This window comes from Runella sp. R5_40 (genome assembly GCF_057652295.1).
This window is the reverse complement of record NZ_JBYFCH010000001.1, coordinates 806,942-864,227: the sequence shown is the minus strand read 5'-3', so window position 1 is coordinate 864,227 and position 57,286 is coordinate 806,942. Positions and strand designations below refer to the sequence as shown.

General features: G+C 45.2%; 56 protein-coding genes (1 of these 56 only partly in view). 29 read left to right on the top strand and 27 right to left on the bottom strand.

Features of this window, described 5'->3' with window-relative positions; translation table 11 throughout:
- The first annotated feature begins 62 nt into the window (after window positions 1–62).
- From AC23N5_RS03700 to AC23N5_RS03685, 4 genes are all read left to right on the top strand, one after another.
- Window positions 63–1,256: a TolC family protein gene (locus AC23N5_RS03700; RefSeq protein ID WP_487754520.1), complete on the top strand. Its 1,194-nt coding sequence runs from the start codon at window positions 63–65 to the stop codon at window positions 1,254–1,256.
- Window positions 1,253–3,043, top strand: a complete 1,791-nt coding sequence (locus AC23N5_RS03695; protein ID WP_487754519.1) for an efflux RND transporter periplasmic adaptor subunit — start codon at window positions 1,253–1,255, stop codon at window positions 3,041–3,043. Before AC23N5_RS03700 ends, AC23N5_RS03695 begins: the two co-directional genes overlap by 4 nt.
- Before the next feature lie 252 nt (window positions 3,044–3,295).
- Window positions 3,296–3,661: a four helix bundle protein gene (locus AC23N5_RS03690; protein ID WP_183977377.1), complete on the top strand. Its 366-nt coding sequence runs from the start codon at window positions 3,296–3,298 to the stop codon at window positions 3,659–3,661.
- A gap of 161 nt (window positions 3,662–3,822) precedes the next feature.
- Window positions 3,823–6,936 carry an efflux RND transporter permease subunit gene (locus tag AC23N5_RS03685; protein WP_487754518.1) on the top strand — a complete coding sequence of 1,038 codons (3,114 nt, stop codon included), beginning with the start codon at window positions 3,823–3,825 and terminating at the stop codon, window positions 6,934–6,936.
- Here AC23N5_RS03685 and AC23N5_RS03680 read toward each other — a convergent pair.
- The 3 genes from AC23N5_RS03680 to tnpA all read right to left on the bottom strand — a co-directional run bounded on the left by AC23N5_RS03680 (window position 6,933) and on the right by tnpA (window position 8,244).
- Window positions 6,933–7,328, bottom strand: a complete 396-nt coding sequence (locus AC23N5_RS03680) for a helix-turn-helix domain-containing protein (protein WP_122932811.1) — start codon at window positions 7,326–7,328, stop codon at window positions 6,933–6,935. The genes AC23N5_RS03685 and AC23N5_RS03680 overlap by 4 nt on opposite strands.
- Before the next feature lie 3 nt (window positions 7,329–7,331).
- Window positions 7,332–7,625: a type II toxin-antitoxin system HigB family toxin gene (locus AC23N5_RS03675; RefSeq protein WP_122932810.1), complete on the bottom strand. Its 294-nt coding sequence runs from the start codon at window positions 7,623–7,625 to the stop codon at window positions 7,332–7,334.
- Between the two features lie 223 nt (window positions 7,626–7,848).
- Window positions 7,849–8,244 carry an IS200/IS605 family transposase gene (gene tnpA, locus AC23N5_RS03670; RefSeq protein ID WP_487754517.1) on the bottom strand — a complete coding sequence of 132 codons (396 nt, stop codon included), beginning with the start codon at window positions 8,242–8,244 and terminating at the stop codon, window positions 7,849–7,851.
- 35 nt (window positions 8,245–8,279) lie between these two features.
- Here tnpA and AC23N5_RS03665 point away from each other — a divergent pair, with 35 nt between their 5' ends.
- The 7 genes from AC23N5_RS03665 to AC23N5_RS03635 all read left to right on the top strand — a co-directional run bounded on the left by AC23N5_RS03665 (window position 8,280) and on the right by AC23N5_RS03635 (window position 14,700).
- Complete coding sequence (locus tag AC23N5_RS03665; RefSeq protein ID WP_487754516.1) at window positions 8,280–9,305, top strand: RNA-guided endonuclease InsQ/TnpB family protein; 1,026 nt, start codon at window positions 8,280–8,282, stop codon at window positions 9,303–9,305.
- A 169-nt stretch (window positions 9,306–9,474) separates the two neighbouring features.
- Window positions 9,475–9,858 carry a hypothetical protein gene (locus AC23N5_RS03660; RefSeq protein ID WP_487754515.1) on the top strand — a complete coding sequence of 128 codons (384 nt, stop codon included), beginning with the start codon at window positions 9,475–9,477 and terminating at the stop codon, window positions 9,856–9,858.
- 274 nt (window positions 9,859–10,132) lie between these two features.
- Window positions 10,133–12,427: a TonB-dependent receptor gene (locus AC23N5_RS03655; protein WP_487754674.1), complete on the top strand. Its 2,295-nt coding sequence runs from the start codon at window positions 10,133–10,135 to the stop codon at window positions 12,425–12,427.
- Window positions 12,424–12,924 (top strand): thioredoxin family protein, encoded by a 501-nt coding sequence (locus tag AC23N5_RS03650; protein WP_487754514.1) that lies wholly within the window; start codon window positions 12,424–12,426, stop codon window positions 12,922–12,924. The genes AC23N5_RS03655 and AC23N5_RS03650 overlap by 4 nt, the downstream gene beginning before the upstream one ends.
- A gap of 70 nt (window positions 12,925–12,994) precedes the next feature.
- Window positions 12,995–13,213, top strand: a complete 219-nt coding sequence (locus tag AC23N5_RS03645) for a hypothetical protein (protein ID WP_183977730.1) — start codon at window positions 12,995–12,997, stop codon at window positions 13,211–13,213.
- Window positions 13,210–13,617: a PIN domain-containing protein gene (locus AC23N5_RS03640; protein ID WP_183977728.1), complete on the top strand. Its 408-nt coding sequence runs from the start codon at window positions 13,210–13,212 to the stop codon at window positions 13,615–13,617. Before AC23N5_RS03645 ends, AC23N5_RS03640 begins: the two co-directional genes overlap by 4 nt.
- Before the next feature lie 63 nt (window positions 13,618–13,680).
- The gene (locus AC23N5_RS03635) at window positions 13,681–14,700 is read left to right on the top strand and encodes a zinc-binding alcohol dehydrogenase family protein (RefSeq protein ID WP_487754513.1); all 1,020 of its coding nucleotides are present in this window, start codon (window positions 13,681–13,683) and stop codon (window positions 14,698–14,700) included.
- A 59-nt stretch (window positions 14,701–14,759) separates the two neighbouring features.
- On the opposite strand, the gene ygiD is transcribed toward AC23N5_RS03635, so the two are convergent.
- A complete protein-coding gene (ygiD, locus tag AC23N5_RS03630; protein WP_487754673.1) occupies window positions 14,760–15,584 on the bottom strand; it encodes a 4,5-DOPA-extradiol-dioxygenase in 825 nt (274 codons plus the stop codon).
- Window positions 15,585–15,820: 236 nt separating this feature from the next.
- Here ygiD and AC23N5_RS03625 point away from each other — a divergent pair, with 236 nt between their 5' ends.
- The 4 genes from AC23N5_RS03625 to AC23N5_RS03610 all read left to right on the top strand — a co-directional run bounded on the left by AC23N5_RS03625 (window position 15,821) and on the right by AC23N5_RS03610 (window position 20,283).
- Window positions 15,821–17,527, top strand: coding sequence for a GMC oxidoreductase (locus AC23N5_RS03625; protein ID WP_487754512.1), 1,707 nt, complete (start codon window positions 15,821–15,823; stop codon window positions 17,525–17,527).
- A gap of 11 nt (window positions 17,528–17,538) precedes the next feature.
- On the top strand, window positions 17,539–18,132 hold the full coding sequence (locus tag AC23N5_RS03620; protein ID WP_487754511.1) for a gluconate 2-dehydrogenase subunit 3 family protein: 594 nt from the start codon (window positions 17,539–17,541) through the stop codon (window positions 18,130–18,132).
- Between the two features lie 226 nt (window positions 18,133–18,358).
- A complete protein-coding gene (locus AC23N5_RS03615) occupies window positions 18,359–19,345 on the top strand; it encodes an aldo/keto reductase (protein ID WP_487754510.1) in 987 nt (328 codons plus the stop codon).
- A gap of 239 nt (window positions 19,346–19,584) precedes the next feature.
- The gene (locus tag AC23N5_RS03610) at window positions 19,585–20,283 is read left to right on the top strand and encodes an OmpA family protein (RefSeq protein WP_183977715.1); all 699 of its coding nucleotides are present in this window, start codon (window positions 19,585–19,587) and stop codon (window positions 20,281–20,283) included.
- 166 nt (window positions 20,284–20,449) lie between these two features.
- Here AC23N5_RS03610 and AC23N5_RS03605 read toward each other — a convergent pair whose 3' ends face one another.
- The 6 genes from AC23N5_RS03605 to AC23N5_RS03580 form a co-directional block, all read right to left on the bottom strand.
- Window positions 20,450–20,677, bottom strand: a complete 228-nt coding sequence (locus AC23N5_RS03605; protein ID WP_183977713.1) for a hypothetical protein — start codon at window positions 20,675–20,677, stop codon at window positions 20,450–20,452.
- Window positions 20,674–21,129, bottom strand: a complete 456-nt coding sequence (locus AC23N5_RS03600; RefSeq protein ID WP_183977711.1) for a DUF6932 family protein — start codon at window positions 21,127–21,129, stop codon at window positions 20,674–20,676. The genes AC23N5_RS03605 and AC23N5_RS03600 overlap by 4 nt, the downstream gene beginning before the upstream one ends.
- Before the next feature lie 55 nt (window positions 21,130–21,184).
- The gene (locus AC23N5_RS03595; protein WP_487754509.1) at window positions 21,185–22,108 is read right to left on the bottom strand and encodes a sugar phosphate isomerase/epimerase family protein; all 924 of its coding nucleotides are present in this window, start codon (window positions 22,106–22,108) and stop codon (window positions 21,185–21,187) included.
- 141 nt (window positions 22,109–22,249) lie between these two features.
- Complete coding sequence (locus tag AC23N5_RS03590; protein WP_487754508.1) at window positions 22,250–23,566, bottom strand: TolC family protein; 1,317 nt, start codon at window positions 23,564–23,566, stop codon at window positions 22,250–22,252.
- A gap of 15 nt (window positions 23,567–23,581) precedes the next feature.
- Window positions 23,582–25,141: a DHA2 family efflux MFS transporter permease subunit gene (locus tag AC23N5_RS03585; protein WP_487754507.1), complete on the bottom strand. Its 1,560-nt coding sequence runs from the start codon at window positions 25,139–25,141 to the stop codon at window positions 23,582–23,584.
- Between the two features lie 36 nt (window positions 25,142–25,177).
- Window positions 25,178–26,224, bottom strand: a complete 1,047-nt coding sequence (locus tag AC23N5_RS03580) for an HlyD family secretion protein (protein ID WP_487754506.1) — start codon at window positions 26,222–26,224, stop codon at window positions 25,178–25,180.
- Window positions 26,225–26,415: 191 nt separating this feature from the next.
- Here AC23N5_RS03580 and AC23N5_RS03575 point away from each other — a divergent pair, with 191 nt between their 5' ends.
- Complete coding sequence (locus AC23N5_RS03575) at window positions 26,416–26,901, top strand: MarR family winged helix-turn-helix transcriptional regulator (protein WP_183977701.1); 486 nt, start codon at window positions 26,416–26,418, stop codon at window positions 26,899–26,901.
- On the opposite strand, the gene AC23N5_RS03570 is transcribed toward AC23N5_RS03575, so the two are convergent.
- A complete protein-coding gene (locus AC23N5_RS03570) occupies window positions 26,902–27,468 on the bottom strand; it encodes a hypothetical protein (protein WP_183977699.1) in 567 nt (188 codons plus the stop codon).
- A 108-nt stretch (window positions 27,469–27,576) separates the two neighbouring features.
- Here AC23N5_RS03570 and AC23N5_RS03565 point away from each other — a divergent pair, with 108 nt between their 5' ends.
- Window positions 27,577–28,797 carry an NADH-quinone oxidoreductase subunit D gene (locus AC23N5_RS03565; protein ID WP_487754505.1) on the top strand — a complete coding sequence of 407 codons (1,221 nt, stop codon included), beginning with the start codon at window positions 27,577–27,579 and terminating at the stop codon, window positions 28,795–28,797.
- 6 nt (window positions 28,798–28,803) lie between these two features.
- On the opposite strand, the gene AC23N5_RS03560 is transcribed toward AC23N5_RS03565, so the two are convergent.
- The 3 genes from AC23N5_RS03560 to rpmH form a co-directional block, all read right to left on the bottom strand.
- Window positions 28,804–29,505, bottom strand: a complete 702-nt coding sequence (locus AC23N5_RS03560; protein WP_028523641.1) for a response regulator transcription factor — start codon at window positions 29,503–29,505, stop codon at window positions 28,804–28,806.
- A gap of 99 nt (window positions 29,506–29,604) precedes the next feature.
- Window positions 29,605–29,994 carry a ribonuclease P protein component gene (locus AC23N5_RS03555; protein WP_487754504.1) on the bottom strand — a complete coding sequence of 130 codons (390 nt, stop codon included), beginning with the start codon at window positions 29,992–29,994 and terminating at the stop codon, window positions 29,605–29,607.
- A 77-nt stretch (window positions 29,995–30,071) separates the two neighbouring features.
- Entirely contained in the window at window positions 30,072–30,230 is a 159-nt protein-coding gene (gene rpmH, locus AC23N5_RS03550) for a 50S ribosomal protein L34 (protein ID WP_028523643.1), read from the bottom strand.
- 137 nt (window positions 30,231–30,367) lie between these two features.
- On the opposite strand from rpmH, the gene AC23N5_RS03545 reads away from it, so the two are divergent.
- A complete protein-coding gene (locus AC23N5_RS03545; protein ID WP_487754503.1) occupies window positions 30,368–31,762 on the top strand; it encodes an MptA/MptB family glycosyltransferase in 1,395 nt (464 codons plus the stop codon).
- A gap of 128 nt (window positions 31,763–31,890) precedes the next feature.
- On the opposite strand, the gene AC23N5_RS03540 is transcribed toward AC23N5_RS03545, so the two are convergent.
- Together AC23N5_RS03540 and AC23N5_RS03535 are read right to left on the bottom strand one after the other, a co-directional pair.
- Complete coding sequence (locus AC23N5_RS03540; RefSeq protein ID WP_487754502.1) at window positions 31,891–32,667, bottom strand: hypothetical protein; 777 nt, start codon at window positions 32,665–32,667, stop codon at window positions 31,891–31,893.
- 78 nt (window positions 32,668–32,745) lie between these two features.
- The gene (locus AC23N5_RS03535) at window positions 32,746–33,324 is read right to left on the bottom strand and encodes a Maf family protein (RefSeq protein WP_487754501.1); all 579 of its coding nucleotides are present in this window, start codon (window positions 33,322–33,324) and stop codon (window positions 32,746–32,748) included.
- Between the two features lie 86 nt (window positions 33,325–33,410).
- On the opposite strand from AC23N5_RS03535, the gene AC23N5_RS03530 reads away from it, so the two are divergent.
- Both AC23N5_RS03530 and AC23N5_RS03525 read left to right on the top strand, forming a co-directional pair.
- Window positions 33,411–34,226: a HipA family kinase gene (locus AC23N5_RS03530; RefSeq protein WP_487754500.1), complete on the top strand. Its 816-nt coding sequence runs from the start codon at window positions 33,411–33,413 to the stop codon at window positions 34,224–34,226.
- Window positions 34,223–35,068 carry a DUF3037 domain-containing protein gene (locus tag AC23N5_RS03525; RefSeq protein WP_487754499.1) on the top strand — a complete coding sequence of 282 codons (846 nt, stop codon included), beginning with the start codon at window positions 34,223–34,225 and terminating at the stop codon, window positions 35,066–35,068. Before AC23N5_RS03530 ends, AC23N5_RS03525 begins: the two co-directional genes overlap by 4 nt.
- A 28-nt stretch (window positions 35,069–35,096) precedes the next feature.
- On the opposite strand, the gene AC23N5_RS03520 is transcribed toward AC23N5_RS03525, so the two are convergent.
- Window positions 35,097–35,504 (bottom strand): MaoC family dehydratase, encoded by a 408-nt coding sequence (locus tag AC23N5_RS03520; RefSeq protein WP_487754498.1) that lies wholly within the window; start codon window positions 35,502–35,504, stop codon window positions 35,097–35,099.
- 200 nt (window positions 35,505–35,704) lie between these two features.
- Entirely contained in the window at window positions 35,705–36,493 is a 789-nt protein-coding gene (locus AC23N5_RS03515) for an SDR family oxidoreductase (protein ID WP_487754497.1), read from the bottom strand.
- 88 nt (window positions 36,494–36,581) lie between these two features.
- On the opposite strand from AC23N5_RS03515, the gene AC23N5_RS03510 reads away from it, so the two are divergent.
- A complete protein-coding gene (locus AC23N5_RS03510) occupies window positions 36,582–37,340 on the top strand; it encodes a DUF547 domain-containing protein (protein ID WP_487754496.1) in 759 nt (252 codons plus the stop codon).
- Window positions 37,341–37,479: 139 nt separating this feature from the next.
- Here AC23N5_RS03510 and AC23N5_RS03505 read toward each other — a convergent pair whose 3' ends face one another.
- From AC23N5_RS03505 to AC23N5_RS03490, 4 genes are all read right to left on the bottom strand, one after another.
- Window positions 37,480–38,832, bottom strand: coding sequence for a Gfo/Idh/MocA family protein (locus tag AC23N5_RS03505; RefSeq protein ID WP_183977683.1), 1,353 nt, complete (start codon window positions 38,830–38,832; stop codon window positions 37,480–37,482).
- Window positions 38,833–38,856: 24 nt separating this feature from the next.
- Window positions 38,857–39,171 (bottom strand): L-rhamnose mutarotase, encoded by a 315-nt coding sequence (rhaM, locus tag AC23N5_RS03500; RefSeq protein WP_183977681.1) that lies wholly within the window; start codon window positions 39,169–39,171, stop codon window positions 38,857–38,859.
- A 93-nt stretch (window positions 39,172–39,264) separates the two neighbouring features.
- A complete protein-coding gene (locus tag AC23N5_RS03495) occupies window positions 39,265–40,425 on the bottom strand; it encodes a trans-sulfuration enzyme family protein (protein ID WP_487754495.1) in 1,161 nt (386 codons plus the stop codon).
- A 50-nt stretch (window positions 40,426–40,475) separates the two neighbouring features.
- On the bottom strand, window positions 40,476–40,856 hold the full coding sequence (locus AC23N5_RS03490) for a DUF7670 domain-containing protein (RefSeq protein ID WP_487754494.1): 381 nt from the start codon (window positions 40,854–40,856) through the stop codon (window positions 40,476–40,478).
- 139 nt (window positions 40,857–40,995) lie between these two features.
- On the opposite strand from AC23N5_RS03490, the gene AC23N5_RS03485 reads away from it, so the two are divergent.
- The 5 genes from AC23N5_RS03485 to AC23N5_RS03465 all read left to right on the top strand — a co-directional run bounded on the left by AC23N5_RS03485 (window position 40,996) and on the right by AC23N5_RS03465 (window position 46,278).
- Window positions 40,996–42,180 (top strand): DUF1343 domain-containing protein, encoded by a 1,185-nt coding sequence (locus AC23N5_RS03485; RefSeq protein ID WP_487754493.1) that lies wholly within the window; start codon window positions 40,996–40,998, stop codon window positions 42,178–42,180.
- 104 nt (window positions 42,181–42,284) lie between these two features.
- Window positions 42,285–42,932 (top strand): NUDIX hydrolase, encoded by a 648-nt coding sequence (locus AC23N5_RS03480; protein WP_487754492.1) that lies wholly within the window; start codon window positions 42,285–42,287, stop codon window positions 42,930–42,932.
- 28 nt (window positions 42,933–42,960) lie between these two features.
- Window positions 42,961–44,436: a nicotinate phosphoribosyltransferase gene (locus AC23N5_RS03475; RefSeq protein ID WP_487754491.1), complete on the top strand. Its 1,476-nt coding sequence runs from the start codon at window positions 42,961–42,963 to the stop codon at window positions 44,434–44,436.
- A gap of 98 nt (window positions 44,437–44,534) precedes the next feature.
- Window positions 44,535–45,371 (top strand): ribose-phosphate diphosphokinase, encoded by an 837-nt coding sequence (locus AC23N5_RS03470; protein WP_487754490.1) that lies wholly within the window; start codon window positions 44,535–44,537, stop codon window positions 45,369–45,371.
- Window positions 45,372–45,384: 13 nt separating this feature from the next.
- Complete coding sequence (locus AC23N5_RS03465; RefSeq protein WP_487754489.1) at window positions 45,385–46,278, top strand: SAM hydrolase/SAM-dependent halogenase family protein; 894 nt, start codon at window positions 45,385–45,387, stop codon at window positions 46,276–46,278.
- A gap of 142 nt (window positions 46,279–46,420) precedes the next feature.
- Here the strand turns inward: AC23N5_RS03465 and AC23N5_RS03460 are convergent, their stop codons facing one another.
- The 5 genes from AC23N5_RS03460 to AC23N5_RS03440 all read right to left on the bottom strand — a co-directional run bounded on the left by AC23N5_RS03460 (window position 46,421) and on the right by AC23N5_RS03440 (window position 54,689).
- The gene (locus AC23N5_RS03460) at window positions 46,421–47,974 is read right to left on the bottom strand and encodes a glycoside hydrolase family 10-like protein (protein ID WP_487754488.1); all 1,554 of its coding nucleotides are present in this window, start codon (window positions 47,972–47,974) and stop codon (window positions 46,421–46,423) included.
- 116 nt (window positions 47,975–48,090) lie between these two features.
- Entirely contained in the window at window positions 48,091–49,143 is a 1,053-nt protein-coding gene (locus tag AC23N5_RS03455; RefSeq protein WP_487754487.1) for a TolB family protein, read from the bottom strand.
- Between the two features lie 334 nt (window positions 49,144–49,477).
- Window positions 49,478–51,898 (bottom strand): ribonucleoside-diphosphate reductase subunit alpha, encoded by a 2,421-nt coding sequence (locus AC23N5_RS03450; RefSeq protein WP_487754486.1) that lies wholly within the window; start codon window positions 51,896–51,898, stop codon window positions 49,478–49,480.
- A 459-nt stretch (window positions 51,899–52,357) separates the two neighbouring features.
- Window positions 52,358–53,557 (bottom strand): molybdopterin molybdotransferase MoeA, encoded by a 1,200-nt coding sequence (locus tag AC23N5_RS03445; protein WP_487754485.1) that lies wholly within the window; start codon window positions 53,555–53,557, stop codon window positions 52,358–52,360.
- A 10-nt stretch (window positions 53,558–53,567) separates the two neighbouring features.
- Complete coding sequence (locus AC23N5_RS03440; RefSeq protein ID WP_183977657.1) at window positions 53,568–54,689, bottom strand: XdhC family protein; 1,122 nt, start codon at window positions 54,687–54,689, stop codon at window positions 53,568–53,570.
- 135 nt (window positions 54,690–54,824) lie between these two features.
- Between AC23N5_RS03440 and AC23N5_RS03435 the strand changes: the two genes are divergently transcribed.
- The 3 genes from AC23N5_RS03435 to AC23N5_RS03425 all read left to right on the top strand — a co-directional run.
- Window positions 54,825–55,424 carry an LOG family protein gene (locus AC23N5_RS03435; protein WP_487754484.1) on the top strand — a complete coding sequence of 200 codons (600 nt, stop codon included), beginning with the start codon at window positions 54,825–54,827 and terminating at the stop codon, window positions 55,422–55,424.
- A gap of 99 nt (window positions 55,425–55,523) precedes the next feature.
- A complete protein-coding gene (locus AC23N5_RS03430) occupies window positions 55,524–56,978 on the top strand; it encodes a UDP-N-acetylmuramoyl-L-alanyl-D-glutamate--2,6-diaminopimelate ligase (RefSeq protein WP_487754483.1) in 1,455 nt (484 codons plus the stop codon).
- Between the two features lie 55 nt (window positions 56,979–57,033).
- On the top strand, window positions 57,034–57,286 hold the start of the coding sequence (locus AC23N5_RS03425; RefSeq protein ID WP_487754482.1) for a hypothetical protein. The gene runs 362 nt beyond the window's last position; 253 of the gene's 615 nt are visible here — the first part of the coding sequence; it begins with the start codon at window positions 57,034–57,036; its stop codon lies off the right edge, out of view.

Here is a 57,286-nt window from a genome sequence, read left to right as displayed (position 1 = left end):
CTTGCCCTTTGCAAACTCGCCTCTTACTTTTTCTCAATTTTTAAATCAAATCTTCATTTTTGATGAACACTTATTGGCAAAAGTCAGCCTTGACGGTCGGACTTGGGTGGGTGTTGAGTACTTGCGCGTGGTCACAACGTACGCTGACGCCCGAAGAAGCCGTGGAAGCAGCGCTCAAGAACAGCCGTGCGTTGAAAGCTTCGAGTTTGGTGATAAAGCAAAACGAGCAACTCATCCGTTCCACCCGAGCGGTTCCTAACCCTGAACTGACGTTCGATAGTCCGACAGGGGTGTTTTATACGTTGGGCGTGCAGCAAAGTTTCCGTTTGCCTACGGTCTATCATCAGCAGGCACAATTACAGCAAGCGTACGTGGGGTTGGCCCAAAAAGACCAAAAAATTACCGAAAACGAGCTGAAATTTCGGGTAAAATGGACGTATCTCAATGCGCAATTTGGGCAGTCGTACCTTCGACAACTTCAAAGTCAGGACAGCGCTTACGCCCAAATCGCCATTGCCGCAAAGAGGAGCTTTGAAGTAGGCACCATCGACAAGCTAGCGTTGGTATTTGCAGAAACGCAAGCAGCGGAACTTCGTAACCAAGTTGCGATGGCTAGTCAAGAGGTAATCTTGCAAAAAAATCAACTAGGGATATTGATGGGGAATGTGCTCGCGCCAGAGGTAGCAGTACTTCCGTTGGACAAAATACCGCTGCTTATGGATACCTTAGGTGATGTGGATTCTGCTCCGCTTGTAGAAATGGCCAAGCAAATGGAAGTGGTTGGTCAAAAGGTCGTTGGGGTAGAAAAAAGTAGCCGACTGCCCAGTTTTATGGTAGGCTATTACAATCAAGGTACGCCAGAAACGCGGATGGGGCTTCGCCTGCGGGCGGGGGTGAGTATTCCGCTTTGGTGGGGGCAATACAAAAGCCGAATTGAGGCTGCTCAAACGGCGCAAGAAGCCGCCCATGAGCGGACGGAATCGCAAAAACAGCTAGTATCACTCGACTTGCAAATGGCTCAAAATGAGGCGACGAAATTTAGAACGTCACTAGCCTACTACCAAAGTGTGGCTCTACCACAAGCCAATACGATTATTGAAACAGCCCGCCGTTTTTTTGAAAATGGTCAAACCGATTACATCAATTTTCTACGAACGACCAACGACGCCTACACCATCAAACTTCGCTACATCGAAACCCAACGTAGCTATTTTCAGTCGATTTTGACCATACAACACCTAACAGGAAATTTATGAAAAAGATAGATAGTAGCCCCCTAACCCCCGATGGGGGAATTGTCAGAGGTCTCTTTGTAAACTTAAATAAGCTCATTTGTTTGTTGATATGCTTCCTTTGGGGAATGGGGGGCTTTACGTACGCTCAGCACATGCACGCCGATGGTACCATGCACGATGACCATGACCACGGAGCTCATGAGCCAGCGGCTGAAACCATCAAAGTGAAAAAGGCCGAAGCGGTATCGGACCGCTATGAGTTGGTTTTAAAATACGAACACCTGCACGCCAACGAAGCGGGAAAACTGACGCTCTACGTCGCCGACCCTGCTACCAATCGACCTATTAGCAATGCGAAAATCGCACTTTCGGCCTCGTTAGATTCCAAAGCTACGTTTGACATAAAATCCAAGGAGGCGGGTATCTATGAGGTTACGTCGCGGTTTAGTCGGGAGCGCACTTTTTCACTCACCGCTAAAATTGAAGGCATCAATGGCCCCGATTTGATGGTGCTGAAAGGGGTACTGGTAGGCCACGACGAATCGGAACACGCTCACGAGGAAGCCAACGAACAAACGGGTGAATGGCAAATAGGAAATTGGCGAATGTGGGTGATGTTTGGCGGTGGTTTGGTAATCGGTTTAATCGCCATGTTTTTGGCCATGAGAAAAAACCGAACCCTTTTTTCGATTCTTCTCATCGGTGCTTGCCTTTTTCCGACCTATCAGCCTAGTCAAGCCCAAGACGACGGACATAACCACGAGGGGGAGCCAAATGCCAAAGGACAACAAGCCAATGGTGATGCGTTTGAAGTACCTAAAGAGACACAATTCCTGTTTGAAGTACTGACCAATCCTGTTGAAACGGGCAACTTCCGCGAAACAACCCAGCTGTATGGAACGGTGATTCCTGCCTCGACGGGGATGGCGGTGGTGCAAACGCCGCAAGTGGGGCGTATCGTGTCGCTTACTACCCGAGTGGGGCAACGCGTCAACAAAGGGCAGACACTGGCGGTGGTCGAACAGACCATCGACGCCAGCACGCAAGTGAGTTTGCAAGCCGAACGCAACAATTTGGAAGTCGAATTGGCGACGGCTCAAAAGGAGTACGACCGCTTGAAAAAAATCGAGGACATTGCTGCCAAACGTGACATGGTCGAAGCGGAAGCCCGTCTTCGCAAGGCGCAAGAAAACCTCAAAGTGTTTAACAACATTGCTAAAAATGGCAAAGGTAATAGCCGTTTGGTCGCGCTTACGGCACCGATTTCGGGCGTAGTGGCACCGTTTGCGGTGGCGATTGGCTCGACAGTAGGAACGGGTGAAACGCTTTTTACCATTACCAACCTCAGCAAAGTATATGTCGAAGCACAAGTATTTGAGCAAGATGCCGACAAAGTTCGCTTAGGAACGGGCTTTGAGGTGGAATGTCAGCGAGAGAGCGAAAAGCATAAAACCAACCGAGTGCGATTATTGTCGGCGGCGCAAGTCGTAAACGCCAACCAATCGCAAAAAATGCTCTTTGAAGTTGAAAACCCCGACGGTGATTTTAAAATTGGCGAATACGTGACCGTGCGGGCGCAAGCACGCGACGAAAATCGGACGTTGGCGTTGCCCAATAGCGCGTTAAGCCAGCTCAACGGCAAACCTTGTGTGTTTGTAAAAGAGTCGCCCGAGCGTTTCAGGGTGGAATATGTGGCGATTGGCAACAACAACGGAGCATCTACGACTATTTTGAAGGGCGTACATTCGGGAGAAAAAGTAGTAGTTACTTCTTCGTATCAATTGAAAATGATTTTCCTAAACCAGTAAATCAAATGGCAAATTGGCAAAATACAAATAGGAAAAGGGCAAGTAGGCAAGGGGCAAGTTGGTAAGAGGCAAGTAGGCAAGAGGCAAGTTGGCGAGGGGCAAATGGAAAGTTGGCGAAGGTTGAAAGAGTGGTGATGCGCGGTGCTAAGGGGTGCTCACAACCCGCTTAAAGCACGTAAAAAGTTGCTTTTAGTTGTAGTAGTAGTCTTTTTGAAGTATTCCTACTTCTTCAATTACTAGCTTTTATTCACAATGCCAGCAAGTCACTTCAAAGAATTGTCAGTTTATAAAAAAGCATTTGAGTTAGCGATGCTGATATACACTATTTCTAAGGGATTTCCCCAAGAAGAAAAGTATGCTTTAACAGACCAAATACGCCGTTCATCGCGAAGTGTTTGCGCTAATTTGGGTGAAGCTTTTCGGAAGAGACGTTATCCCGCCCACTTTATATCGAAAGTTTCGGACGCTGATATGGAAAATACAGAAACTCAAGTTTGGCTTGATTTTTCATTGGCATGTCGATATGTGTCAAAAGCCCAGTTTGAAGACTTGTCTTTAAAAAGTGATGAAATAGGACGACTGTTAAACCATATGATGGCATTTCCAGAAAAGTATTAAAGCTTACAAGTGAATTGACTCGTTAATGATTGGCCCCTTTCATACTTGCTTTTGCTTCTTGCATATTTTCGGTTTTCCCTTTTCACATTTGTCTTGTGCATACTTGCCCTTTGCCTCTTGCCCTTTGTTCACTTACAGATTGAGAAAAAATGTTAAACACTTTGATAAAATTTTCGCTAAACAATCGGCTGATTGTATTGGCGTTTGCGGGGATATTGTTGGTAGGAGGGGCCTACACAGCGATTCGACTGCCCATTGATGTATTGCCCGACCTGAACCGTGCCCGCGTGACGATATTCTTGGAATCCAACGGCTTAGCTCCCGAAGAAATAGAAACTCAAGTTGTATTACCCGTCGAAACCGCCCTCAATGGCGCACCTGGAGTAGAGTCGGTGCGAAGTAGTTCGGCGATTGGCTTGGGGATGGTCTATGTGGAGTTTGACTGGAATACCGAAATTTACCGAGCACGGCAGTTGGTGGCCGAAAAACTCCAAACCGTGACCTTACCCAACGGAATTAAGCCGATTATGGGGCCTATTTCGTCGGTAATGGGGCAGTTTATGTACGTTGGAATGAGCGCAGACAGTACTTCGCCTGTCGAACTTCGAACCTTGGCCGATTTTACCGTTCGGCGTCGATTGTTGACCATCAAAGGAGTGTCACAAGTGATTCCGATTGGGGGAGACCGTTTGCAGTACCAAGTGCAAGTATCAAGTAGTAAGCTCAAACAATTTGGCGTAGGACTCGACGAATTGGAAAAAGCATTGTCGCTTTCATCGCGCAATACCACGGGAAATTTTTACTACGAATACGGTTCTGAAGTCTTGATCCGAAACGTAGGTCGGGCGGAATCGCTGGACGATTTGGCCAATACGGTCGTAACCAGCCGACATGGCCAGCCTGTGTTACTCAAACAAGTGGCCGACGTAAAATTTGGAGCGGCCTTTAAGCGAGGCGATGGAAGCATCAACGGAAAGCCTGCGGTGATTATGGCGGTAGAAAAACAACCGGGTGCCAATACCGTGGCCTTGACCGATGAGGTAGAAAAAGCCTGCCTAGAACTTCGGCCTGCGTTGCCGCGTGATGTGTCGTTGAACCCGAAGATTTTTCAGCAAAAATCATTCATCGAAAACTCCATCCACAACGTCACCGAAGCATTGCGGGATGGGTTTATATTGGTGGTGGTGATTTTATTCCTGTTTTTGATGAATCTCCGTACGACGGTTATTACGCTGACGGCCATTCCGCTGTCGTTGGTGATGACGGCCATTATTTTTCAATTGTTTGATATTTCCATCAATACCCTGACATTGGGCGGGCTGGCGATTGCCATCGGTGAGTTGGTCGATGACGCCATTGTCGATGTTGAGAATGTCTTTCGGCGTTTGAAAGAAAACCAAGCCGCAGGCAATCCCAAATCAACGCTTCGGGTGGTATATGAAGCCAGTTCCGAAGTGCGCAATTCGATTGTCTATGCTACCATCATTGTGGTTCTAGTATTTGTGCCTTTGTTCTTTATGGAAGGCGTCGAAGGGCGGATTTTTGCGCCGTTAGGTTTGGCTTACATCACTTCGATTATTGCTTCATTGCTAGTGTCGCTTACCGTTACGCCTGTGTTGTGTAGTTTTTTGTTGAAAGGCAAAGAGGCAAAAAGCAAGGGACAAAAGGGCGAGGAGCAAGATACTGTGATGGTGCGGTGGCTTAAAAAGCAGGATACGAAGCTTTTACGGTGGGCATTGCAGCGTCCCAAGGCTATTCTAGTTACGGCTATTTTGTTGATTATGGCTTCGGTTGGTACGCTTCCTTTTTTAGGAACGGAGTTTTTGCCACCTTTCAACGAAGGCTCGTTTACCATTAACCTTATTGCTCCTCCTGGAACTTCGTTGGAGGAGTCGAATCGGTTGGGGACGTTGGCCGAAAAACGCATGTTGGAAGTCCCCGAGGTAGAATATGCCAGTCGTCGCACGGGGCGAGCCGAACTCGACGAGCACGTCGAGCCTGTCAGCCGTTCCGAAATTGAAGTAGAATTAAAACCCGATACCAAGCGAAGTCGGGATGAAATCATTGCTGACATTCGCGAAAAACTGTCGGTGATGAAAGGCGTGACAATTGCAGTGGGACAGCCTATTTCGCACCGAATTGAGCACTTGCTTTCGGGAGTGCAGGCGCAAATAGCGCTTAAACTCTATGGAAACGATTTGGCCGAACTTCGTACCACCGCAGGACAAATCAAAAATTTGATGCAAGGCGTTGAGGGAGTGGTGGACTTGAGTATCGAGCGCCAAGTGATGGTGCCTCAGTTGCAGATTCGTGTCAAACGCGACGCGCTCCAACGTTTTGGATTGCAGGCTGGAAAAGTGGCAGAAGAGCTGGAGGTGTTTTACAACGGAAAAGTAACGGGACAGATGTACGACGGACAGAAAACGTTTGATATTCTCATTCGTGCTAACGAACACGAACGTTCCAACCTTGAAGCTATTCGCAGTACTCAAATCAGTACTCCCGACGGGACACTGGTACCTTTGGAACAGATTGCTGACATTGAACAAACCGTAACCGTCAACCAAGTGATGCACGAAAATACGCAGCGGCGCATGGTGATTTCGGCCAATGTTCAAGAACGAGATTTGGGGAGTACCGTCGGAGAAATAAAAAAGCAAGTGGGCAAGTTGCAACTTCCCCAAGGTACGTATGTCGTTTATTCGGGACTGATTGAGAGCCAAGAATCAGCGACGCAGTTGATTGGCTTACTGAGTCTTATTTCGATTGTTAGTATTTTCTTGGTACTTTTTACCCATTTCAAATCAAGCCGTATTGTGCTTCAAATCATGCTCAATGTCCCTTTGGCACTGGTGGGGAGTGTAGTGGCGGTGTTGCTTTCAGGAGGGGTATTTTCGGTAGCAACGTTGGTGGGTTTTATTACCCTAACGGGAATCGCAAGCCGTAACGGTATCATGATGATTTCGCATTACATCCACCTTGTCGAGCACGAAGGTGAGCATTTTGGAAAAGAAATGATTATCCGCGGATCGCTCGAACGCCTCGTTCCAGTGCTGATGACGGCCTTGGTGGCAGCCCTAGCGCTCATTCCCCTTACCCTCGATTCCCAAGCCGCAGGGAAAGAAATTCTTTACCCTGTGGCGACGGTGATTTTGGGAGGGTTAATATCTAGTACGTTACTTGATATGGTAGTGACCCCCGTTGTGTTTTATGTTTTTGGACAAAAAGCCCTTGATACTTATTTCAAAGAGAAAAACAAGGTTCGGGAGTTTTAAGCATGTTCTAAAATAAACGCAGGGTCGATGGCTAATTTTTGATAAAGTCGTTTAGCTAAATCCATGTTGACTTTACGCTTGCCCGTCATCACTTCTGAGAGTCGGGTAGGCGTGATGTCAAGTAGTGCTGCTAGGTCTTTTTGTTTCAATTTTAACTGAAACATTTTTAAACTCAGCATGTCAGAAAGTGTTTGAGGGGTAGGAATTTGTAAAGGCATGATTGGGATGGCATCTTCGTAAGCTTCTGCTTGTAAAGATAGATTTCGGAGACGTTCTGTTTCTTCAGGAGAAAGGCTTGTAAAACCTTCATTATGAGTAGCTTTTTGTAAAAACGTCTCAATTTCAGCCATTACTTGCTTGTATTCAGCTTCGGTTTTTAGTGGGGAAGTCATTGTTTAAATAGTGGTTGAGTCAATTTTGTCGTATTCTGCGTGAGTTCCTATGAAACGAATAAATACTGTACGAATGTCTAAAAAAATCATTGTTACTAGGCGATAACGATTGCCTTTTATGTTAAAAACAAATCGCTCATTGCCCACATAGTCAACTGAATTAAAAGTTTGTTTTATGTCAGTAAAATTTGACCAGTTTGCTTCTGAGACAGTAGCAAACCAATCGTTAAGCGCATCGTTCGCATCAGCGTGCTTTAGTCCAAACTCGCGAATGATTGTTTTAGAAATGATGACCAATTACGTTTTTGCTTTGGGTTATAAAAATACAAAAATCAAAATTAAATAATCAAAATCAAAATTTTTCTTTTTTGCCAAACCCACCCATCACCCAAATTCAACACTTACCTGACTTTCCCAAGAACGTGTTTTATGAAAATTTAGCGTAAAACCCCAATCTTTAGAATGGGGATGTAAGCGATAATATACCGAAGGCTATTTAGGTTTGTGCGAAGGCTATTCATTAGCGCGCCTTTTGATTCTCAATATACTTTGTAATAGCCGATGCTGAAATACTGCCGATTGATTCGCAATAGTAAGAACGTGTCCACAAAGAAGGCAGTCGGCTTTTTAAGTAAGGAAACTCTTTTCTTAATTCAAAAGAAGAGCGCCCCTTCATTCTGGCTACAATATTGGCAGGGCTATCCATGGGCGTAGCCTTTACAAATACGTGGATATGGTCGGGCATTACGTCTAAAGTGGCAATTTCCCAATCATTCTCTATTGCCACTTGCCGAATGATTTCTTTAAGTCGAATCTCAATTTGACCTGTCAATACTTTTCGTCTGTATTTAGGACAAAAAATAATGTGATAGCCAATATTGTAGGTGGCACTTCTGGATTTTTCTAATTGTTTCATGTTACAAATGTAGTATGTTTTGTTAGCTTTGTATTATGAATCTAACAACATTGCAGTATCGAATCAAGGACTCAACTGCAAGTAAGAAACTTGTTGTACTGGGTTATTCGTGCAATTTTGTTTGGAACTACTGCAACCAAGTTAATCAGGAAAGTTGGAAGAAATTTGGCAAACCACTTTCTGCTTTTGATTTAAACAAACTTACTACTGGTTGTGCCAAAGAATTAGGCTTGCACTCCCAAACAGTTCAAGCGGTTTGTGAGGAATACGCCAAATCCTGTAAGCAACACAAAAAACGTAAACTCAATTGGAGAAGCAGAAAAAAATCATTGGGCTGGATTCCCTTTAAAGGTGTCGGTGTTAAAGTGTCATCCGATACAGTAAGCTACAATGGGCATAAATTCAGATTTTGGCTTTCTCGTTCTATTGCCTCAAAGGTTCGTTTTGGTTCTTTCTGTCAGGATTCAAAAGGTAATTGGTTTGTAAACTTTGTGATTGAGCAGGCTGAGATAGTAAGAGAAAAAAATGGAAGACAAGTTGGGATCGACCTTGGCCTAAAAACATTGGCTACTCTTTCGGATGGTGTTGAGTTTAACCGCGAAAATCTCACCAAAAAGTATGAGTTAAAGTTAGCGGTTGCCCAACGCGCAAATAAGAAAAAGCGCGTCACAGCTATTCATGCAAAAATCAAGAACAAAAGAAAAGACTGGAATCACAAAATCAGTACCGCTATCGTCAATGAGTATGATAAGATAGCAGTAGGCAATGTGAGTTCATTAAAGCTAAAAAAGACCCGGATGGCTAAATCTGTATCGGATGCAGGTTGGTCAGACTTCAAAGTGATGCTTGGATTTAAAGCCGTTAGGCTTGGTGTCGAAATGAAAGAGGTCAACGAGAGTTTCTCAACGGTCACTTGCTCAACTTGTCTGCAAAGAACAGGTCCGAGTGGACTAAGTGCGTTGGGGGTAAGAGATTGGGTATGTTCGTGTTGCGGCACTTCGCATTTAAGAGATGTCAACGCGGCTAAAAACATACTACAATTCTCCGTTAGGGGCATCTAACGCTAATTAAAGGAATCCCCCAGCCTTTAGGCGGGGAAGGATGTCAAAGAACGTTTACAAGAGATTATTGGGGGAAAGTAGAAAAAACAGCAGAAATCGCTAATTATTTGCGAGAGATAAACTTTTTCTCGTAGATACTGGTTAGATTTACGAAATATTCATCCACTTCATGCTGTTTCATCAACGCATACGACAAACTATTGCTCAGGGCTTCTTGGTGCTATTCACCTTGATGCTTCTCAATAGCATTGTGTTTCGCCATGCGCACAAGCTCTCAAGTGGAAAGGTTATTACCCACGCTCACCCTTACAAAGCTTCTAATTCCAATACGCCTTTTCAACCCAACGACCACACCAAAAACGAACTGTTTTTGCTGGATTCGTTGACCAACGCAACCTACGCCGCACTTACGCTATCGGTGGCATTGGCAGTTTTGAAGCGGTTGGTTACCAATTATTCTCCACGTACCTCATTTTACTTATTAGCAGCCTATCGAACTCCTTTTTTCGGAGATTTCTCCCTTCGAGGGCCACCTACTACTACCCACTCATAGTCTTCGATTTGATGGGAAATAAATCACACACGTAACTAGGTAAAATCGGTTTTATCAAACGGATAAAAGCGCGTGCGTACGTTTATTTCTTTCCTTCAAAATGAAGGCGGTCTCCCTTTTTAAACTCGTTGTCAGTCATCCACGCCTAGCGCTGTGGTTGTCATCGACTCATTCTCGTATCATTTTACGTCGGTATTTCGGAGCGTAGTCATTCTGTGAAAACAGAAAACGGCACCGAATGCCTACTCATATCATTCCTAACGGCATTCTCACAATGAAGCATTTTTTCTTATTACTAGCGTCGTTGCTAGTCACAACCATTATTTTCGCACAAACTGGAAGTATTCGAGGAACGGTAACTGTCAAAGGCAAGCCCTTGGAATTTGGAACGGCGGCCTTGAAAAATACCCAATTCGGTACCACGACCGATGAAAAAGGGGTATTTGAAATCAAAAACGTGAAGTACGGTTCGTATCAGTTGGTGATTTCAGCCATCGGATACCGTACCATTACCAAGGCCGTAACCATTTCGGAGGCTAAGTTTTTCCAAGAATTGACCCTTCAAACGGATGAGTTAGAAAATTCGTTGGCCGAAGTCGTAGTTACAGGAACGATGAAAGAAGTCTCGAAATTGGATAGCCCCGTTCCTGTCGAAATTTATACGCCCGTATTTTTCAAGCGAAATCCTGTTCCCAACTTATTTGAATCATTACAAAATATCAACGGGATTCGTCCGCAGTTGAACTGCAACGTTTGTAACACAGGCGATATTCACATCAACGGTTTGGAAGGTCCCTATACCATGATTATGATTGATGGAATGCCCATTGTATCAGGACTTTCGACAGTATATGGCTTGAGCGGGATTCCAAGTGCGCTCATCGAACGGGTCGAAGTGGTGAAAGGCCCTGCTTCTACCTTGTATGGTTCGGAAGCAGTGGGAGGTTTGATAAACGTTATTACCAAAAAGCCGTCGTCAGCACCCTTGGTTTCGGCAGATGTGATGGGAACTTCATGGGCGGAATTCAACGCAGACTTGGGGTTAAAGTACAAGTTGGGCGAAAAAATTCAATCGTTATTTGGGCTTAACTATTTCAATTTTCAACGCCCGACTGATAAAAACGGCGATGGTTTTACGGACATCACGCTTCAAAATAGAATCTCACTTTTTAATAAATTTAGCATAGACCGTAAAGATAATCGGGTGTTCACGCTAGGTGGGCGCTACGTCTATGAAGACCGTTGGGGAGGGCAAACTCAGTGGACGCCTAAGTACCGTGGAAGTAATGAGATTTATGCCGAAAGTATCAATACCAAGCGCTGGGAGGTAATTGGAGCGTATCAATTGCCCATGAAAGAAAAGATAACCTTTCAGTTTTCGGCCAACGGGCACTTGCAGGATTCGTACTACGGCACAACCCCGTACCAAGCACAACAATACATCGGTTTTGGCCAATTTACGTGGGATAAAAAACTCAAAGAGCGCCACGATTTATTGGTAGGAACGGCTCTACGTTACACTTTTTACGATGATAATACCCCTGCAACGGACGCCGATGGAAAAAATGCGCCCTCAAAAGTGCTATTGCCAGGGTTTTTTGTCCAAGATGAAATCACGCTTACGACCAACCATAAGTTGTTGCTAGGAGCGCGCTATGATTATAACTCTATCCACGGGAGTATCTTCACGCCTCGTTTAAACTATAAATGGACATCTACCGATAAGAAAAACGTGCTTCGTGCAAGCGTTGGAAATGGGTATCGGGTGGCCAACGTATTCACCGAAGACCATGCGGCTTTGACAGGAGCGCGGAAAGTTGAATTTACGGAAGAGTTGAAGCCCGAACGCTCTTGGAACGGAAACTTAAACTACGTGCGGAAGTTTTTCTTGGGCAACGGCGGATACGTAGGACTGGATGCAACGGCTTTCTACACGTTTTTTAATAACCGTATTATTCCTGATTACCTCACCGACCCTAATAAAATCATTTACAGCAACTTGAGCGGAAACGCCGTTTCACGCGGCTTATCGTTAAATATTGACGTGTCGCTGGCCAACGGGCTCAAATTTATGACGGGAGCCACAGCTATGAATGTATTTCAGCGTGAAGACGATGGCACTGGAACGTTGGTGAAAAAAACGCAGCTTTTGACAGAAAAATTTACGGGCGTATGGTCGGTGTCATATACCTTCCCACAAATTGGCCTTTCGGTCGATTATACGGGCAATTTGTACGGCCCCATGAAACTGCCAGTACTAGGGCCACTTGACCCTCGTCCTGAGTATTCGCCTTGGTGGAGCCTTCAAAATATTCAATTAGGGAAGAAATTTAACAATGGGTTGGAAATTTACGGGGGAGTAAAGAACCTACTGAATTTTACCCCGACTCCTGATGCCATTGCCCGCGCTTTTGACCCGTTTGACAAACAAGTAACGTTTGATGCGACGGGGCAAGTAGTGCCGACTCCGAATAACCCCTACGCGCTGACGTTCGACCCGTCGTACGTCTATGCGCCCAACCAAGGTATTCGCTTCTTTGCAGGTGTTAGATACAATTTGTTCAAATGAAAAAGCACGTTTGGATAGCACTTTTTGGCTTGTTTGGGCTTCTGGCAGTCGAATGCCAAGCCCAAACACTGCGTTGGACGTCGTTTGAACACCTCACCGACAGCCTCCGCAAAGAGCGCCGACCCGTGCTGGTGTTTATTCATACCGATTGGTGTACGTATTGCAAAATGATGGAGTTGCGTACGTTTTCGGATCAACAGGTTGTCACCAAACTTCAAGAAAAGTTTTATTGTGTTCGCCTCAACGCAGAAGATAACCAGCCGATTACGTTTCTGCAACGGGCGTATAAGTTTAAGCCAACGGGCGTGAAAACGGGAGTACATGAGTTGGCACAAGTGCTAGGAACCGAAAACGGAAAATTGAGCTACCCAACCACCGTCTTTTTTGATCAATACCTGCAACTCCAAGGCAGAGTAGTGGGAGCACTTGACGCCAAGAGTTTGAAACAGGTGATAGAAAGCGGCATTGTGCTCAACCATTTAGCCCCAGAACGCTGAAAATAATGGGTAGGTATGCGGTGTCGATAGAATACCCAAATTAATTATCTTTGTTAAAAAAAGGCCAACCATGGAAGCACTAGCCATCAATAATACCCCCGATAAACTTCAAATTACGTTTGATAAGCGTTTTTTTGACGAAACATTTTTGCGCGAAACTATTGAGTTTTTACGCACAGAATACCTTGCCCAGCGAGTTGATTTCGACGAGAGTGTTGAGGATTTGGGTAAAGAAATAAAGCATAGCTGGTGGCAACGCAACAAAAACCAATACATTCAAGAGAAATGAAAGTGGTTGTTGATGCCAATATCCTATTTGCAGCTTTACGTTCTATCAACAGAAATTTTCGACAGCAGCTTTACTTTTCGGATTATACTTTTTACGCTCCTAAATTTTTGATTGTAGAAATATTTGAGCACAAAGAGCGGATAGTTGCAAAATCGAAAGCTTCTCCTCGTGAAGTATATGAATATTTAGATGATGTCTTACAGAAAATCACTTTTGTAAGCAACGACTATATATCCACCGAAAACTATCTTCGTGCTTACCAATTGTGTAAAGGGGTAGATGAAGACGATACCCCTTTTTTAGCCTTGACCCTTGAACTGCAAGCCAAATTATGGTCAAAAGACGAAACGCTGAAGACACACTTGAGAAAAAAAGGATTTGAACATTTCTTTGAAGTAAAGTGAGGCAATGCACCCGTTTATTCCAACAGGGATTTTTATCTTTGTCGCTTTCAAAACACGATTAATGTGAAAACCCTTGTTTTAAATGCCTCAGGCCATTTTCAGCAGTCTGAAACGGACTTGAACACGGAACTTCAAGACGGCGAAGTTCTTTTAAAAATCCATCGCATTGGTATTTGTGGAACCGACTACCATGCTTTCCGTGGGAAGCAGCCGTTTTTTTCGTACCCTCGTATTCTTGGTCATGAACTCGGAGCGGAGGTAGTGGCGATAGGTACAGGTGTTGACAACGTAGTAGTAGGTGATAAAGTGTCGGTAGAGCCTTACATCAATTGCGGCAAATGTCAAGCGTGTCGCAATGGAAAAACCAATTGCTGCGAAAAACTTCAAGTACTCGGTGTACATTCCGACGGTGGAATGCGTGAGTTTCTGAAAGTTCCTGCCAATAAAGTGTATGCGTCAAAAACATTGAGTTATGAGCAGTTAGCCTTGGTCGAAACGTTGGGCATTGGCTCGCACGCGGTCAATCGGGCACAAGTGCAAGCCAACGATTTGGTGTTAGTCATTGGAGCGGGGCCGATTGGCCTTTCTGTAATTCAATTTGCCAAGCTCAAAGGGGCCAAAGTAGCCGTGATGGACATGAACGAGGGGCGGTTGGCGTTTTGCAAACAACAACTCAAGGTGGACGAAACCATTTTGTTGAAAGATAATGACCCCGTAGAGGCTATTCGGGGTGTGTTGAACGGTGACTTGCCAACGGCGGTGTTTGATGCCACAGGAAATCCAGCGTCGATGATGCAAGCCTTCAAATATGTGGCTCACGGTGGGCGATTGACCTTTGTTGGGTTGTTTCAGGGGGATGTGACTTTCAACGACCCTGAGTTCCACCGCCGTGAAGTAACGTTACTGGCCAGCCGCAACGCCTTACCAGAGGATTTTACGAGCATCATTGCGGCAATGGAAAATGGAACGTTAGACACACACCCTTGGGTTTCTCACCGTGTTCCGTTTGACTCCCTCATCGACTCATTTGAAACGCTTCTTCTTCCTGAAAGCCGAGTCATAAAAGCGGTAATAGAATTGTAAGTCCCGCTGGTTGTGAGCAACCAGCGGCACGTGGGTGCGGTTAGTCATAACCGCACCCTTTATCCAACCTTCACAGAAGTCATTGAAATAGAGCCTAAAACAGTTTTGTCATTAAAGAAACTGACAGGCTCTTTTTCTTCTTTTAAGCCCAAAATATATAACAATGGTAAGTAGTGGTCGGGGGATGGAATCGACAACAACGCTGCTTGGCCCAATTTCTCGTAATTAATCAGCGGAGCGTGGTCATTCTCGACAATTAGTTTTTTGAATTTGGTATTCATTTCAATGGCCCAATCGTAACCTCGTTCGGTGTATTGCCAATTGAGGATACCAAGGTTATGAACCATGTTTCCGCTTCCAATAATTAGCACCCCTTTTTTGCGTAAAGCTGCTAATTCTTTCGCCAGCTCATAATGATAACGAGGTGGTTGGGTGTAATCAATGCTCAATTGTAATACTGGAATGTTGGCTTTAGGATACATGTGACGTACGACCGTCCACGTTCCGTGGTCTAAGCCCCATTCATGGTCAAGGACGACTTGCGCTTTTTTAACGAGCGATGCTGTTTCATTGGCCAACGCAGGGCTACCTGGCGCAGGGTACTGAACTTCAAACAAAGCCCTCGGAAACCCACCAAAATCGTGAATGGTACGCGGGGCATTCATGGCCGTTATTTTGGTGCCACGGGTGTACCAGTGCGCCGATACTACCAAGACGGCCGTTGGGACGGGTATGTCTTTGCCAAGCCGTTTCCAGCCACCGCTAAATTCATTTTCTTCGATTCCGTTCATGGGCGAGCCGTGACCCACAAAAAGCAGGGGCATGAGCGAGTCTTTGGTTGCCAATTGTTCGTTCCATTTATAAAGGTCTTTTAATGAGTCCATTGCAATAGTTCCTCCCAGAACACTTTTTAGAAATTCATTTCTTTTCATATCACGCTATTTTACACCACCTTGAGCCTAGTAGCTTAGGATGTTATAATTATATGTATATACATATAATTTTCCAAAATAGTTCTCCCTTCATTTTTGCTTGCTATTAAATCATTTTAATTGTCGTATAGACAGTTAAATACCTATCTTCGCAAACATATTTCACTATTCTAATATCTAATTAACCTATGCCAAGTTTTAATTTGAAAGTGAACAAAACCCATACCTACGATGCCATCGTGATTGGGTCAGGAATTAGTGGCGGATGGGCTGCTAAAGAGTTGTGTGAGAAAGGGTTGCAGACGCTTGTCTTGGAAAGAGGACGGATGGTACGTCACGTTGAAGACTACCCTACGATGAATAACGACCACTGGGATTTTGAACACCGTGGTAAGCTGACCGATGAAGACAAAAAGAAATACCATATTCAGGTTCGGAGTGGCTTTATTGATGAATCCAACAAACATTTTTATAACAACGACCTCGATAGCCCTTACACCGAAGTAAAGCGTTTTGACTGGATTCGGGGAAATCAGGTAGGAGGGCGTTCGTTGCTTTGGGGCAAACAATGCTACCGCTGGAGCGACCTTGATTTTGAAGCTAATGCAAAACAAAGCATCGGGGTAGATTGGCCGATTCGATACAAAGATCTTGAAAGCTGGTACACCTACGTGGAGAAATATGTCGGGATTAGTGGTGAAAAGCTAGGATTATCGCACTTGCCCGACGGGCATTTTTTGCCTCCGATGGAGCTAAATTGCCTCGAAAAACACGTCAAAGGCAGTATTGAAAAAACGTACAAAGGCCGCCACCTGACCATTGGACGCGTAGCGCACTTGACCGAACCTATCAACGGTCGGGGGCAATGCCAAAATCGTAACCGTTGTTCGAGAGGCTGCCCTTTTGGTGCGTATTTTAGCAGCAATGCCGTAACGCTGCCTGCGGCCGATGCCACAGGTAAATTAACGCTTCGCCCCAATTCGCAAGTAGCGTCGATTATTTATGATGAGAAATTGGGCAAAGCAAAAGGTGTAAAAGTGATTGATTCAGAAACCAAAGAGGAAATTGAATTTTACGCGCGAATCATCTTCTTGAACGCTTCGACGCTCGGAACCACCCAAATTTTGTTGAATTCTACGTCAAGCCGTTTCCCCAACGGCTTAGGAAATGATAGTGGCGAATTGGGACATAACTTGATGGATCACCACTATCGAGTAGGAGCAATGGGCAGTTACGATGGTTTTGAAGACCAATATTACAAAGGCCGTCGCCCCAACGGGATTTTTATTCCGCGTTACCGCAACCTCGATGAAGCTTCCAAAATGAAAGATTTTATTCGGGGGTATGACTATCAAGGTGCTGGTGGACGAGGCAACTGGGGCGGAGGCATTAGTGGAGGTGGGGTAGGTGCTGAGTTTAAAGATAGCTTGTTTGCGCCAAGTAGCTGGGGGATGTCGTTGGTAGGTTTTGGAGAATGTTTACCTTACCACGAAAACAAAGTAACCCTCAACCAAGACGCAAAAGACAAATGGGGCTTGCCAACGTTGAGCATAGATGCCGAGTTTAAGGCCAACGAAATGGCCATGCGTAAGCAAATGAAAGAAGATGCCGTAGAAATGCTCGAAAATGCGGGGTTGAAAAATGTGACGCCGTTTGATTATTCAGGGGGAATTGGCGTAGGCGTTCACGAAATGGGAACGGCGCGTATGGGCCGCGATCCGAAAACGTCGGTGGTCAATGCCAATAGCCAACTTCATGCTGTTCCAAATGTATTTGTAACCGATGGAGCCTGCATGACTTCGTCGAGTTGTGTCAATCCGTCCATCACCTACATGGCGCTCACGGCGCGTGCTGCCGATTTTGCCGTAAATGAACTCAATCGTAAAAATCTCTAATCCCCAATCAGATGAACCGCAGAGACATTATAAAATCGTCGGCCCTGTTTTTGGGCTATGCTGTTTCCACGGCTACGTTGAGCGAGGCGTTTATGGCCTGCTCGCAAGAAGCAAAATTAGACTGGAAACCTACTTTTTTGACCAATAACCAAGCGGCAAGCATTGCTGAAATGTCAGAAACAATTCTGCCCAAAACCAAAACTCCAGGAGCAAAAGAGCTAGGTGTGCCGCAGTTTATTGATAAAATGTTGAAAGATTTGCTTTCGGAAGAAGAACAAAAGGATTTTGTGGGTGGTTTAGAAAAATTGGAAGAAGATTGTGAAAAAGCCTACGGGAAGTCGTTTGTGGAATGTACGCCTGAACAACGAAAGGAGTTTTTGACCAAACTGGATGTGGAAGCGGAGAAGCTACCGCCATCAGTATGGGGCATTCGTTTGGCTCCCCCTTCGCCAACCCCATTTTTTAGAAGAGTGAAAGAATTAACCCTTCTTGGGTATTTTACCTCTCAAAAAATCGGTAAAGAAGTGTTGGGCTACGACCCGATTCCAGGAAAATACATCGCATGTATGCCGCTAACTCCAGGCATGAATGCGTGGAATGAATAAGGTCAGACGGTAGTCAGACCGTAACCATTTGATAGTGCAGTCTGACTACCGTCTGACTGTCACCGCCGCCTGATTATCGCCTGACTGTGACCCAAAAACAAAAAGGTCAGACGACAGTCAGACCGTAGCTATTTGGTGGTGCAGTCTGACTATCGTCTGACTGCGTACTAGACCACCGTCTGACTGAGTACAACCGTCTGACTGTAACCCAAAAACAACATTGATAATGAATTACAGAAAATTAGGAAAAACTGGATTTGAGATTTCGGAAATCAGCCTAGGAACGTGGCAGGTAGGCGGAAAATGGGGGGACGATTTTAGCCACGAAAATGCGGAGAAAATTCTTCACGCGGCCGTTGATTCGGGCATTAATTTTATTGATACGGCCGATGTCTATGGTGCGGGCGAAAGTGAAAAAGCCGTGGGTAAATTTGTGAAAAGCCGCTCAGAACGTATTTATGTCGCCACCAAATGCGGCCGTCAACTTAGCCCGCACGTCAGTGAAGCCTACCAGCCTGCGGTATTGCGTAAGTTTGTAGAAAATAGCCTCACAAATATGGGGTTAGAGACCCTGGATTTGATTCAACTCCATTGTCCACCCACGGAGGTGTATTATCGCCCCGAAATTTTTGAGTTATTTGACCGCTTAAAACAAGAAGGTAAAATCTTGAATTTGGGTATTAGCGTTGAGAAAGTAGAAGAGGCATTGAAAGGCATTGAATACGACAATGTTACCACGGTTCAAATCATCTTCAATATGTTCCGTCAGCGTCCGTCGGAATTGTTTTTTGAGCAAGCCCAAAAGAAAAACATCGGAGTCATTGTGCGTGTGCCGTTGGCCAGTGGATTATTGACGGGTAAATTTTCGAAGTCGTCGAGTTTCACGGCAGGTGACCACCGCTTTTTTAATCGCAACGGAGAACACTTTGACAAAGGAGAAACGTTTTCGGGCATTGATTATGAAACAGGATTGGCCGCAGTAGAAGAACTTAAAGCGGTATTCCCTTCGTACGGAAACCTTGCTCCAGTGGCTTTACGCTGGATTTTGGGCTTTTCGGCAGTGAGCACCATTATCCCAGGAGCTTCTAATCCTACGCAAGCAACCGCCAATTTGGAAGCGCTCACGATTCCTGATTTGACCCAACAACAATTACAATCTGTGAATGAAATCTACGCTAAATACATAAAACCACAGGTGCATCATTTGTGGTAAAAGCCAAATTTCGTTTGATAACCTCCCCACTTACCAATTAAATGGGGATTTTTTTGCCCAAAAATTCCCTAAATTCCCCATATCTCCCTACTGAAATCCTAAAACTACCGTGGCATAAGTATTTTACAACTAATGTCAGATTAACAGCAATGACAATAACACGGAGTTTATCAATAAGGCTCTTTTGAGCATTGAAAATTCAAAAGCTCCTTTTTTACTAACAAAGTTTTTTGTCAGCCATGAACACAATAAAAAAATCAGTTAAAAGTCTCTTGCTCGTATCGATGAGTTGTTCATTGATTCTAGGGCTTTCCGACTGCACATCCACATCCTTTCTATCAAGAACTAAGGGGAAAACGGTTTCACCTGCCAAACATGGGCAAAGTAAATCGAAAGATCCTGCCAATTACGCGATAAGCGCTTCAGTAGTGGGTGGTTTGCCAGGTACTCGTATTGAACAATACATGGAACAGCAAACCATCCAGCTACGCCAACAGCTAGGAGGCATCGCCCAAATTGAACGCTTGGGAGAAGGCATTAAAATGACGTTTCAATCCGCTATTTTATATCCTGAAGGCTCGTATGTGTTATCGAACGACCCACAACCGTTCGTAAAGAAACTTGCGCAGGTATTGCAAGATTTTAAAGACACTGAAATATTGGTAGCGGGACATACCGATTCTCAAGGAAGTTTGAAAGTAAACCAAGCGCTTTCTGAGAAACGCGCGGAAGCTTTGGCGGATTTTTTGCAAGCACACGGAGTTCCCCAATTGCGAATTGTAACCGAGGGCTTTGGCGAAACGACGCCTAAAGCTTCAAACAAAACGCTGGATGGCCGCCGCCAAAATCAGCGAGTTGAAGTAGTTGTTGTGGCTAACCAACGTTTGAAAGAGGAGGTTCGGAAAGCCGTAGAATCAGGTAGTGTAGTTCAGAACTAAGTAGCTGAAAGCGCTCAAAGTTTTTTATGGCTATGGCCAAAAATCAGAAATTTCGTCAAGAATAAAATAATAGTAATTGTTTTTTCATAAGGTAAAGGGTTTAGGAATAGACGGAGAGCCAGAGAAGATATCTTCTCTGGCTCTTTTGTGTGCCGTGCATACGAGTTTACGCAGCATTACTTATATTTAATAGTTGGATAGTCATGCCTGAATCTTTTAATAATTCTCGCAATTCTTCCAAATGGTCGTTTCTTAAACGTTGGTACTGCTCAACGATTAATGCAGGGCTATTACCTTCTTGGTGCATTTTTATGGCATCATTGTCCATAGCAATCAGCTCTAATAGGCGTGATACCCTTATTGCCCATTCTTCATAATTACCTATTGCAGTCATTGTCCTAATAGTTGTAAATGAATAATTCCTTTTGATTTCTTTTCACGGCTTCGACCAAATAAATGCAACCAGCGTAAATAATCAGACTCGTAAAATACGCGTTGCTTGTGTTCTTTGGGAAAGACCCGAACAAAGTAAGCATCTATCAAACTTTGTTTGTTCCAATCTCTTAACAACGGTTCGTTAGCATCAAATAAAGAAGCATCTATAAATGTCACTATGTCAATATCACGAGGGTTTAATTTTTGAGTGGTAAAACTCCCGTCAATCCATTGATAGAACTCGTTACCTATAATTTCTTGTAACCTATTGAGATAGGTTAAATATTCTGTAAAAATTACTGAGCGTGTAGAGGAAGTTGGAAAACTTTTTACAAATACATCCTCAAAAATTTCTAGAGTGGTCTCAATCACCTCGTAGGGGAATAGGTGTCCGTTTTGGTCAAATGTCATTGTGCCTAACTTCAAATAGTATGTCACTATAACAAATATACAATTTGTACTTTGTTTACACCCAGCCTCTAAAAACTTTTTGAGCGTAAGCAAGGTCTTGTTGATGGGCTTGAATGGCGTTGAGCGTGTTGGGAGATTGTGGCTCTAAGCATTGTTCCAATACGAGCAAGGGTTTGACGTTCATGGTTTTCAATTCGCGGACAAGTCGTGGGTAATCGATATCGCCTTCACCGAAGGTTTCTCCCCAAATTTGCCCCACCGACTGTCGTATGTGAAGTTCTACGACTCGTTTTCCGTACATTTTTACAATATCGAACAGCGCAACTTGGGAGTTGCCAGCTCCTCGGTAGATCCAATGTGCGTCCAAACACAAGCTGACATTTTGCGGGTGTGTATTTTGTAGCATGTGGTGAAATTCCCGCGCGCCTGCCTTAAACTCCGCGTCGTGGGTATGATAGGCGAGGGTAATGCCTTGCTTTTTTAACTCAGAACCTAGCAGGTCTAAATTTTTGGCTTGTTTGATTAGCTGTTCATCGCTTTTGATTTCGGTCCCTCCCCAACGAATGGGGTTGGGACTCGTAACTAAAATCGATAAACCCAGCGGCTTGGCTTCTTTGGCAATAGCAATGGCCGTTTCGATGGTTTTTTGACTTTCGGCGTCTTCGTGCAAAATACTCCCGATGTAAGCCGAAGGAAGGGCCAATTGGTATTTTTTTAAGAGAGGTGCCAGCGTTTTGACGTCGTTGGTGGAATAAAAACTGGGTTCAAAGGCTTTCAATCCTGATTTTACGTATTCAGCAAGCGAGGCGTCGAGGTTTGCGCCCCAACTGCGTTTTTCGCGTTCATAAAAGGTAAACCACGAATATTGATTACACGAAATGAAGGGTGCAGCTGAGGCGTTAGACCAAGAAGGCTTGGAAGCGACAACAGCGCTAGTAGCAGCAAGCGTTTGGATGAATCGACGACGAGAGGTAGCCATAAGGGTTTCATTTTCAGTAAAAAGGCACAAGCCTCCCTAAAAATACTTTTCAGCGTTTTTGGAATGAACGACACAAAAAAGCCCTTCTAGGTAAATTTCCTAAAAGGGCGAAAGCAAGCACTTATGGTTAGTTGCCTACACTCAATTTTTCCAAAATTCGTCTCCCGTCAAACGTTTTAATTCCAGTTGATTAATGAACCATTGAAACTGATAGGTGAGTTCTGCCAAACGAGCCTCTTCAATGGAAGTTTGAGCATTGTCTAACTCTACGGTCGTAATGGTTCCGTTTTGTAAACGGTTCTGGGCAAGTGCCAAGGCTCTTTCGGCTTGGGTTACCTGAATTCTCACGTTTTCGAGGCGCTGTTCGTTGCTTTTGAGGTCAGAAAGAACCATCTCAACGTCTTTCTGAAGCGATGCGTTCACCGATTCGAGGTTGTATTTTGTGGCTTCCAAATTCACCAGAGCTGCCTTACGCTGAATGTCGTACCGCTTGCCCGAATACAACGGAACGGTGACACTGAGCCCCGCCGCAACGTTGAAACGCAATTGATTGACGTTGGGCATGTACCCATTTTTTTCGCCAGCACTTCCTGTGAGCATCAACGTTGGTAAGTGGGCTTTGGCGGCAACCGCCACCTCGGTTTCCGCACTTTGAATGCGGTCTTTGGCCAACTGTACCTCTTTATTCTGGTTGTTGAAAAGCTGGGTCAACGCTTCTTTTGTTGGTAGATTGGCATTAAGCCCAAGTGCCAAATCTGCGACGCTAATTTCACTGCTCGGAATTCCTGTAAGGTAGCTCAATGTGATTTTTTGTTTGTCGATTTGGTTCTCAAAATCCACTTTACGGTTTTGGGCGAGTTTCAATTTTACTTGCTGAGAAACAACGTCAAACTCCAACGCATCACCATTTTGAACCCGTTTACTGATTTGTTTTAATACATTTTCGCTGGTTTGAATGACGTCTTGCTGTACTTGCTTACTTTTCTCCAAAAACGCGATGGTGTAATACAACTGGGCAATTTGATAGGCTAAATTGTGTCGATTTAACTCTAATGAATGGCGGGCGCTCAAGACATTTTCTTGGGCTTGACGAATACTTAGGTTTGTTTTTCCAAAATCATACAAACCATAGCCTGCGTTTATCCCTACGTTGACGTTGTGGTTGGGCATAAACTGAATCTCGCGTGAACCCTCAGGCAGAGGCAAGGTGGCCTTCATCGTAGGAGCCACGTAGCTGTAAGAAGCGTTGGCATTAACGTAAGGCAAAAGCGCTGTTTTGGCTACATCCACGCGTAGCTCACCTGCTTTGATGAGTTGTTCGGCTTCTTTGAGTTTTGGGAAATGTTCAAAAGATTGCTGGACCAACTTGGAAAGGGGAGTAGGAGTTTGGGCCACTGCGGCGTTTCTCAAAACGAGCATAAGCACGCCTACGACGGATATTTTTACAAAAGTTTTCATTTGATATATCGGCAATTAGTGAGAAGCATCGGCCGCCGCTTTGGCAGTTTGAGGCGTCATTTTTTTCTTTTCTAGGAGAAATAATAATGGAAATGTGACAATAAAGAACATCGTAGCCACCTGAAATACATCCAAATAAGAGAGCATCAAGGCTTGTTTTTGGACGGCTAAGTTGAGGTTGCCGTACGAAAGTTGAAGGGCATCGAGTGGATTAATGCCACGCGCGACTAGCCCTTGCGACATGGTCGTGAGGCGCTCTTGGGTAAGCATATCGCCAGGCTGCAAGTGCGCCGAAAGATTCATGGCATTGAGCGGGAGGCGTTGGGCAATGTACGTATTGACAAGTGCCACCCCAACGGCACCTCCAATCTGCCGAATCATGTTAGTGATGGCGATACCCATCGGCATTTCTTGGGGCGTCAAGGTCGAAATCGACTGATTGATGAGCGGGACGTTGGAAAGGGCAAGCCCTACACCACGAATCATCAAGGCGCCCATCAAAATTGCTGGAGACGCGTTGAGGTCGATGATGGACATTTGGTAACAAAAAAGGGCAAAGGCAAGGTAACCGACGGTAGCAATGGAACGTGGCGGAACTCCTTTTGAAATTAATCGTCCCACAATTGGGAAAATAAAAAGTGTAATTCCTGCGCCAGGGATAAGCAAAAGCCCCGTTTGGGTGGCAGTGTAGCCAATAATCCGTTGGACAAACAACGGGTACATAAATACCGACGTAAAAAGTCCAATACCAATCACAAAGACAAGAATAGAGCCTAGTAAAAGGTTGCGATTTTTCAGCACCCGCAGGTTTACTACGGGATTGGGGATTTTTAATTCCCACCAAATGAACGAGGTCAGCGAAACAATCAGCGCAATGGTACAAATCACAATCGTTGGGTCTTCAAACCAGTCGTTGGCTTCGCCGCGTTCGAGTACGTATTGCAAGCACCCGATGCCAATCGAAAGAAGCACAATTCCCAAATAATCAATCTTGATTTTACTGCGGTCGATGTGGTGCTCTTCGGGTTTTTTGTCGATGTAGATATAGCTTAACAAGAAGGCGACAATCCCAATCGGAACGTTGATAAAAAACATCCAACTCCAATGGTAATTGTCGATAATGTACCCGCCGAGGGTCGGCCCAAACGTCGGCCCAAGTACAATACCCATCCCAAATACCGCCGAAGCAATGGCGCGTTGATGAATTGGGAAAGAATCATACAACAACCCTTGGGAAACCGAAAGTAAAGCTCCACCGCCTACACCTTGTAAAAAACGCGCCAAGACGAGCAGCGGCAGGGTATCGGCAATGCCGCACAAATAGGAGGCAAATGTAAAAAGGGCGATGGAGGCGACGAAGTAGTTTTTCCGCCCAAAGTAGTTCTGTAAAAATCCCGTTAGCGGAATAATAATCACGTTGGCGATGGCATACGACGTAATAACCCACGAAATATCTTCAATGGTCACGCCCAAGTTGCCCGCCATTTGATAAATACCTACGTTCACAATCGAGGTATCTATCAGTTCCATAACGGCCGCTGTGATGACCGTGATGACAACAATCCATCTTTTCATAGTGTGTGTGTTCTAACTCCGATGATTGAACCTCGTTTACCGTACTTTGACCGCTACTTCAACGCTCAAACCAGCGCGGAGTAGTTCTTTGTATTGTTCGGGGTGCTCAATCTCGATTTTAACGGGAACGCGCTGCGTAAGCTTTACGAAGTTACCCGAAGCGTTGTCGGGAGGAAGAAGCGAGAATTTCGCGCCTGTAGCGTCGGAAATAGTTTGGATTTTACCACTTATTTTTAACGTTGGGTACGCATCAATTTTGAGCTCAACGGGCTGTCCTACGCGCATTTTTTCGAGTTGGGTTTCTTTAAAATTGGCCGTTACCCAGTAAGCTGCTTCGTTGACAATCGTGAACAGGTTTTGCCCAGGTTGTAGGTATTGCCCTTTGGCAACGTTGATTTTGCCCGTTTTTCCCGATACAGGCGCGTCGATGTGGGTATATGACAAACGTAATTTGGCTTGGTCGAGCACGGTTTGCTTTACTTTTACCATGGCTTCCATTTTTTTGATGGTCGCTATCGCTGCCCCTTCGGCTACTTTCGCTTGGTTTACTTGGGCCAAAGCTGCGTCGTATTGGCGATTTTGCACTTCTACGTTGGCTTGGCTATCGTCTAGTACTTTTTTGGTCGTTGAGCCTCCTTCGTACAGGTTTTTGTCACGAGTCAGGTCGGCCGCGGCTTTGGTTTTGCGGCTGGCTTGTACGTCGGCGTTGGCCTTGGTTACTTTGTACGCTTCTTGAGCGTTGCGGAGCGCTGCTTTGGCGGTTTCGATGTCGGCTACGGCTTGTTGTAGGTCGGCATCGGCTTGGGCTACGGCAATTTGGTATTCTTGGGGGTCAATCTCAATAAGACGGTCGTTGGCGCGTACACTTTTATAATCTTCTACGTTCGATTCGAGTACATACCCTGCTACGCGGGCAAGAACGGGCGAGTTCTTGGTTTCAATCTGGGCATTGTCGGTGGTTTCGTAGGTTTGATTGTAACGATACGATTGAAAACCGTAAAAACTACCTACGCCGAGTACGGCAAGAACAACGGCAAATGGTAGCAGTTTTTTGAAAGGACTTTTAGATGAAGTGGTATCCATGGCGTTTTGTTTTTTATGCGGAGGTGAGCAATAAGTTGTTTTACAAAAAAGTTATAAGTAAACTTGGTTGACTATATTTGTGGCAACAAAGGTAAACTAAGTTGACCAAAAAAGTCAAATAAGTTGACTAAAAATTGGATTAAAATTTGAGTGCTATTTTTTAATAACCTGTATTCCAATAGATTTGTAACATGGAAAAAGTACTTGCATCAGGACGGATATATAGCTTTGAGAAGTTTGAATCAATGCGTCAGCGCTCCATTGGGCGGCTTTTGTGGCGGCTCAAGCGTCACGTTCATCTTCACATTGCCCCACTTTTAGAGAAACGTGGCTACACAGATATTAAGATGAGCTCGATTTCGTTGTTGGTCAACATTGAGGAGGAAGGGATTACGAGCAGTGAATTGGCCAAAAAGTTGGAAGTGACCAAGCAAGCCATGAGTAAAGCCGTCAAAGAGTTAGAAGAAACGGGTTACGTTTACAGCTGCCCAAGCGAAAAAGATGCCCGAGCGAGCATCATTTTTTTGGACGATCGTGGCAAAGAGTTTTTGCTAGACTTAAACGAAGAAATGCAAGGAATGCAGGCGCGTTTTGAAAAAGCAGTAAGTGCCAAAAAATATAACCAAATGGTGGATACCATGTGCGATTTGCTGGCAGTGCTTGATGCCGAAGAATAGCTACATCAAGCGCCGCACAATCAAACTTTGCACCAACTCAAAAAAAGGTTGAGGCTGTAGCGTGCGCCAGTTTTCAAGGTGGAGAGTTCCCCCAAAATTGAGGTAATAGTCGAGTCGGTAGCGTTTCCATTCGCGTTCGGTATGGTCGCGCGAACCCACAACGGCAATCCAGCCATCTTCGATTTCGTCAAACCATTCGGCATAATATTCATCGTCGGAGCCGTGAAAATTGAGAATATTTTCGGCAATAAGAATGTATTTATTGATGCCTTGGGCCAGCAAATGGTCGATGACATTGCGTTTGAAGTGCATGATGTCGTTGTGAAGCGTGTCGTTCCATTCCCCAAAAAGCTCAATGACGGCAAACTTCTTCTTGTAGTCAGCAAATAAAATCTTGACATAGAGCGTCTCGGAGTCTATTTCGTCCCACAAAGGGTGAATATAATACCCGTAAATGTCGTGCTCGTACTGGTTTAAATTATAGTCTCGACCGTAAAAAGGGGATTTGCGGTCGTTGGCAGCGACATAATGTTTTTCCCAATTATAAAAAGGTTCTATCTCGTGCATAGCGCTTTCTTCTCTTCGTCCGTGACAAATATACAAACGCCAAAGGTTAGTAAGGGCGAGGCAGAAGGATTTTCTTGCTAACTTGCATCCTCAATTTGACCCATTGCTATGGCTACTACAACGGTACAATACGATTACCAACCCGAGCATTTGAACATTTCGGAGCCGAGTAAATACACCGCCGACCAGCTAAAGTCGGAAGAAATGGTGATTAACTTAGGCCCGCAGCACCCTTCCACCCACGGAGTGTTGCGCTTAGAAGTGGTATCGGATGGTGAAATTATCGTGGACGTAGTGCCGCACCTTGGGTACTTGCACCGTTGTTTTGAGAAACACGCCGAGTCGCTGCCTTTCAACCAAATCATCCCGTACGTAGATCGGATGGACTACGTGGCGGCTATCAACTCCGAACATGCCTACGTGATGGGTGTCGAACGGATGTTAGGCATAGAGAAAGATATTCCAAAGCGGATTGAATACATTCGGGTGTTGGTAGCAGAACTCAACCGCCTGGCTTCGCATTTTGTAGCCATTGGTACGTATGCCATGGACATTGGGGCATACACGCCTTTTTTGTGGCTCATGCGCGACCGCGAACATATTTTGCGGATGTTAGAGTGGCTTTCGGGCGCTCGAATGCTCTATAACTACGTTTGGGTTGGAGGCTTATTTTACGATTTGCCCGTAGGTTTTGAAGAGCGCTGTCAGGAATTTGTGAGTTATCTCAAACCCAAACTGCGGGAATTGCAACAATTGGTCATCGACAACAAGATTTTTGTGGAGCGTACGGCCAATGTCGGCGTTTTGCCGCTCCCCGTGGCCATCAATTATGGCTGCTCGGGGCCTGTGTTGCGCGGTTCGGGCTTGCGTTGGGATTTGCGTAAAGTGGATGGCTATTCGGTCTATCCTGAGTTGGAATTTAACGTACCGATTGGCGAAGGACTCGTGGGTACTGTTGGCGACTGTTGGGATAGAAACTACGTTCGGGTGCAGGAGTGCTGGGAATCTCTTGGCCTGATCGAACAGTGTGTAGAAAAACTGTTGGGAGAGCACCGTCGCACGCCTGACTTTGACCCGCAGGCAGTTGTGCCGAAGAAAATTCGCCCTCAGGCGATGGATTTTTACATAAGAGCCGAAAATCCCAAAGGTGAACTAGGCTTTTTCTTCCGTACCGATGGGAGGTCGGATATTCCTGTGCGATGCAAAGCACGAGCGTGTTCGTTCAATAACTTATCGGTCATTGCCGAAATCTCACGCGGTGCTATGCTCGCTGACTTAGTGGCTATTATCGGTTCTATCGACGTCGTAATGGGCGAAGTAGATCGCTAGGAATTTCTATTCGTCGGTAAACATGTACCCTACGCCTTTGAGGGTTTTGATGTAGTTTTCGCCGACCTTTTCACGGACTTTACGAATGTGAACATCGACGGTGCGTTCGAGAACATAAATATCGGCTCCCCAAATTTTTTGCAAAAGTTCTTCACGGTTGAAGACTTTATTGGGGTGATTGGCCAAGAAAAACAACAATTCAAATTCTTTTTTTGGCAAAACAACCGCTTTATCGCCCTTCGTAACCGTATAATTTTTACGGTTGATGTGCAAGCCTGCAATCTCAATTTGGGACTCTGGCTCCGATTTTTGGGCTTCTCTTCTAAAAAGCGCATTGATACGGCTCATCAGCGCGCGTGGCTTGATGGGCTTGGTCAGGTAGTCGTCGGCACCAATCTCGAAAGCGGCTACTTCCGAATATTCTTCCGAGCGGGCGGTCAAAAATAAGATGTAGGTATTTCTAAAATCGGGGATTGCTCGCAGTTGGCGGGCGGTTTCGATACCGTCCATTTGAGGCATCATAATATCGAGAACGACCAGCTCAGGGATAAACGAGCGAGCCGTTTCAATGGCCATTTTTCCGTTGGCAGCGGTGGCTACTTCGTAACCTTCTTTTTCTAAATTGTATTCAAGTAGCTCAACAATATCTGGGTCGTCATCGACGACTAAAACTTTGTGTGCGATTTGAGCCGATTTGGCAGCGCTCATAGCATGGATTTTTATTACGGCGACGAAATTACGAGTCGTGTAAACAATTTTAACACGCTAAACTTATTCTTAACACAAATTTAACAGTAGAAATCACTTTTACAATTCCTTACCGAGGCGCCCAATAAGCTTCTGTAAACCACGCTCGATGGTTTCGTAGTCCACTTTTGTTTTGGCAATAAGAATAAACGCAATGTAGCTTGGTGGACGCTGTTCTGGAGAAGAAAAGAAAAGATATTTATTCTTTCGATACGCCTCTCGACAACGGCGGCGTAGAAGGTTTCGATCAACCGCTTTTTTGAAATTGCGCTTTGAAATCGAAAACAAGACTTGAGGAGGCTGATTCGGCGGAACGTCCGAATCAACTAGATAAAATACCTTAAATGGAAAAAGGTAGGACGTTTTTGCTTCCGTACTACCTTTTTCGAACAAACGCCCTATGGTTTTTCGACTACAGAGACGTTCAGTTTTTGGGAAAGTTTGCTTCATCTTAGCATCGAGCATCAAGCCAAAGCGGTAACTTACAAAGCGACAACTTTAGACTTCAAACTCTAAACTATTGACTTTTATTGCTTGTGACGCTTCTCGTCAGAAACTGTCAATTTCCAACGGCCTTTTTTGCGACGAGCTGCCAATACTTTGCGGCCATTAGCAGAAGACATACGCTCACGGAATCCGTGCTTGTTACGTCTTTTGCGGTTTGAAGGTTGATATGTACGTTTCATTTCTTATGCCTTTTATTACCTGTAAATCCTTGATTTCAAAACGAGTCCGCAAAGGTACGGAAACTTTCAAAAGTTTACAAACTAATTTTGAAGAAAAAACCGACCTTTGTTGCTGATTACTTGTATTCAACGACTTTATGCCCCTCTTTCAGCGTCATCAAACCCCCAAATTACCCCTGCACACGTTGCCTGACAAACAGCCAATAGGGTGGATGCTGCTAGTCTTGTTGAGTGGTTGCATTGGTTATTGGTGGATTGGCTATGAAATAGACCGTACACAATCAAAAACGTTGATTTTGGTGTATGGAAGCCTATTTTTGGTATATGGGCTTGTCGTAACTCGCTCGTGGAATGCGGCACAAACGCGTTGGTGGATGGGGATTGCCGTGCTTTTGCGGCTTGTGTTTCTGTTTTCAACGCCTGTTTTGTCCGATGATTTTTTTCGTTTTGTGTGGGACGGACGCCTGTTGGTGGCGGGTGTTAATCCATACCTGTATCTTCCTTCCAACGTGCTTCATTCACCCCTTTTTTTATCAGCAAATCTAAGCACAGCTTTGTACGAAGGGCTTAATTCCCCCAATTACTTTACAGTTTACCCCCCTCTTAACCAGTTGTTTTTTGGCATGGCAGCCTGGATTGGAGGGGATAATGTCCAACTTTCGGTGGTTGTGATGCGGGTTATCATTCTCATGGCTGAGGTGGGGAATTGCTGGTTGTTATCATCCCCCAAAAACCTTGGAATTCGACCATCGGCAAAGCGGAAAATCAACGGTTTGGTCTATGCCTTAAACCCGCTGGTGATTGTGGAACTAACTGGCAACTTACATTTCGAAGCAGTGACGTTGTTCTTTGTGTTACTGGCTGTGCGTTGGTTCAATCGACCTTGGTTTAAGGATTCTTACGTGACAGCCTCTGCTGTGGCGTTGGGACTTGGGGCATCGGTAAAGCTGCTGCCGCTGATTTTTCTACCATTACTGGTACGGCGGGTAGGTTGGCAGAAAGGAATAATCTACAGTGGAGTCGTAGGCGCAACAATGGTTGGTTTATTTCTCCCTTTTTTGAATAAAAGTCTTTTTGCCAACGTTGGAGCAAGCCTTGATTTGTATTTCCAGAAGTTTGAGTTTAATGCCAGCGTCTATTACCTCCTACGTGAAGTTGGCTATCGGATAACGGGTTATAACCTTATCCAATCGTTGGGGCCTGTGTTGTCATTGATCACCTTGGGAACGGTGAGTTGGTTAGCATTTCAAAAACGCAGCCTTGTCGAGAAAATGCTCCTGTCGTTGACCGTCTATTTCTTTTTAGCCACGACCGTACACCCGTGGTACATTACGACGCTTGTGGCGTTGGGGGCGGTTACAAGGCATTGGTACCCTGTGCTTTGGTCGCTGATGTTACCTTTGACGTACCTGGCCTACGCTTCGTCTCCCTACCATGAAAATCTCCGAGTGGTAGGGGTAGAATACATTCTTGTTTTCGGCCTTTTTGCGTACGAAGCCTTTCTAAAAGGTATTGATTGGGAAACTAACTAACCCTCTTTTGCTTATTTACCTCTTGCCCTTTGCCTTTTGCCTCTTGCAAACGTGCCCCTTGCCTCTTGCAAACTTGCCTCTTGCCTCTTGCAAACTTGCCTTTTGCCTCTTGCAAACTTGCCCTTCGCTTAATTCCCTTTTATCTTTTCCTGCAAAAATTTTAACTGCATTTGGGTAGAATCGCTGGGGGAAGTGTAGGTCAGCCAAGCCGAAGAAGCGCGTTCGTCTTTGGGCAAGAACACCAAACCGCGTATCGATTCGTTGGGCGGAAGGGTAGTTTTTCGCAGGGACATTTCTTGCCAATTGGCGCGTTCGTGTTGTAGTCGTTCCGTGCGGATTCGTTGGAGATTTACGTCAGCAATTTGTTTTTGGATGATAAAATTATAGGCTTGAGCGTGGGCATATTGCGAGTTGGCGCGTTGCGTCCACGACTTATCGCGGCGGTTGGACGAGTTGATGTCGCTGGCAACGGTTGCCACCAACAACACGCCGTTCAGAATAGACGCTGCGGCAAGGCGTCGTTTTTCGCGTTGGATGTCCAACGTTGCTTGTTGAATTTTTTCTTCGGGATTGAGGGCGCGGTAAAAAGCCGTGTAGGAGGCGTTGATAGCACTGCGAAGGGTGTCGTTTTTAGTATCGAAAGGGATGTAGTGAAAATCGTTGGGGTCAACCAAGAGCGAAGCCTGCGTGCGATTTTTGACTTCGACGTCCAAAACAATGTTGTGGGCATCTTCAAACTCGTAGGAGGCGACCAAAACAACGCCGTTTTGTTCGGCGCGCGTCACTTCTCTTCCTTCTATCCAGGCAATGTCGCCTGAGGCAGGTTTCCATTGGTAAAAATACGTGCTGCAACCCGACATGAGTGAAGCGGCAACTAAAAACAAAACGAGTCGTAGGTGTTTCATGGCAAAAGCGAATTTTCAGTGCTGTACAACAAAAATACGCACAGAAAACTCGCTTTCAAATAATTTTTTGACGAACGGTTAGGCTACCATAAAAGGCTGCAAAAGTTCGTAAACTTTATGAAGCGGCAACCCCATAATCGTATAAAATGAACCCTCGATACGCGGAATCCCTATCATGCCAATCCATTCTTGCACGCCATATGCCCCCGCTTTGTCGAATGGGCGGTAATGGGCGATGTAATCCTCAATTTCACTCTCGGAGAGTGTTTTAAATGCCACATGGGCTACATCGCTGATGGTTTGGTAACCCTGAGGACTTAACAAAGACACGCCTGTGATGACCTGGTGCGACCGCCCCGACAACAATTGTAACATCTCGCGTGCTTCGGCGGCATTGGCAGGTTTGTTGAGAATGGTATCATCGACGACCACGACGGTATCAGCACAAAGAATGAGTTTTTCGCCTAAATCATGGGCAAATTGTTCGGCTTTGTGTTGGGCCAAGTACCCAGCCACGTCCGAAACGGGCATATCAGCGGGAAAAAGCTCGTCGGTTGGGCGAACTTGCACCGTAAATTTAACCCCCATTTCCCGCAGTAATTGCTGACGGCGTGGAGAGTTGGAAGCAAGAACGAGAGCGTGAGAGAGGTTTATCATTGAACGACAATTTGTAGTAACTGTTTGGGAATAAAAATGTAATTTTAAGCATTAGATTCAGTTGGATACAAATAAACTTTTTGCCATTGAAGGTTTTTGAGGCCATTTCATTTCAAAAAATTATAACTTCAGGAGGGTCAACGAACCCTTGGCGAATAATGGTATGCGATGAAAAAGGAATACTCAGAGAGTTTGTGGTGAAGCTATTTACGGAACGGCAAATGAAACAACAGCATCCGATTGCAAAAGAGATGTTTGGGAATGTTTTGGCCCGTGAGTTTGACTTACCAGTACCAGAAGCGGGTTTAGTACATTTTTCGGACGATTTTATTTCTTTGCTGCCCAGCGAAGCAAAAAAACAGCTTGATGGGAAGGATTCTGGCTTTAAATTTGGCTGTGAATGGAGGGCGATGAGTATTGTTGACCCAACCAATCTAACCTCAATTCTTCATGATTATGATTTGGCAACCGTATTTGCTTTTGATAATTTTGTTTTCAATTTAGACCGAGGTGGGTACCGAAATAAGCCTAATTTGTTGATTGACGATGAAGGCTTTTTATTGATTGACCATGAACAAATTTTTCCTTTTGCTGATGATTTGGATAATGGGAATTCAAAAATAATCCAAGATTTGCAAGAGGGTATTTGGCACTATCCAGCAGAAAAGCATTTGTTTTATCCTAATTTGTACAAAATGCGAAAGAATGCCAAAGGAGATATTTTTGACACTTTTTGGAGTTATTTACAAGGACTAACTGTTGTAGCGTTAAGAGAAATGGCTCATTTTTTGGCTGCAAAAAATATATCAATTGGTAATTTTGCACTTGTAGAGCAATATGTTCAAAAAGTAAAATTAAATCCAGATAAGTTCTGTAACTTGCTGACTCAGAAAATCATATGAACGCAGTTTACCAATATAGCCCCTTACAGTATCATTTCAACACAGCTTTGGGTGAGGTGTTGAATGTGGGTGTATTGGTGATTTTTCCAGCACAACAAAAAATCGAGTTTGTATATCCTGAGCGTCTTACTCGTTTAAAAGCGGCCTATCCTAATGGAGTCTCTGAAAAAACTCTAAAAGCGTTTTTTAAAGGAATTGTGCAAAAAGTAGCCTTCCTTAATAAACAACCCGAAATTCTTAACGACTACCAAAATCGCCCTCTTGACTTTATTGATAATGAATTGTTGATTCGGGATGAATCTATATTGCAGTTTGGAGAGGTAAGAACAGGTATTCTTTATACGGATAATCTTACCAACATTGTTCAGCAGCTTCGCAATTTATACCTGGCGATTTATGATTTAGAGCAGGAAGAATCTAAGAAAAGAGATGAAGAGTACCTGATAAAAGAATACCAAAATCATTTAAAGGGGCGTAATGAAGCTATTTTTGAGGGAAATAAAATAGACAAAAACATAAAAATTGGCGATTACAGCTTCCCTTTTGCTTGGCAAAACGGTACTTATAATGTAGTGAATCCTGTTAGTTTTGACCTTAGTCGTCCAGAATCAATTATTCGTAAAGCTACGCTTAACTTTGGCAAAGTAACTTTGTTGCAAGACTTTGCGGTGGAAAATCATGCACGTTTTGACATACTGTTGGCAAAACCCAAGAGGAAAGCGTTAATCAAATCGTATGATGAAGCCGTTGGTATTCTTAGCCGACCAAATTATGTTAAAATATGGGAAGAAGAACGAATTGACGAGTATGCCATTAAAACTTTAGAGTCAATAGCCTCGTAACTTCTTCGTTCTTCTCACGCCAATTGTATCATATCTTCTCTTTGTGCATAAGCGTTGCGACGCCTTTGGTCGTGATTTTACCCGTCGTTACGTCAAATACCTCACCTAAAATTTCACCTGTGTGCTTTTCGGGGTTAAGGTTTTGTACGGTAAACTTCACTTTGTAATCGGTATCGACAAACATAGGGCGTAAAAACTGAAACGTTTGTCCTACGTAAATCGAACCGTAACCAGGAAAACGGGTGCCAATGATTTTGGTGAAAACACTAGCGCCTAGCATCCCGTGGATAATCGGGCGTTTGAAGGGCGTTGTAGCAGCGTAATCGGGGTCTAAGTGCAAAGGGTTATCGTCGCCCGTAAGCTGAGCAAATGCAATGACTTCTTCTTGTGAAAAACGGAATTCGTACTCGTACGTGTCGCCAATGGAAAGTTTCATTTTTATAAAGATTTAGAGGTAATATCAAGTTTGTTAGAGTGTTGGCTAAGTTTATTTAAAGTTTTACCCGCCGATTGGCGCAGACTGAGAGGCGCAGATAACCGCAGATGAACGGCTTTCTTAAATCCTTATTCAGCGAAAATCTGCGTTTGTTTTATTCAGCGTATATCTGCGGGTAAAAAATGACTCGACATTCAATTTTAAAGGCTTGCGGTTTTTCCGCCATCTACGGGCAGGTTGATGCCGCTGATAGCAGCGGCGGCAGGACTGCATAAAAAGGCCACGGCGGCGGCGACTTCTTCGGCTTCGGCAAAACGACCAATAGGGATTTCGGCTTCGAGTTGAGTGGCAATTTCTTCAACCGTTTTTCCTGTCGCTCGGGCACGCATTTTGTTCACCGAATCCAACCTGCCTGTTTTGGTATAACCAGGCAAGACGTTGTTGACCGTAATGCCAAATTTACCGATTTCGAGCGAAAGCGTTTTTGCCCAACTTGCCACCGCCCAACGAATGGTATTTGAAACTCCCAAGCCAACGATAGGCTGCTTCACGGAAGTGGAAATGATGTTGATAATTCGGCCAAAACCTGCTTTTTTCATGGCAGGAACAACGGCCTGCGCCAAAAGTTGGTTGTTGACGAGGTGCATTTCAAAGGTAGCCAAAAACTGCTCGGGGGCAGCGTCGATGATGGGGCCTCCCGTCGGGCCACCTGTATTGTTGACCAAAATATGTACTTCAGGAAATTCGGCTAAATAGGCGTCGATGGCGTTTTTTACCGAACTACTACTGGCAAAATCGGCGACAAGGTAGCGGTGAGTTTGTCCTTTGCTGGTGTCAAGTGCCGCTAAAGTTGCTTGTAATGAGGCTTCGTTGCGGGCCATAAGCGTGACATTCGCCCCCAAAAGGGCAAGTTCGACGGCCGACGCACGTCCAATACCTTGGGTACTTCCGCAGACAATGGCAGTTTTGTGGGTTAAGTCAAGATTCATTTGATTCTAAAAATAGTTAGCGCGTTTGGACGATAGTAAAAACCGTTTTTCAGAGATTTACGTTTGTAGGATAAAACCATCGAAAATTATGCGCAGTTTCGCTTTTGTTCTGTTTTTTGTCGTGGGGCTATTTGGTAGTTGTACCGCTACGCCAACCTCAACGGCCGCTCCCGTGGATCATTCGGCGTGGGACAAACTTCTCAAAAAACACGTAAATGACAAAGGATTTGTCAATTATACGGCGTTTAAAAAGGATTATGACGAGCTAAAAAAGTACTTGGATATGCTCAGTGCCAGCGCTCCTAATAATAAATGGACGAAAGAGGAGCAGTTGGCGTACTGGATAAATGCGTACAATGCCTTTACAGTTCAGCTTATCCTTGACCATTACCCTGGGATTTCTACTATCAAAGACATTGGCTCTAAAATTAAAATCCCGTTTGTGAGCGATGCGTGGACGGTCAATTTTATCGTCATTGGCGGAAAAAAAATGAACCTGAACGACATAGAACACGGGATTATTCGCAAAAAATTTGACGAGCCACGTATTCATTTTGCCTTGGTGTGTGCGGCCAAATCGTGCCCACCGCTGCGTAATGAGGCGTTTACGGCCGACCAACTCAACAAGCAATTGGACGAGCAAGGACGAGATTTTATGAATGATAAGTCGAAGAATAATATCCGCAAAGACAAAGCGGAACTATCGAAGATTTTGACGTGGTACGGCGGCGATTTTACCAAAAAAATGCCGATAGTGGAGTGGGTAAATAAATATTCGACCGTGAAAATTGAGGCCAATACCCCCGTGTCTTACTTAGATTATGATTGGGAGTTGAATGGGAAGTAGGGTGTTTAAGGTTTTGGGTTTGAGGTTTTGGGTTTAAAAATTGAATAAGCTTTGGTAGGGGTAATAAAAATGTCGGGTTGTAAGCAACCCGACTCACTATTATGATTCATTCTGCATTTAAAACCGTAAACCATCGACTCTAAGCCTTCACCGCTTTGGGCTTCAAGTCGGTAAGGTCTGAAATTTTGACGGGCTGACCCGTTTGAATGCTTTTCCGAGCACCGATTCCGACCAAAATCGCCATGGCGCCGTCGCGGCTACCTGCCGATTGGCGGTAGGTATCGGGCGCATTCGGGTTGCGGAAAATTTTATCTCGCAAGCGAGCATCACCTCCCCCGTGTCCTTCGGCTTGAGGAATTTTGATGTATTCGACATCGCCAAAGTTTTTCGACAACATCAACTCATCGTAGGGCTCAATTGTCATTTTGCCTGATTCTTTAATCCAAGCCTCCAAACGGCCTTTGGTCCCGTTGAAAGCAATGCGGTAGCCTTCATAGGGCGAATAAGTGGTCAGTGAATAACTCACGTTTACGCCGTTGGCATAATGAATGGTGGCCGCCATTTTATCAAAAATATTGATGTCTTCCTTGAAAACACAGCCGTCGCGTAAGTAGCCATCGTGTTTTTCATTATCGACATATAGAGAAACGAGACGTTTGTCTTTCGTCACGTCCCAATAAAACTTACATTCGTTTTTGTGGGCACAACTGCGGCAATTGTTGCCTCTAAGTGCTCCATTTTTACCGTAATGCTCCAGTGAACCTTGCGCAAAAACGCTCTCAGGTTCTGATTCCAACCACCAGTTGAGCAGGTCGAAATGGTGACTGGCTTTGTGTACCCATAACGAACCGCTGTTTTCTTTGAGGCGGTGCCAACGGCGGAAGTAGTCTGCTCCGTGGCGAACGTCCAAATACCAGTGAAAATCAACGGAAGTAACAGTTCCGATGGCTCCTTCGCGGAGGAGTTCGTAGATTTTTTGGCGGTGTGGCGAATAACGGTAGTTGAACGTAACCGTTACTTTTTTACCCGTACGCTTTTCGGCGTCCAAAATGGCCTGACACTTGGCTTCGTCGGTGGTCATGGGCTTTTCGGTGACGATGTCCGCCCCCAGTTCCATTCCTCTCACAATGAACTTATCGTGCGTGGCATCGACCGTCGTTACGATGAGAATATCAGGCTTGGTTTCGGCCATCATTTTCTCAAAGTCAGTATAAAGCGGGCAAGTGACGTTGAGCATTTTGCGGGCTGTTTCGGCGCGGCCAGGGTTAATGTCGCACAGGCCTACAAATTCGATGACGTCGCCAAATTCTTTTACCACAGGTATGCCCCACATACTCGTTCCACGGTGGCCCGTTCCGACCATCGCTACTTTGCGTTTGGCGCTGGGGGTTGCATTGGCAAACAAGGTCGAAGAAGCGAGCATTCCTGCCGTTGCCAACGAAGATTTCTGAATAAACTCGCGGCGATTAAACGTTTCTTGAGGAGTGTTCATGTAAATAGGGTTTAAAAATCAAGATTAATCCATGTGAAAGACACAGTCAATCGACGTACTCACGGGTGAGTTATCGGCGTTAGTGTCCATGATGTCGGCCATGTATGCCCACCATTTTTTGACGATAGGGTGGTTAGGTAGGTCGTCGGCGGTGTTGTTTTCGGTACGTTTTTGAACCGCAAATAAAATGCCTGTAGCACGGTCCAAATAAATCGAATAATCATAAACCCCCGCCTCGGTGAGCACTGCGGAGAGTTCGGGCCAGATTTCGTCGTGGCGTTTTTTATACTCAGCCTCAAAACCAGGCTTTAGTTTCATTAAAAAAGCAACTTTTTCCATGTGTGTCTTGGGTAAGAAATAAAAGATAACAAACCAAAAAGAATCTTTGGGCGCAACCCTCCTGTACTGTTATGTATAGAAAAACCGATGTGCCTACAATTTGTCTAATGCCTGAGCCAAATCTTCAATGAGAAAGTCTGCCTCTTCTAGCCCAATATAAAATCGTATCAATCGGTGTTCTTGCTCATGAGGGTCAAAGTCATCGGGGTGTAACCCTGCGCACTTGGGCAATACCAGCGATTCGTGCCCGCCCCAGCTTACGGCCAACAAAAAGTGCTTGAGGTCAAAGGTGAAGCGCTCGATTTGGGCGTGCGATTCGGCTTTAATGGCCACGGTGATCAAGCCACTTGCGCCCGTCATTTGTTGTTTAGCAAGCTCGTATTGAGGAAAATCGGGGTCAAGTGGAAAATAGACTTTCTCAATTTTGGGGTGAGTTTTGAAGAAAGACAGTACTTTTTGAGTGCTTTCGGCGCTTTGTTTGAGGCGAATCGGTAACGTGCGCAAGCCCCTCAACAGCAACCACGCATTGAAAGGCGACACAAAAGCCCCTGTATTGTGGGCTTCACGGTCAAAAACCTGTTTTATCATGGCTTTGCTGCCCGTGAGCACACCCGCCACGGTGTCTGAGTGTCCGCCAATGTATTTGGTGGCTGACTGCAGACAAAGGTCAATGCCGAAGCGGTGCGGTTTTTGGAAAATAGGGGTGCAATAGCTATTGTCGATGATGGTAATGATGCCCCGCGATTTGGCCAACTTCGCCACGGCCTCAATGTCTTGAAGCTCAAAGGTGAGACTGTTGGGAGATTCGAGGTAGATGACTTTGGTGTTGGGCTGAAGGGCTGCCTCAAAATGTTCAATACGTGTCCCGTCGATGTAAGTGGTGCTTACGTTGTAGCGAGTCAGTACGTTGTCAAACAGTTTCCACGCCCAGGTATAGGGTTTCTGAACACTAACGATGTGGTCGCCCGCTTGGACGTTGGACATAACGGCGCAAAAGATAGCTGAGGCTCCGCTGTTGAGCACAAGGGCATCTTCGGCCTCGTCGAGGGCGGCCAATTTTTTACGGAGAATATCCACCGTAGGGTTCATGCCTCGTGTATAAAGGTAGTCCGACATTTCGTCTTCAAAAGCACTGCGTAATGAGGCAAAGTCGTTGAAGGCAAAATTGCTGGTTTGGACAATCGGTGGGCTGACGGCGTTGAAGTACTGTTCGCGGTCTTCGGCGAGTTCGTTAATGATTTGGGAGTAGTGCATGGGAATAAAAAAGGAACAAAACTCCGCGAAGATAACCGATTCTGTTATATCTATGAGTGGGCAGCTCGGCGAATGATGCCACTTGCTAAGAAACACCCTCCCAGCAGGGTAATAAAAAGGGTTAACAATAAAGTACTCCAGTAAAAGTGATTCCTCCCAATGTTGAACATATAAATGGAAAATAGTCCAAAGAAAGTGATGATACTTCCGCCGATAAGCTCCCATTTCCAAGCAATAGCCAAAAGAAGCAATAACCCAGCCCATGGTAAGGCGTTAGGGCTATTTTTGATGATCCCTTGCCACCCACCTCCGTAGGTTTCGGCTCCTGAAAGCAGGGCAAATACAAGGGTAAGTAAGGTGATAATGAGGAGTGTATAACGGGCAAAAACACGAAAGAAGTTGGCGTAACGAAGTTGTTCTGAAGTGTTCATGGTTTTGTTAATTGGTTGATTTTGTGAGACAAAAGTCTCCAATCAATTCTTTAAAAAACTTGACATAAATCAATTTTTAGGGTTTATTTCAAACAAACATTCTGCTAATTTGCCAACTTACTATCCTTGATTTGTTTTTATGATACGCCCTTATTCGTTACGTGCGCTCATTGATACCCTCAAAACCACCCACCGAAACGTAGGGCTTTTGTGCAACCAAACGGCCTTTTTGTTTGAAGAAAAAATGTATTTGATGGATTGGTTGGCTAAAGAAAAAGTACTGAAAACGGTTTTTGTGCCCGAACACGGCCTTTTTTCTGAACTACAGGACCAAGAAGCACTGGAAAATGCGGAAATCTATCATTTTTGGGAAGGCGTGAATTGCGTTTCGTTGTATGGGCACGACGAACAGAGCCTGAAAGCTTCCCCTGAAAAGGTGGAAGAATTAGACGATATTCTGATTGATATTCAGGACGTTGGGTGTAGGTATTTTACGTATTTGACCACCATTGCGTATTTGTTTGAAACAATTGCCCGTTGCCAACGTTCGCCGCGTGTGTGGGTGATAGACCACCCCAATCCCGCAGGTCGCCAAGTGGAAGGCTCACCCATTTCGACTACGTACGCGTCTTTTATTGGGCACGAGGGACTGCCGCACCGTCACGGCCTGACGTTGGGTGAAATCGCATTTTGGTTAAAAGAATTTTATGGAGGAGCGTTTGACTTACAGGTGCTTATGGGGTCGTCTCCCGACTATTTTATGCAAATTTACCCTTCTCCCAATTTCCCTTCGTTACAAACCGCCGAGCTTTACAGCGGCCAATGCTTGTTTGAAGCCACGATTTTGAGCGAAGGGCGAGGCACAACCCGTCCTTTTGAAATAGTGGGAGCACCTTTTTTGCGTTGGGAAACCCTGCATCACATCAAACACGAGGTTGAACACCTAAGCAAAGAATACGATTGGTTCAATTACGTGTTGCGACCACTCCAGTTTATCCCCACTTTCCATAAATATGCCAATGAACTCTGCGGAGGTTTTCAAATACACCTTTCTACGCAAGCAAAAAACCATTCATTGCTGAGTTCATTGCTGCTGCTACGCGCCTTTAACGAACACATTCCAAATCTTTGGCGAATAGGCTCTTACGAAAAAGGAAATCCTCGTACGGCGTTGGAGATTTTGGTAGGGGACGAATTGTTGATTGATTTTGTGCGGGGTAAACAGTCGCTTTTAGAGGTAGTTTCTTATTTGAAAGAGTTTGAAAATCAATGGATTAATTCTGTTGGGTATGTATCAAAAGAACCTCTTTTTTCCTTGCTTTAGCGCTTTTGGGTGGACCGTTAAATAACTTCGTGTAATAAATACGCAAAATATTTTGCAGGTTTGAAGTGGAATAATTTACTTTGTGTCGTTAATACGCAAAGCAAATGCAAGACGAACTATTACTATATCCCCGCCCTTCGGTTACTATCGACTGCGTTGTATTTGGTTACGATGGCGAACAGCTTTCAATTTTGTTGCTCAATCGTCGAGATGAACCATTTGCCAATCAATGGACGTTGCCAGGCGGCTTTTTACGCTTGGAAGAAACGTTTGAAGAGGCAGCACAACGGATTTTGAAGGACAAAACGGGGATTGAAAATCTATTTTTAGAGCAATTATACACCTTTGGAGGGCTTTCGCGTGACCCAAGAGGTCGGGTGCTTTCGGTGGCTTATTACGCGTTGGTCAACCCAGCAAAATACCAATTGATGGTTGGGCAAATGGCAAATGAGCTGCGGTGGTTTCATTGGAAGCTACTCCCTCCGCTTGGGTTTGACCACGAGCACATCGCTCAGGTGGCACAGGCGCGTTTAGCTGCCAAAATTCAGTACCAACCCATTGGTTTTGAATTGCTGAATACCCAGTTTACAATGAGCGAATTGCAGGCGTTGCACGAATGTATTTTGGGTGAAAGCCTCGACCGTCGCAATTTTCACAAACGCATGATGGCTTCGGGCTTATTGCGAAGCACAGGCGAGCGCCGAGAAGGACTAAAAAGTCGTCCTGCTGAATTGTTTGAGTTTATTCCTTGAAAATTAAATAGATACGTTTACAGTTGCCATGAAAACACTTCCCATTTTACTAAAAGACGGTTACAAAGTAGGACACAAATTCCAATATCCCGACGGGACAACTTTGGTGTATTCTAACTTTACGCCTCGTAAATCACGAAACCCAGAACAGAATGAAATTGTATTTTTTGGGTTGCAGTATTTTATCAAAGAATACCTCATTCGCCAGTTTGATGAAAATTTCTTTCGACGTCCCAAAGCCGAAGTTATCCAACAATACAAGCGTCGTATTGATAACTATTTGGGAAAAGATTGTATTCCATACGACCACGTAGAAGCACTGCATGATTTGGGGTACTTGCCACTCGAAATCAAGGCGTTGGCCGAAGGTAGTCTTGTTCCAATGCGCGTGCCTGTTCTGACGATTCGCAATACAAAACCTGATTTTTTTTGGTTGACCAACATGCTCGAAACCTTGATGAGTACCATTTTATGGAAACCAAGCACTTCGGCTACAACGGCATTTGAATACTTCCAAACCTTTACCAATTATGCCCGCGAAACCGTGGGGGATGACCTTAGTTTTGTGCCTTGGCAAGGCCACGACTTCAGTTTTAGAGGAATGTCGGGTATTGAAGATGCGGTGATGAGTGGTGCGGGACACCTGCTGAGTTTTACGGGAACCGATACCATTCCTGCCATTGATTTCTTGGAAAATTACTATAACGCAGATTGTGAAACCGAGCTGATTGGTGGTTCGGTGCCTGCTACGGAGCATAGCGTAATGTGTATGGGGACAAAAGACGGTGAAATAGAGACCTTTGAGCGACTAATTACGGAGGTATATCCCGCGGGAATTGTTTCTATCGTGAGCGATACGTGGGATTTTTGGCAAGTGATTACGGAGTTTTTACCTCAACTCAAACACCAAATTTTGGCCCGCGATGGCAAAGTGGTTATTCGTCCTGATAGCGGTGATCCTGTGAAAATTATCGTTGGCGACCCTGCCGCGCCCGTTGGTTCACCCGAATACAAAGGGGCGATAGCGTGCATGTGGGAAACGTTTGGGGGGAGCGTTACGCCTCAGGGTTTTAAATTACTGGATGCGCATATTGGCCTTATTTACGGAGATAGCATTACGCCTGCGCGGCAGCTATCCATTTTAGAAGGACTCAAACAAAAAGGATTTGCTAGTTATAACGTGGTGCTCGGAATAGGTTCATACACCTACGAATACGTGACACGTGACACATTTGGTTTTGCCATGAAGGCGACTTACGGTGAAGTAGATGGTGAGGGGCGTGATATTTTCAAAGACCCTAAAACGGACGATGGGACTAAAAAATCGGCCAAAGGGTTGATGGCGGTGCATCGGGATGCTGTTACGGGCAAGTACGTATTGCAAGATCAATGTACGTGGGAGGAAGAAGCCGAAGGTGAGCTTAAAACGGTCTTTTTGGATGGAAAACTTACCATTGATTGGACACTGTCGGAGATACGAACACGGGTGCAACAACAGCTTTAAACCCACATTTTAAACCATATAAGTCATATAAGAGATTATAAGTTTTTGTTCTTATATGCCCTTATATGTCTTATATGGTTCAAAAAAACGAAACTCAAATGAACCTTAACTTAATTACGCCACAAAAAAGCGAAATAGCTTTCAAAAGCTTTACTTTTCCCGACGGACAGCCGCACCTTCAATTGGAGGCTCTTCCCGCCAACACCAAGCACGTGCATATTTTGACACGTTTATCGACCATGAATGATGTATTTCTCTGCCTTGCCGCCAAAAATGCCCTTGATTATGCAGGCGTCGAGACAGTAGATGTGACGATATCTTATTTATTGGCAGCTCGTATGGACCGAGTTATGACGGAAGGAGAGCCGTTTTCGCTCAAAATTGTGGCTGATATGCTCAATGCAGGACAATTTCGTAAAGTCCGCATTTTTGACCCGCATTCCGACGTTGCCACGGCTCTTGTCCATCGTTCGGTGGCGATTTCAAATGTAACGTTGGTAAAAAAGGCAATGGAAGCGTTTCCCAATCTTACCAATACCGACGGTTATTATTTGGTTTCGCCCGATTCAGGTGCATTAAAAAAGGTCTATAAAATTGCAGCGTCGATAGGTGCGGAGCGAGTGGCGGAATGTATCAAATTTAGGGACGTAAAAACGGGACAATTGTCAGGTTTTAAGACGTTTGAAGAAGATTTTGGCCAACGACCTTGTTTTATCATTGATGATATTTGTGACGGTGGCGGCACTTTTGCGGGACTAGCCGCACTTTTAAAAAGCCGAAATGCAGGAAAAGTACTATTGGTGGTTAGTCATGGTATCTTTAGCCGAGGGTTTGATATTGCAGGAATAGATGGGATAGTTAGTACAAACTCTTTTAAAGAATTTACTGAAACTCCGCCTTCTGTACGTATCTTTCCCGTAGAATCAGTTCTGTAAATATAGGTTTCTAATGAAAAAACTCATTACTGCAATCACGGCATGGATTTTTGCCACCACCCTGTATGCCCAACCCAAAACAGTGGTTTTTCAAACGGATTTTGGCTTGAAAGACGGGGCTGTATCGGCCATGAAGGGCGTGGCCATGGGCGTGAACCCCGCACTACGGCTGTTTGATTTGACCCACGAAATTCCTGCGTATAACATTTGGGAAGCCGCTTATCGCCTCCAACAAACGGCAACCTACTGGCCTAAAGGAACGGTGTTTGTGTCGGTGGTGGACCCAGGCGTGGGAACCGACCGCAAATCGGTGGTGCTAAAAACCAAGAGCGGGCATTTTTTTGTGGGACCCAACAACGGGAGCTTTTCTTTGGTAGCCGAGTCGATGGGGATTCAAGAAGTAAGAGAGATTGACGAAGCCATCAATCGAAGACGTAATTCGCAAGGCTCTTACACCTTTCACGGACGTGACGTATATGCGTTTACAGCGGCGCGGTTGGCCGCGGGTGTCATTACGCTGGCGCAAGTAGGGACGCGTTTGCCCAACGAAGTGGTTCGAATTCCGTACCAAAAAGCAGTTTTAGAGGGAAATGCCATTGTTGGAACTATCCCAATTTTGGACGTTCAGTACGGTAACGTTTGGACAAATATCCCCGCTGAAATGGTGAAAAATTGGGGTTTAACGGCGGGTAAAAAGGTAATGGTGACGGTTTGGGAGGGCGACAAAGAAGTGTTTCGTGGTGAAATGCCTTTTGCCAATACCTTCGGTGAAGTGCCCGAAGGACAAAATCTTTGTTATTTGAATAGCTTGATGAATTTTTCTTTTGCCGTCAATATGGGTGATTTTTCTACCAAATACGGTGTAAAAAGTGGCCCTAATTGGAAAGTAAAGCTAGAAAAACGCTGACATTCCAAGTTTCAAAGACAGTTAGACATTCCAAGTTTTTGAAACTTGGAATGTCTATAAAAAACTTCAAAAATCTTCTTTAAGTAGCTAGTAATCAGTATAATTAACGGTTAACAGATAACGATTAACAGTGCGTAAGCATTTATTTCCGCGCCAAACGAGCATAGACCGTCGCTAACACAGGCTCACTTTCGTTGTGAAGGCGGTCGAGGGCCGTAACAGCGTAGGTATAGCGTCTGCCACGTTTGGCACTTTTATCAAGCGCGCGCGTTTGACCTTCATAGCAGCCTGCCAATAGGCGAGGAGCTTCACTGTCGGAATAGCGATAGACGGCATAGTAGTGAGCAAGACTACCATCGCGGGCTGCTTCAGAGGCCGCCCAGCGCAGTTCGACGCCGTCGCGGGTATCTTTTACCTGTAAATTCTTGGGAGTCAAAGGTGCCGTATGGTCTTTCCACGGCATGGTAGGCGGAAACGCGGGTTCTTTGTAGAAATTGGTACGCAAGGAATCGGCGTGTCCTAGTTTGTTTCCAATCAATGACTTTGAACTAAAGAAAACGCTTCCCAAAATTTCGGGGTTGAGGCGAATAAACCGCATTTGGTTTGGCAACTCAGATGGATTTGCCCAAGTTCTATCCTTGTCCTCGGTACCAATCCGATACGGGCCTTGACCAATGTATAAATGGCGACCGTAGGTATAAGGCAACCACCAAGAAGTCAGGATTTTAAAGGGTACTTTGTCAAACTTTGTAGAAAAATAAATCTGAGGAACAAGGTAATCAATCCAGCCCGCTTTCATCCATTTTTTTGTATCAGCATACAGATTATCGTAGGATGTTTGCCCAGCTTCCGTTGCCGAGCCCGAAGGGTCATCTTTCCGATTTCTCCACACCCCAAATGGGCTTACCCCAAACTTAACGTACGGTTTTTCGGCTGTAATCGCATCGCTGATTTGTTTGATAAGTTTATCAACGTTGTCGCGGCGCCAGTCGTTTTTGTTGCGAAACCGACTGCCGTATTGTTGGTAGGCTTCTTCGTCTTTGAGCGTTTGGCCAGTGACGGTATAAGGGTAAAAATAGTCGTCAAAATGAATGCCGTCCACGTCGTATTCGTGGACAATGTTGGTCGTTACCGACGTAATATAATCCCTAACTTCAGGGAGCCCAAAGTTGAATAGCTTATAGCCATCGTAGTCAAAGACCCATTCAGGACGCTTGCGGCCAATGTTATCGTTGGAAATACTCTTACTTGCTCGGTGAGCCGTGCGGTTGAGATTGAGCCACGCATGAAATTCAATGCCCCGACGGTGGCATTCTTCAATCATAAAATCGAGGGGGTCGTAAAAAGGCTCGGGAGCTTTGCCCTGTTTTCCCGTTAGCCATTCAGACCAAGGTTCTTCGCCACGGGCATAAAACGCATCGGCTGCCGCCCGTACTTGCACAAAAACCGCGTTGATACCCATCCGTTTGTGTGTTTCAATGAGCCGAATAAACTCCTCCCGTTGTTCAGCGGGAGGAAGGTTTTTGCGGCTGGGCCAATCAATGTTATCGACCGTTGCAATCCAAACCGCCCGCATTTCGCGTTTCATTCCCATTGGGCCAAAATCACGAGGCGTGGTACGCGGTTTTTTGGATGATTTGCAACCTTCTAACACTAAAAACAGCAGCAGGCAGAGCCAAGCGAGGTGTTTTTTCACGGAATGATGCAAGAGTTAAAAATGAGCAAAAAAGATTGGTTAACCCACAAATGTAATGATTTTGACCAATCAATCTTGCATCCTTTATCTTGCGGTATCAAAACCGCGAAAGTTGCCTATTTAGGCCGCGTTTCTTCCCCCGTCAAAAATCCTACCATGTACAAATCAAAGCCACCTTTACCTTGGGGACGGTTGGATGAAAATACCCCTAAATGATAGTTGAAATCGTAGTTGGGAAGGGTTATTGGGCGGTACTCGTCGTAAGAAGTATTGACGCGACTTCCCATGTTTTCGGGTTGTGACCACGTTCCGTTGGTGAGTTGAGCAGAATAAATATCAAAACCTCCCAAACCACCCGAACGATTGGATGTAAAGTACAGCGTATTGCTCCAATAGCTTGTTGCAAAGTGTGGACATTTGTCGTCGGCGGGTGAAGAAAGCTGCGTGTTTTTCTTGACAGGCAGAATTGCCCTGGCTAATAAGGTGGACAAAAGTTGGGTTTTGTCGTTGGGCAAATCGGCCTCAAAAATGTCAAAATTCCCTTCACGGTTTGAGCAAAAATAGACTTTGCTAAAATCTGAATTGAAGGTAGGATAGGCATCATCGCTCGTGCTGTTGAGCCATGCCACTTCAAAAGGGCCTTCAGCCGTGTTTTTATCGTTGAAATTGTGAACAAATTTAATTTGTAAATCCCCCGATGAATCGTCGGCATAAAGCAACAAAAATTTACCCTCATGGCGACTACTTCCGCTGTTGATAATTTGTCGGTCGAATGAATAAACCACTGGCCCTAGCACATTGCACGATTGATTGGCCTTCCGTACTAAAAGCTGGTAGTAAGGTTCGTCTTTGGCAATGTCGAGGTTGTATTGAATGCTGGCTTTAGCGTTGAGTACGTTGGTTTTGTCGTCGTATTCTAACTCAAAAGGTTTAGTGACAAGGTTAAAAAGCTCTTTACGGTCACGTTTTGAGGAAAAAATAAGATAACCATTGCCGTAGCGATTGATTGGCAACGCAGAATTATAATCGTCAAATTCAGAATTAAAGGCTTCCAAATTGACGGGCTGGGAAAGAAATTTTCCATTGCGGTCATTAAAAAGACCATTGGGGCATGCAGTCATTAAACATACAATTGCAGCAGCAATTCCGAACGATAGAAAACGGTTCATGGAGGAGGTGAGTCTAGTTTTTGGGAAGACGCAAAAAAGGAGCATAACGTTGGAACGCCCATATTGTGTCTCAGGGTACTCATACCCTGAGGACTATTATATTTGCTTAGTCGGGATATGAGTATCCCTCCTCACGCGCTGTGCCTCAGGGTACTCGCATCGTGTCTCAGGGTACTCATACCCTGAGGACTGACAAGTTTGCTTAGTTGTTGTGATATGAGTATCCCTCCTCACGGGTCGTGCCTCAGGGTACTCATACCCTGAAATACACAGCACAAAAAATAGCCCGAACACAAAGGTTCGGGCTTGCAAGGGGTAAGTAGAAAGCGAAAGATTAATTATCCTTAGGTGAGTTAAGAGGATATTGGGTATCTTCTTTTGGCGCTACCTGAGGAGCGTGCTCTTGCGCGTATTTCTCGTAATTGAGGTCTTTTTCAGAAACTTTCGTCGTAACAGGTTCCAAGACCGCTTCTACGTGTTTTTCAACCGTAAACTTCACGGCGTCAACGGCAGCTTGGGTACGGAGGTAATACATACCTGTTTTCAAACCTTTCTTCCACGCGTAGAAGTGCATCGACGTAAGTTTGCCGTAGTTGGCATTCTCCATGAAAATATTCAACGACTGCGACTGACAAATGTACGCACCACGGTCGGCGGCCATGTCCACAATCGTCTTTTGTTTAATTTCCCAAGCCGTTTTGTAAAGGTCTTTGAGGTGTTGTGGGATTTCGGCGATTTTTTGAACCGAACCGTTGTGCATCATCAACTTGTTCTTCATCGAATCGTTCCACAAACCCTCTTTTACGAGGTCTTTGAGGAGGTATTTATTAACAACCACAAACTCACCCGACAATACACGACGAACGTAGAGGTTAGAAGTAAATGGTTCAAAACATTCGTTGTTACCCAAAATTTGGCTGGTAGAAGCCGTTGGCATAGGTGCCAACAAAAGTGAGTTGCGAACACCGTGTTTCACGACATCTTTGCGAAGCTGTTCCCAGTTCCAACGACCACTCTTAGGCGTTACGTTCCACATATCAAATTGGAACGTACCTTCAGAGATTGGTGAGCCTTTCCACGTTTCATAAGCACCGTCTTTTTGAGCCAACTCCATCGAAGCGATCAATGAGCCGTGATAAATCGTTTCGTGAATATCTTCGTTGAGGCGGCGCGCTTCTTCGGACTCAAACGGCATACGCATCAACAAGAACGCATCGGCCAACCCTTGGATACCAATTCCGATAGGACGGTGGCGTTTGTTGCTGCGTTCGGCTTCTGGGATAGGATAGTAGTTAAGGTCAATGATTTTATTGAGGTTGCGGGTCACCACTTTCGTGATTTCAAACAACTTCTCATGGTTGAAATGCAAGAAACCATCCGTGCCTTGTTCTACAAACTTAGGCAATGAAATCGATGCCAAGTTACAAACCGCTACTTCGTCTGGAGAGGTGAATTCCATGATTTCGGTACACAAGTTCGACGACTTGATGGTTCCCAAGTTCTTTTGGTTCGACTTGCGGTTGGCGTGGTCTTTATAAAGCATGTACGGCGTCCCTGTCTCGATTTGCGACTCCATAATTGCAAACCAAAGGTCTTGGGCTTTTACCGTTTTGCGGGCTTTGCCATCGCGCTCGTATTGGGTATATAACGCTTCAAACTCGTCGCCATACGTATCGGCTAATCCTGGGCATTCGTGAGGGCAAAGCAACGACCATGAGTCATTGGCTTCTACGCGCTTCATGAATAAGTCAGGAATCCACATGGCATAGAACAAATCGCGGGCGCGGAGTTCTTCTTTCCCGTGGTTTTTCTTCAATTCTAAGAAATCAAAAATATCGGCGTGCCAAGGCTCCAAATAAATCGCAAACGAACCTTTACGCTTACCACCGCCTTGGTCAACGTAACGGGCAGTGTCGTTGAATACGCGCAACATTGGCACGATACCGTTGGAGTTACCATTTGTTCCTTTGATGTAGCTGCCTTTTGCGCGAATATTGTGGATACTTACCCCAATTCCCCCTGCGGATTGCGAAATAAGAGCGCACTGCTTGAGGGTGTCGTAGATACCCGCAATGCTATCTTCTTTCATTGTCAACAAGAAGCAACTCGACATCTGTGGCTTCGGCGTTCCTGCGTTGAAAAGCGTAGGAGTGGCGTGCGTAAACCATCTTTCAGAAAGCAAGTTGTAGGTTTCAATCACCGAATCTAAATCCTCTAAGTGAATCCCTACCGCTACGCGCATCAACATGTGTTGAGGGCGCTCAGCGATTTTGCCGTTTACCTTCAAAAGGTATGATTTTTCAAGCGTTTTATACCCAAAGTAGTCGTAGCCGTAGTCGCGGTCGTAAATAATGGTTGAGTCGAGCAACGCGGCGTGTTTGCGAATCACGTCATAGGCTTCTTTCGAAATTAACGAAGCATTTTCGCCCGTTTTGGGGTCGGTATAAGTATAAAGTTGCTTCATCGTTGCCGAGAACGACTTCAGCGTGTTTTTGTGCAAATTGGAAATAGCAATACGCGCGGCCAAGATGGCATAATCGGGGTGCTTAGTCGTCATAGAAGCGGCTGTCTCAGCAGCCAATACGTCCAACTCAGCAGTAGTTACGCCATCATAAATACCAGATACGACTTTTTTAGCTACTTCAATTGGCTGAACGTAAGCAGCTTCCAGTCCGTAGCACAACTTCTCTATGCGGGAAGTGATTTTATCAAATTTGACCGATTCACGGCGGCCATCGCGTTTAACAACATACATAGGTACTTCGTATTTTTATTGGGGTGCTTGTCTGTTTTGTACTGATTTTGGTTTGAAAAGCACAATTCACTTTTGCACGTGCCCAAAAGAGCACCTGAAAGGGCAAATAGCTTGTCATTGGTTTTGCGAAATTACAAACGTTTTATGAGTGACCCTAATCAAAAAAAATGATGTCGGTTCACTTTTTATGCCGTCGTATAGTGTTCAGAAATTAGTAACGAATTTGCTATTAGCAGGTTACGAGTCTCTTGGTTAGGGCATTCACTTTTTAAAAATCAAGAAAAAAAATACAAAAATTTAAGAGAGTATCGTAGCCCATTAAATCGCTATGTTTGGAGCTTTTCGTGGTACAATTTACGACGAACCTTTGGGCTCATTCAACTTTTTGGGAGTTTTTTTTTCGATGAATTTATCAAACGGTATTTTCCCGCTATTTATTAGGCATATTCAAAAAGGATATTACAGGGTATCGTACCGCCAAAGTGGAAATATGTCTCCCTTTTTGAACTCGGTTTGCTCCTTGGGTAGCTCTAAAAACCCTTGATTTTCAACCAAATTGGCAAAATCTCCTGAGCCATGCCCCATCACTGGACGAGCCATCAATGTGGCATTCTCTTGGTATAGTTGAACTTGCAAAAAATAAGTCAATGGAGATGTATAAACATAGTCGGCACTCAAGGCCGCGTAGGTGTGGTCGAAAGCCACCAGTCCCAACGACTGTCGTAGCCACGGGATAAAATACCGACGCGCGCACAGGAAGGAAGAAACGGGGTTTCCTGGCAAAGCAAAGACAACGTTACGGTCTTTTCGCCCAAACCAGAACGGTTTTCCTGGTTGCTGGCTCAGTTTATGAAAATACTTCTGCACCCCTTCGGCTTGAAGGGCTTTGGGAATAAAATCTTTTTTTCCTTGCGATACCCCACCGCACAAAATGAGGACGTCGTATTGTTGTAGGGCTTGTTGAATGGCCTGCTGCGTCGTTGCCAAATCGTCGGGAATGTGAATAAAATCTACCTCTATTCGGTACGGTTTGAGCAAAGTGGCGATGCAGTGAACATTTGAACTCCGAATCTGGTGAGGGAGTGGGGTGGCCTCTACTGGCACCAGCTCATCGCCCGAAGTAATAATCACGACCGACGGCAGTTTTTTTACCATCACTTCCGTGGCGCCAACGCTGGCAGCAATGGCGATTTCGGGCGGCCCCAACAACGTGCCTGCGGGAACAATAGCAGTACCCGCCATGCGGTCTTCGCCCCGAAAGTGGACATTTTGTTTCTCGCGAACGGTAAATGTAAGCTGGGCTACTCCGTTGTCGATGATCACGTCTTCGTATTTGATGACCGTGTCGGTATTAATGGGAAGCGATGCCCCCGTCATTACCTCGATACAAGCGGCAGCGTCTTGGAGCGTATGCTGTACGTCGCCCGCAGTTTGGGTACTTTCAATCCGAAAAGTACGCTGACCATTTTGATAACTTTGCCATTGAATCGCAATTCCGTCCATTGTCACGCGGTCGAAAGGAGGAAAATCGCGGTCGGCTACGAGCGGTTCGGCCAATACTCGGCGGTAGGCGCAAGTAAAGGCAACGGCCTCGGTACCGTAGTCGAGGGTATTTTCTAAAATAATGCGCGTGGCATCGTTTACAGAGGTCAATTCCATGGTAAATAAATCAGTCGCGTTCGTGAATAGGGGTTGTGCGAAGGCGCAAGGCTTCTCCCGTACGCAGGGAAAAAACGGCCCGTATCTCGGCTAAAATCGACAAAGCAATTTCTTCGGGCGAAATAGCGCCTATGTCCAAACCTACGGGGGCGTGAATTCGTTCGCTTTCGGCTGTTGAAATAACAATCCCTTCTTCAGAAAGTTCTTTAAGGATTTTTTCAGAACGGACTTTCGGACCCAGCATCCCCACGTAACTCGCCGCCGTTTGTAGCACCTTGGGAAGGTTGTATTTGTCCGTCTTAAAATCGTGCGACATGAGAATAATCGCCGTGTGTTCGTCGATTAAAATGGTGCTAAAATCGGCTGGGGTAACAATCGCATCGGTGACAGCCAGCAATTTAGACATCAGTTTCTGAGGATTGGCAACGATGGTCGTCCGCCAACCAATTTCTTTGGTAAGACGAGCCAATGGTAAAACATCGTATTGGTGCCCCATCAATACAAGGTGAATTTCGGGGGGAAGAATTTCGATGAACAATTCAAGCGTTCGGCCGTCGGGGAGGTCAAACGCCTTGGGACGTGAACGCCCTTTTTCAGCATACACCTCTATGGTATGGGTAAGTTCTGCTTGAAGGCTTGGGTTGTCTAAAAATGCAATGCTTTCAGGGCCTGTATAACGGAGCATCGTTCCTGCTTGTAAGCCTTGGTAATCGTCTTCTAACCCAATCACCGTCAATAAAATGTGCGTCTGACGGCGCTCGTTCATGCAGCTTTTGAGAATTTCAACGGGATTAGTAGCGTCCTCAAACGAAAGAGGAGTCAATAAAACGTCAATGACCCCGTTGCATCCCAATCCGACGCCGATTTGATGTTGGTCGTCTTCCGTGGTGTCGTAGGTCACTAAACTCGCTTGCGATTTGGCAATGGCGAGGCGTGCCCGTTTGAGGGCATCGCCTTCTAAGCATCCCCCGCTGATGCCACCTACCCACACGCCGTCGTCCATGACAAGCATACGGGCACCCGTACGACGATACGACGACCCTTCGACGCGCACAACGGTGGCGAGGGCGGCTTTGGTGGTGCTTCGGTCGATGCAATCGTAGGCTTCGATGATGGCTTTGATTTCTTTCATGTGAATGTGCTAATTTATCTTGGTAAGAGCCACAACAAAAATAGAGGATTCCCGATTCCCACCAATGATATTCGTTAGCATTGGTGGATTTCGTTCCCGATATTTGTGGCCAAAGCAATTATTAACAAACCGAGAATGAAGACAATTGTTGTGTATTGTGGGGCAAACGCGGGCAAGCGACCTGAGTATTTTCAAGCAGCCGAGGAAGCTGGGCGTGCGTTGGCCAACCGAGGTATAAGTCTGGTCTATGGAGGGGGGAATTTGGGGTTGATGGGAGCCGTTGCCGATGGCGTATTGGCAGGAGGCCAGAAAGTAACGGGAATTATTCCTAATTTCTTGGCCGAATTAGAAGTGGCGCATAAAACCCTCACCGAAATTCATTTTGTGGATACAATGCACGAGCGCAAAGCCAAAATGGTTTCCATGTCAGACGGAGTCATTGCACTTCCTGGTGGTTTCGGAACCCTCGATGAACTGTTTGAAATTCTGACGTGGACACAGTTGAAAATTTTTCATGGGCCCGTCGGGGTATTGAATATCAACGGTTTCTACAATCATTTATTAGCCCACATCGACCACATGGTGCAAGAAGGATTTTTGAAAGCCGAAAACCGCGCATTGCTCTTGGTGGCGGATACGATTGACGAATTATTGGATAAAATGATGGCGTTTGAACGCAATGAAACCAAACTGGAGCTGAAGAACATTCAGCACGGGGATGGGGGCACTGTTTAAGTAATTAAGTAATAGAGTGAATAACAAGTGCAGTTGGTTTCTCAAAACCAACCCTGAGGATGCTCACATCCTCGTTTTTAATCAAAGATTGAATTGACAATGGCAAAGACACTTCAAAACCTACTAGCGGGCGTTCCGATTAGTTCAGTAATTGGAAATACCGATATTGAAATCAGTTCCATCGAATTTGATTCCCGAAACGTAACTTCGGGAAGTTTGTTTGTGGCCCAGAAAGGGACGCAAGTGGATGGGCATGGGTTTATTCCGAAAGTCATTGAAATGGGTGCAGCGGCTATTTTATGCCAAGACTTACCCAACGATTTGGCCGAGGGAATAGCTTACGTTCAGGTGGCGGATTCAGCCCGAGCGATGGGACAAATGGCTTCTAATTTTTATGATAACCCGTCGGCGAAGCTTAAATTAGTAGGGGTAACAGGAACCAACGGGAAAACGTCGTCTGTGACGTTGCTGTTCAAACTATTCCGCCAATTGGGGCATCGGGTAGGGTTACTTTCGACGGTGCAAAACCAAATTGATGATGATATTATTCCTTCGACGCATACAACCCCCGATTCGGTTAAAATCAATGAGTTGTTGGCTGAAATGGTTCGCCGCGGGTGTTCATATTGCTTTATGGAAGTGAGCTCACACGCGGTGGCACAGGAACGCATCGCAGGGTTGACGTTTGTGGGAGGAGTTTTTACCAACATCACCCACGATCACCTTGATTTCCACAAAACGTTCGATAACTACATCAAAGCCAAGAAAGGATTCTTTGACCAGTTGCCTAAAACGGCCTTTGCGTTGGTAAATATCGACGACCGTCGTGGGGGGGTGATGGTGCAAAATACCGCCGCTCGCAAAGAGACCTATTCGCTACAAACAGTTGCCACCTTCAAAGGTAAACTTATTGCGGATAGCCTTTTTGGGCTTCAAATGGACGTGGACGGACAAGAAGTTTGGTTTAAACTGATTGGGAAATTCAATGCCTACAACTTATTGGGCGTATATGGCGCGGCTATTTTGTTGGGCGAAGATACCGAACAGGTGCTGACGGCGCTGTCGGCAGTTACGCCGCCACCAGGTCGTTTTGAGCAGGTGGTAAGTCCAAGTGAAGTGGTAGGGATTGTGGATTATGCCCATACACCCGATGCCTTACAAAATGTGTTGGAAACCATCAACGAACTTCGCGAAGGCAACCAGCAAGTGATTACGGTGGTGGGTTGTGGCGGAAATCGCGATGCAACCAAGCGCCCCGAAATGGCGCGGATTGCCTGCGAATTGAGCAATAAAGTGATTCTGACGTCTGATAATCCGCGCAACGAAGACCCGTTCGCGATTTTGGAACAAATGCAAGCAGGGGTTTCGCCCGTTGACTTTAAGAAAACCAAAACCATCGAAGACCGCCGCGAAGCCATTCGGTACGCGGTATCATTGGCCCAGCCGCATGACATCATTTTGGTAGCGGGCAAAGGCCACGAAACCTACCAAGAAATCAAAGGTGTAAAGCATCATTTCGATGACAGGGAGGAATTGCGAGCGGCGTTTGAGTAACCAGCCAATGTAAAAATGTTGTAACTTTACGTAAGTTCAAAAAAGGAGAAACGCTATGGCTACTACAACACAACCCATTCCTCAAAGCCTTATTTACGAAGAGTTTGGCGGTCGGGTTTATTACCGAAAAGGCTATCGTAAAGTATTGCTTGGGCTCAAAACGGAAGAAGAAATTATGGGAAGTAGTTTTTTACAGGGTTTGATGATACAAGCCCTTGTACATTTTCTAAAAAATCTTTTACCTAAAAAACAATTTTGGGTGCCTACCAATGAAGTAGGGTTGCATTTACGTAAGAATGTCAATTTTT

Coding starts and splice junctions, on each gene's coding strand:
- AC23N5_RS03700 (WP_487754520.1), top strand. CDS start 63: ATGAACACTTATTGGCAAAAGTCAGCCTTGACGGTCGGACTTGGGTGG.
- AC23N5_RS03695 (WP_487754519.1), top strand. CDS start 1,253: ATGAAAAAGATAGATAGTAGCCCCCTAACCCCCGATGGGGGAATTGTC.
- AC23N5_RS03690 (WP_183977377.1), top strand. CDS start 3,296: ATGCCAGCAAGTCACTTCAAAGAATTGTCAGTTTATAAAAAAGCATTT.
- AC23N5_RS03680 (WP_122932811.1), bottom strand. CDS start 7,328: ATGACTTCCCCACTAAAAACCGAAGCTGAATACAAGCAAGTAATGGCT.
- tnpA (WP_487754517.1), bottom strand. CDS start 8,244: ATGAAACAATTAGAAAAATCCAGAAGTGCCACCTACAATATTGGCTAT.
- AC23N5_RS03665 (WP_487754516.1), top strand. CDS start 8,280: ATGAATCTAACAACATTGCAGTATCGAATCAAGGACTCAACTGCAAGT.
- AC23N5_RS03660 (WP_487754515.1), top strand. CDS start 9,475: ATGCTGTTTCATCAACGCATACGACAAACTATTGCTCAGGGCTTCTTG.
- AC23N5_RS03655 (WP_487754674.1), top strand. CDS start 10,133: ATGAAGCATTTTTTCTTATTACTAGCGTCGTTGCTAGTCACAACCATT.
- AC23N5_RS03650 (WP_487754514.1), top strand. CDS start 12,424: ATGAAAAAGCACGTTTGGATAGCACTTTTTGGCTTGTTTGGGCTTCTG.
- AC23N5_RS03645 (WP_183977730.1), top strand. CDS start 12,995: ATGGAAGCACTAGCCATCAATAATACCCCCGATAAACTTCAAATTACG.
- AC23N5_RS03640 (WP_183977728.1), top strand. CDS start 13,210: ATGAAAGTGGTTGTTGATGCCAATATCCTATTTGCAGCTTTACGTTCT.
- ygiD (WP_487754673.1), bottom strand. CDS start 15,584: ATGGACTCATTAAAAGACCTTTATAAATGGAACGAACAATTGGCAACC.
- AC23N5_RS03625 (WP_487754512.1), top strand. CDS start 15,821: ATGCCAAGTTTTAATTTGAAAGTGAACAAAACCCATACCTACGATGCC.
- AC23N5_RS03620 (WP_487754511.1), top strand. CDS start 17,539: ATGAACCGCAGAGACATTATAAAATCGTCGGCCCTGTTTTTGGGCTAT.
- AC23N5_RS03615 (WP_487754510.1), top strand. CDS start 18,359: ATGAATTACAGAAAATTAGGAAAAACTGGATTTGAGATTTCGGAAATC.
- AC23N5_RS03610 (WP_183977715.1), top strand. CDS start 19,585: ATGAACACAATAAAAAAATCAGTTAAAAGTCTCTTGCTCGTATCGATG.
- AC23N5_RS03605 (WP_183977713.1), bottom strand. CDS start 20,677: ATGACTGCAATAGGTAATTATGAAGAATGGGCAATAAGGGTATCACGC.
- AC23N5_RS03600 (WP_183977711.1), bottom strand. CDS start 21,129: ATGACATTTGACCAAAACGGACACCTATTCCCCTACGAGGTGATTGAG.
- AC23N5_RS03595 (WP_487754509.1), bottom strand. CDS start 22,108: ATGGCTACCTCTCGTCGTCGATTCATCCAAACGCTTGCTGCTACTAGC.
- AC23N5_RS03590 (WP_487754508.1), bottom strand. CDS start 23,566: ATGAAAACTTTTGTAAAAATATCCGTCGTAGGCGTGCTTATGCTCGTT.
- AC23N5_RS03585 (WP_487754507.1), bottom strand. CDS start 25,141: ATGAAAAGATGGATTGTTGTCATCACGGTCATCACAGCGGCCGTTATG.
- AC23N5_RS03580 (WP_487754506.1), bottom strand. CDS start 26,224: ATGGATACCACTTCATCTAAAAGTCCTTTCAAAAAACTGCTACCATTT.
- AC23N5_RS03575 (WP_183977701.1), top strand. CDS start 26,416: ATGGAAAAAGTACTTGCATCAGGACGGATATATAGCTTTGAGAAGTTT.
- AC23N5_RS03570 (WP_183977699.1), bottom strand. CDS start 27,468: ATGCACGAGATAGAACCTTTTTATAATTGGGAAAAACATTATGTCGCT.
- AC23N5_RS03565 (WP_487754505.1), top strand. CDS start 27,577: ATGGCTACTACAACGGTACAATACGATTACCAACCCGAGCATTTGAAC.
- AC23N5_RS03560 (WP_028523641.1), bottom strand. CDS start 29,505: ATGAGCGCTGCCAAATCGGCTCAAATCGCACACAAAGTTTTAGTCGTC.
- AC23N5_RS03555 (WP_487754504.1), bottom strand. CDS start 29,994: ATGAAGCAAACTTTCCCAAAAACTGAACGTCTCTGTAGTCGAAAAACC.
- rpmH (WP_028523643.1), bottom strand. CDS start 30,230: ATGAAACGTACATATCAACCTTCAAACCGCAAAAGACGTAACAAGCAC.
- AC23N5_RS03545 (WP_487754503.1), top strand. CDS start 30,368: ATGCCCCTCTTTCAGCGTCATCAAACCCCCAAATTACCCCTGCACACG.
- AC23N5_RS03540 (WP_487754502.1), bottom strand. CDS start 32,667: ATGAAACACCTACGACTCGTTTTGTTTTTAGTTGCCGCTTCACTCATG.
- AC23N5_RS03535 (WP_487754501.1), bottom strand. CDS start 33,324: ATGATAAACCTCTCTCACGCTCTCGTTCTTGCTTCCAACTCTCCACGC.
- AC23N5_RS03525 (WP_487754499.1), top strand. CDS start 34,223: ATGAACGCAGTTTACCAATATAGCCCCTTACAGTATCATTTCAACACA.
- AC23N5_RS03520 (WP_487754498.1), bottom strand. CDS start 35,504: ATGAAACTTTCCATTGGCGACACGTACGAGTACGAATTCCGTTTTTCA.
- AC23N5_RS03515 (WP_487754497.1), bottom strand. CDS start 36,493: ATGAATCTTGACTTAACCCACAAAACTGCCATTGTCTGCGGAAGTACC.
- AC23N5_RS03510 (WP_487754496.1), top strand. CDS start 36,582: ATGCGCAGTTTCGCTTTTGTTCTGTTTTTTGTCGTGGGGCTATTTGGT.
- AC23N5_RS03505 (WP_183977683.1), bottom strand. CDS start 38,832: ATGAACACTCCTCAAGAAACGTTTAATCGCCGCGAGTTTATTCAGAAA.
- rhaM (WP_183977681.1), bottom strand. CDS start 39,171: ATGGAAAAAGTTGCTTTTTTAATGAAACTAAAGCCTGGTTTTGAGGCT.
- AC23N5_RS03495 (WP_487754495.1), bottom strand. CDS start 40,425: ATGCACTACTCCCAAATCATTAACGAACTCGCCGAAGACCGCGAACAG.
- AC23N5_RS03490 (WP_487754494.1), bottom strand. CDS start 40,856: ATGAACACTTCAGAACAACTTCGTTACGCCAACTTCTTTCGTGTTTTT.
- AC23N5_RS03485 (WP_487754493.1), top strand. CDS start 40,996: ATGATACGCCCTTATTCGTTACGTGCGCTCATTGATACCCTCAAAACC.
- AC23N5_RS03480 (WP_487754492.1), top strand. CDS start 42,285: ATGCAAGACGAACTATTACTATATCCCCGCCCTTCGGTTACTATCGAC.
- AC23N5_RS03475 (WP_487754491.1), top strand. CDS start 42,961: ATGAAAACACTTCCCATTTTACTAAAAGACGGTTACAAAGTAGGACAC.
- AC23N5_RS03470 (WP_487754490.1), top strand. CDS start 44,535: ATGAACCTTAACTTAATTACGCCACAAAAAAGCGAAATAGCTTTCAAA.
- AC23N5_RS03465 (WP_487754489.1), top strand. CDS start 45,385: ATGAAAAAACTCATTACTGCAATCACGGCATGGATTTTTGCCACCACC.
- AC23N5_RS03455 (WP_487754487.1), bottom strand. CDS start 49,143: ATGAACCGTTTTCTATCGTTCGGAATTGCTGCTGCAATTGTATGTTTA.
- AC23N5_RS03450 (WP_487754486.1), bottom strand. CDS start 51,898: ATGTATGTTGTTAAACGCGATGGCCGCCGTGAATCGGTCAAATTTGAT.
- AC23N5_RS03445 (WP_487754485.1), bottom strand. CDS start 53,557: ATGGAATTGACCTCTGTAAACGATGCCACGCGCATTATTTTAGAAAAT.
- AC23N5_RS03440 (WP_183977657.1), bottom strand. CDS start 54,689: ATGAAAGAAATCAAAGCCATCATCGAAGCCTACGATTGCATCGACCGA.
- AC23N5_RS03435 (WP_487754484.1), top strand. CDS start 54,825: ATGAAGACAATTGTTGTGTATTGTGGGGCAAACGCGGGCAAGCGACCT.
- AC23N5_RS03430 (WP_487754483.1), top strand. CDS start 55,524: ATGGCAAAGACACTTCAAAACCTACTAGCGGGCGTTCCGATTAGTTCA.